The 54322-nt window shown below is 71.9% G+C and carries 56 protein-coding genes and 2 pseudogenes; 33 read left to right on the top strand and 25 right to left on the bottom strand.

All coding sequences use genetic code 11. The annotated features are described in order from the left end of the window. Positions 1-10 precede the first annotated feature (10 nt). Entirely contained in the window at positions 11-763 is a 753-nt protein-coding gene (locus GQQ93_RS00285; protein ID WP_246191951.1) for an EI24 domain-containing protein, read from the top strand. Between the two features lie 63 nt (positions 764-826). Here GQQ93_RS00285 and GQQ93_RS00280 read toward each other — a convergent pair whose 3' ends face one another. Both GQQ93_RS00280 and GQQ93_RS00275 read right to left on the bottom strand, forming a co-directional pair. After that, entirely contained in the window at positions 827-1414 is a 588-nt protein-coding gene (locus GQQ93_RS00280) for a class I SAM-dependent methyltransferase (RefSeq protein ID WP_170296079.1), read from the bottom strand. A 79-nt stretch (positions 1415-1493) separates the two neighbouring features. Continuing rightward, the gene (locus tag GQQ93_RS00275) at positions 1494-2075 is read right to left on the bottom strand and encodes a TetR/AcrR family transcriptional regulator (RefSeq protein ID WP_157422233.1); all 582 of its coding nucleotides are present in this window, start codon (positions 2073-2075) and stop codon (positions 1494-1496) included. A 151-nt stretch (positions 2076-2226) separates the two neighbouring features. Here GQQ93_RS00275 and GQQ93_RS00270 point away from each other — a divergent pair, with 151 nt between their 5' ends. The 3 genes and pseudogenes from GQQ93_RS00270 (at position 2227) to GQQ93_RS17975 (ending at position 3664) form a co-directional block, all read left to right on the top strand. Next, positions 2227-3069: an alpha/beta hydrolase gene (locus GQQ93_RS00270; protein WP_157422232.1), complete on the top strand. Its 843-nt coding sequence runs from the start codon at positions 2227-2229 to the stop codon at positions 3067-3069. Between the two features lie 101 nt (positions 3070-3170). Further along, positions 3171-3239, top strand: a pseudogene (locus GQQ93_RS17980) (hypothetical protein); the annotation flags it as partial. Between the two features lie 20 nt (positions 3240-3259). After that, positions 3260-3664: a hypothetical protein gene (locus tag GQQ93_RS17975; protein ID WP_246192063.1), complete on the top strand. Its 405-nt coding sequence runs from the start codon at positions 3260-3262 to the stop codon at positions 3662-3664. Between the two features lie 73 nt (positions 3665-3737). Here the strand turns inward: GQQ93_RS17975 and GQQ93_RS00255 are convergent, their stop codons facing one another. Continuing rightward, positions 3738-4910: an epoxide hydrolase family protein gene (locus GQQ93_RS00255; protein ID WP_157422229.1), complete on the bottom strand. Its 1173-nt coding sequence runs from the start codon at positions 4908-4910 to the stop codon at positions 3738-3740. A gap of 62 nt (positions 4911-4972) precedes the next feature. Between GQQ93_RS00255 and GQQ93_RS00250 the strand changes: the two genes are divergently transcribed. Then, positions 4973-5926 (top strand): helix-turn-helix transcriptional regulator, encoded by a 954-nt coding sequence (locus GQQ93_RS00250; protein ID WP_157422228.1) that lies wholly within the window; start codon positions 4973-4975, stop codon positions 5924-5926. Between the two features lie 72 nt (positions 5927-5998). Here GQQ93_RS00250 and GQQ93_RS00245 read toward each other — a convergent pair whose 3' ends face one another. Both GQQ93_RS00245 and GQQ93_RS00240 read right to left on the bottom strand, forming a co-directional pair. Continuing rightward, entirely contained in the window at positions 5999-6526 is a 528-nt protein-coding gene (locus GQQ93_RS00245) for a hypothetical protein (protein WP_157422227.1), read from the bottom strand. Between the two features lie 32 nt (positions 6527-6558). Next, positions 6559-6732, bottom strand: coding sequence for an SIP domain-containing protein (locus tag GQQ93_RS00240; RefSeq protein WP_157422755.1), 174 nt, complete (start codon positions 6730-6732; stop codon positions 6559-6561). A 127-nt stretch (positions 6733-6859) separates the two neighbouring features. Between GQQ93_RS00240 and GQQ93_RS00235 the strand changes: the two genes are divergently transcribed. After that, positions 6860-8749: a choice-of-anchor A family protein gene (locus GQQ93_RS00235; protein ID WP_157422226.1), complete on the top strand. Its 1890-nt coding sequence runs from the start codon at positions 6860-6862 to the stop codon at positions 8747-8749. 84 nt (positions 8750-8833) lie between these two features. On the opposite strand, the gene GQQ93_RS00230 is transcribed toward GQQ93_RS00235, so the two are convergent. Together GQQ93_RS00230 and GQQ93_RS00225 are read right to left on the bottom strand one after the other, a co-directional pair. After that, complete coding sequence (locus GQQ93_RS00230; RefSeq protein ID WP_157422225.1) at positions 8834-9778, bottom strand: intradiol ring-cleavage dioxygenase; 945 nt, start codon at positions 9776-9778, stop codon at positions 8834-8836. Between the two features lie 62 nt (positions 9779-9840). Next, positions 9841-10416: a TetR/AcrR family transcriptional regulator gene (locus tag GQQ93_RS00225; protein WP_246191949.1), complete on the bottom strand. Its 576-nt coding sequence runs from the start codon at positions 10414-10416 to the stop codon at positions 9841-9843. A 61-nt stretch (positions 10417-10477) separates the two neighbouring features. Here GQQ93_RS00225 and GQQ93_RS00220 point away from each other — a divergent pair, with 61 nt between their 5' ends. After that, the gene (locus tag GQQ93_RS00220; protein ID WP_170296078.1) at positions 10478-10945 is read left to right on the top strand and encodes an SRPBCC family protein; all 468 of its coding nucleotides are present in this window, start codon (positions 10478-10480) and stop codon (positions 10943-10945) included. An 83-nt stretch (positions 10946-11028) separates the two neighbouring features. On the opposite strand, the gene GQQ93_RS00215 is transcribed toward GQQ93_RS00220, so the two are convergent. Then, positions 11029-11454: a VOC family protein gene (locus GQQ93_RS00215; protein ID WP_157422223.1), complete on the bottom strand. Its 426-nt coding sequence runs from the start codon at positions 11452-11454 to the stop codon at positions 11029-11031. Positions 11455-11525: 71 nt separating this feature from the next. On the opposite strand from GQQ93_RS00215, the gene GQQ93_RS18165 reads away from it, so the two are divergent. The 3 genes from GQQ93_RS18165 to GQQ93_RS00205 are packed head-to-tail and all read left to right on the top strand — an operon-like array spanning position 11526 to position 12659. Beyond that, complete coding sequence (locus GQQ93_RS18165; protein WP_281349858.1) at positions 11526-11648, top strand: hypothetical protein; 123 nt, start codon at positions 11526-11528, stop codon at positions 11646-11648. A 45-nt stretch (positions 11649-11693) separates the two neighbouring features. Next, positions 11694-12296, top strand: a complete 603-nt coding sequence (locus tag GQQ93_RS00210) for a dihydrofolate reductase family protein (protein ID WP_157422222.1) — start codon at positions 11694-11696, stop codon at positions 12294-12296. 39 nt (positions 12297-12335) lie between these two features. Continuing rightward, a complete protein-coding gene (locus tag GQQ93_RS00205; RefSeq protein WP_157422221.1) occupies positions 12336-12659 on the top strand; it encodes a hypothetical protein in 324 nt (107 codons plus the stop codon). 52 nt (positions 12660-12711) lie between these two features. On the opposite strand, the gene GQQ93_RS00200 is transcribed toward GQQ93_RS00205, so the two are convergent. Continuing rightward, positions 12712-14241, bottom strand: a complete 1530-nt coding sequence (locus tag GQQ93_RS00200) for an ATP-dependent DNA ligase (protein WP_157422220.1) — start codon at positions 14239-14241, stop codon at positions 12712-12714. 42 nt (positions 14242-14283) lie between these two features. Here GQQ93_RS00200 and GQQ93_RS00195 point away from each other — a divergent pair, with 42 nt between their 5' ends. Continuing rightward, positions 14284-15153: a 3-methyladenine DNA glycosylase gene (locus GQQ93_RS00195; protein WP_157422219.1), complete on the top strand. Its 870-nt coding sequence runs from the start codon at positions 14284-14286 to the stop codon at positions 15151-15153. A gap of 95 nt (positions 15154-15248) precedes the next feature. On the opposite strand, the gene GQQ93_RS00190 is transcribed toward GQQ93_RS00195, so the two are convergent. Both GQQ93_RS00190 and GQQ93_RS00185 read right to left on the bottom strand, forming a co-directional pair. Continuing rightward, entirely contained in the window at positions 15249-16175 is a 927-nt protein-coding gene (locus GQQ93_RS00190) for an aldo/keto reductase (RefSeq protein WP_246191947.1), read from the bottom strand. Positions 16176-16244: 69 nt separating this feature from the next. After that, complete coding sequence (locus tag GQQ93_RS00185; protein ID WP_157422218.1) at positions 16245-16991, bottom strand: SDR family oxidoreductase; 747 nt, start codon at positions 16989-16991, stop codon at positions 16245-16247. 131 nt (positions 16992-17122) lie between these two features. Here GQQ93_RS00185 and sigJ point away from each other — a divergent pair, with 131 nt between their 5' ends. Both sigJ and GQQ93_RS00175 read left to right on the top strand, forming a co-directional pair. Continuing rightward, positions 17123-18049, top strand: a complete 927-nt coding sequence (sigJ, locus tag GQQ93_RS00180) for an RNA polymerase sigma factor SigJ (protein WP_157422217.1) — start codon at positions 17123-17125, stop codon at positions 18047-18049. Positions 18050-18078: 29 nt separating this feature from the next. After that, positions 18079-18369: a DUF1905 domain-containing protein gene (locus tag GQQ93_RS00175; protein ID WP_157422216.1), complete on the top strand. Its 291-nt coding sequence runs from the start codon at positions 18079-18081 to the stop codon at positions 18367-18369. A gap of 44 nt (positions 18370-18413) precedes the next feature. On the opposite strand, the gene GQQ93_RS00170 is transcribed toward GQQ93_RS00175, so the two are convergent. Further along, on the bottom strand, positions 18414-18785 hold the full coding sequence (locus GQQ93_RS00170; protein ID WP_157422215.1) for a PLDc N-terminal domain-containing protein: 372 nt from the start codon (positions 18783-18785) through the stop codon (positions 18414-18416). A 54-nt stretch (positions 18786-18839) separates the two neighbouring features. Beyond that, positions 18840-19430 carry a helix-turn-helix domain-containing protein gene (locus GQQ93_RS00165; protein WP_157422214.1) on the bottom strand — a complete coding sequence of 197 codons (591 nt, stop codon included), beginning with the start codon at positions 19428-19430 and terminating at the stop codon, positions 18840-18842. Between the two features lie 66 nt (positions 19431-19496). Here GQQ93_RS00165 and GQQ93_RS00160 point away from each other — a divergent pair, with 66 nt between their 5' ends. Together GQQ93_RS00160 and GQQ93_RS00155 are read left to right on the top strand one after the other, a co-directional pair. Beyond that, the gene (locus GQQ93_RS00160) at positions 19497-20441 is read left to right on the top strand and encodes an NAD(P)/FAD-dependent oxidoreductase (protein ID WP_157422213.1); all 945 of its coding nucleotides are present in this window, start codon (positions 19497-19499) and stop codon (positions 20439-20441) included. Between the two features lie 52 nt (positions 20442-20493). Next, entirely contained in the window at positions 20494-21198 is a 705-nt protein-coding gene (locus GQQ93_RS00155) for an endonuclease/exonuclease/phosphatase family protein (RefSeq protein ID WP_157422212.1), read from the top strand. A 10-nt stretch (positions 21199-21208) separates the two neighbouring features. Here the strand turns inward: GQQ93_RS00155 and GQQ93_RS00150 are convergent, their stop codons facing one another. After that, entirely contained in the window at positions 21209-22573 is a 1365-nt protein-coding gene (locus tag GQQ93_RS00150) for a hypothetical protein (RefSeq protein ID WP_157422211.1), read from the bottom strand. A 166-nt stretch (positions 22574-22739) separates the two neighbouring features. On the opposite strand from GQQ93_RS00150, the gene GQQ93_RS00145 reads away from it, so the two are divergent. After that, complete coding sequence (locus GQQ93_RS00145) at positions 22740-23555, top strand: DUF2306 domain-containing protein (protein WP_157422210.1); 816 nt, start codon at positions 22740-22742, stop codon at positions 23553-23555. Between the two features lie 2 nt (positions 23556-23557). Here the strand turns inward: GQQ93_RS00145 and GQQ93_RS00140 are convergent, their stop codons facing one another. Further along, on the bottom strand, positions 23558-24154 hold the full coding sequence (locus tag GQQ93_RS00140; RefSeq protein WP_157422209.1) for a hypothetical protein: 597 nt from the start codon (positions 24152-24154) through the stop codon (positions 23558-23560). A gap of 213 nt (positions 24155-24367) precedes the next feature. Then, positions 24368-26965 carry a lamin tail domain-containing protein gene (locus tag GQQ93_RS00135; protein WP_157422208.1) on the bottom strand — a complete coding sequence of 866 codons (2598 nt, stop codon included), beginning with the start codon at positions 26963-26965 and terminating at the stop codon, positions 24368-24370. 174 nt (positions 26966-27139) lie between these two features. Between GQQ93_RS00135 and GQQ93_RS00130 the strand changes: the two genes are divergently transcribed. Continuing rightward, positions 27140-28360 carry an FAD-dependent oxidoreductase gene (locus tag GQQ93_RS00130; protein WP_157422207.1) on the top strand — a complete coding sequence of 407 codons (1221 nt, stop codon included), beginning with the start codon at positions 27140-27142 and terminating at the stop codon, positions 28358-28360. 190 nt (positions 28361-28550) lie between these two features. On the opposite strand, the gene GQQ93_RS00125 is transcribed toward GQQ93_RS00130, so the two are convergent. From GQQ93_RS00125 to GQQ93_RS00115, 3 genes are all read right to left on the bottom strand, one after another. Next, positions 28551-29075 (bottom strand): GNAT family N-acetyltransferase, encoded by a 525-nt coding sequence (locus tag GQQ93_RS00125; protein WP_157422206.1) that lies wholly within the window; start codon positions 29073-29075, stop codon positions 28551-28553. Positions 29076-29084: 9 nt separating this feature from the next. Further along, on the bottom strand, positions 29085-30593 hold the full coding sequence (locus GQQ93_RS00120; RefSeq protein WP_157422205.1) for an APC family permease: 1509 nt from the start codon (positions 30591-30593) through the stop codon (positions 29085-29087). 123 nt (positions 30594-30716) lie between these two features. Beyond that, positions 30717-32111 carry an amidase gene (locus tag GQQ93_RS00115; protein WP_157422204.1) on the bottom strand — a complete coding sequence of 465 codons (1395 nt, stop codon included), beginning with the start codon at positions 32109-32111 and terminating at the stop codon, positions 30717-30719. 70 nt (positions 32112-32181) lie between these two features. Here GQQ93_RS00115 and GQQ93_RS00110 point away from each other — a divergent pair, with 70 nt between their 5' ends. From GQQ93_RS00110 to GQQ93_RS00100, 3 genes are all read left to right on the top strand, one after another. Beyond that, the gene (locus tag GQQ93_RS00110) at positions 32182-32850 is read left to right on the top strand and encodes a TetR/AcrR family transcriptional regulator (RefSeq protein ID WP_170296077.1); all 669 of its coding nucleotides are present in this window, start codon (positions 32182-32184) and stop codon (positions 32848-32850) included. Positions 32851-32962: 112 nt separating this feature from the next. Continuing rightward, positions 32963-33805: a class I SAM-dependent methyltransferase gene (locus GQQ93_RS00105; protein ID WP_157422202.1), complete on the top strand. Its 843-nt coding sequence runs from the start codon at positions 32963-32965 to the stop codon at positions 33803-33805. A gap of 392 nt (positions 33806-34197) precedes the next feature. Continuing rightward, positions 34198-36351, top strand: a complete 2154-nt coding sequence (locus GQQ93_RS00100) for a LuxR C-terminal-related transcriptional regulator (RefSeq protein WP_170296076.1) — start codon at positions 34198-34200, stop codon at positions 36349-36351. A 19-nt stretch (positions 36352-36370) separates the two neighbouring features. Here the strand turns inward: GQQ93_RS00100 and GQQ93_RS00095 are convergent, their stop codons facing one another. Further along, a complete protein-coding gene (locus tag GQQ93_RS00095; RefSeq protein WP_157422200.1) occupies positions 36371-37138 on the bottom strand; it encodes a DeoR/GlpR family DNA-binding transcription regulator in 768 nt (255 codons plus the stop codon). Between the two features lie 47 nt (positions 37139-37185). Between GQQ93_RS00095 and GQQ93_RS00090 the strand changes: the two genes are divergently transcribed. Next, a complete protein-coding gene (locus GQQ93_RS00090) occupies positions 37186-37554 on the top strand; it encodes a DUF4406 domain-containing protein (RefSeq protein WP_246191945.1) in 369 nt (122 codons plus the stop codon). Positions 37555-37612: 58 nt separating this feature from the next. On the opposite strand, the gene GQQ93_RS00085 is transcribed toward GQQ93_RS00090, so the two are convergent. The 3 genes from GQQ93_RS00085 to GQQ93_RS00075 all read right to left on the bottom strand — a co-directional run bounded on the left by GQQ93_RS00085 (position 37613) and on the right by GQQ93_RS00075 (position 40159). Then, complete coding sequence (locus tag GQQ93_RS00085; RefSeq protein ID WP_157422199.1) at positions 37613-39076, bottom strand: hypothetical protein; 1464 nt, start codon at positions 39074-39076, stop codon at positions 37613-37615. A gap of 3 nt (positions 39077-39079) precedes the next feature. Beyond that, complete coding sequence (locus GQQ93_RS17910; RefSeq protein WP_212277216.1) at positions 39080-39334, bottom strand: hypothetical protein; 255 nt, start codon at positions 39332-39334, stop codon at positions 39080-39082. A 372-nt stretch (positions 39335-39706) separates the two neighbouring features. Then, positions 39707-40159 (bottom strand): MarR family winged helix-turn-helix transcriptional regulator, encoded by a 453-nt coding sequence (locus tag GQQ93_RS00075; RefSeq protein WP_157422198.1) that lies wholly within the window; start codon positions 40157-40159, stop codon positions 39707-39709. 94 nt (positions 40160-40253) lie between these two features. On the opposite strand from GQQ93_RS00075, the gene GQQ93_RS00070 reads away from it, so the two are divergent. Both GQQ93_RS00070 and GQQ93_RS00065 read left to right on the top strand, forming a co-directional pair. Next, positions 40254-40907: an FMN-dependent NADH-azoreductase gene (locus tag GQQ93_RS00070; RefSeq protein WP_157422197.1), complete on the top strand. Its 654-nt coding sequence runs from the start codon at positions 40254-40256 to the stop codon at positions 40905-40907. A 70-nt stretch (positions 40908-40977) separates the two neighbouring features. After that, positions 40978-41550, top strand: coding sequence for a hypothetical protein (locus tag GQQ93_RS00065; RefSeq protein WP_212277215.1), 573 nt, complete (start codon positions 40978-40980; stop codon positions 41548-41550). 65 nt (positions 41551-41615) lie between these two features. Here GQQ93_RS00065 and fosX read toward each other — a convergent pair whose 3' ends face one another. Continuing rightward, the gene (gene fosX / locus GQQ93_RS00060) at positions 41616-42065 is read right to left on the bottom strand and encodes a FosX/FosE/FosI family fosfomycin resistance hydrolase (RefSeq protein ID WP_157422196.1); all 450 of its coding nucleotides are present in this window, start codon (positions 42063-42065) and stop codon (positions 41616-41618) included. Between the two features lie 68 nt (positions 42066-42133). On the opposite strand from fosX, the gene GQQ93_RS00055 reads away from it, so the two are divergent. The 8 genes from GQQ93_RS00055 (at position 42134) to GQQ93_RS00020 (ending at position 49939) form a co-directional block, all read left to right on the top strand. Then, on the top strand, positions 42134-42772 hold the full coding sequence (locus tag GQQ93_RS00055; protein ID WP_246191943.1) for a LysE family translocator: 639 nt from the start codon (positions 42134-42136) through the stop codon (positions 42770-42772). A gap of 94 nt (positions 42773-42866) precedes the next feature. Beyond that, on the top strand, positions 42867-44687 hold the full coding sequence (locus tag GQQ93_RS00050; RefSeq protein ID WP_157422195.1) for an alpha/beta fold hydrolase: 1821 nt from the start codon (positions 42867-42869) through the stop codon (positions 44685-44687). 47 nt (positions 44688-44734) lie between these two features. Beyond that, positions 44735-45130 carry a YybH family protein gene (locus tag GQQ93_RS00045; protein ID WP_157422194.1) on the top strand — a complete coding sequence of 132 codons (396 nt, stop codon included), beginning with the start codon at positions 44735-44737 and terminating at the stop codon, positions 45128-45130. An 11-nt stretch (positions 45131-45141) separates the two neighbouring features. Then, positions 45142-46527, top strand: coding sequence for a pyridine nucleotide-disulfide oxidoreductase (locus GQQ93_RS00040; protein WP_157422193.1), 1386 nt, complete (start codon positions 45142-45144; stop codon positions 46525-46527). Positions 46528-46641: 114 nt separating this feature from the next. Beyond that, positions 46642-47265: a TetR/AcrR family transcriptional regulator gene (locus tag GQQ93_RS00035; protein ID WP_157422192.1), complete on the top strand. Its 624-nt coding sequence runs from the start codon at positions 46642-46644 to the stop codon at positions 47263-47265. After that, positions 47262-48482, top strand: coding sequence for a glycosyltransferase (locus GQQ93_RS00030; protein WP_157422191.1), 1221 nt, complete (start codon positions 47262-47264; stop codon positions 48480-48482). Before GQQ93_RS00035 ends, GQQ93_RS00030 begins: the two co-directional genes overlap by 4 nt. 117 nt (positions 48483-48599) lie before the next feature. Further along, positions 48600-49169, top strand: coding sequence for an alpha/beta fold hydrolase (locus tag GQQ93_RS00025; protein WP_343032737.1), 570 nt, complete (start codon positions 48600-48602; stop codon positions 49167-49169). 245 nt (positions 49170-49414) lie between these two features. Next, on the top strand, positions 49415-49939 hold the full coding sequence (locus tag GQQ93_RS00020; protein ID WP_157422189.1) for a hypothetical protein: 525 nt from the start codon (positions 49415-49417) through the stop codon (positions 49937-49939). Positions 49940-50032: 93 nt separating this feature from the next. Here the strand turns inward: GQQ93_RS00020 and GQQ93_RS00015 are convergent, their stop codons facing one another. Then, positions 50033-52639 carry an ATP-dependent Clp protease ATP-binding subunit gene (locus GQQ93_RS00015; RefSeq protein ID WP_157422188.1) on the bottom strand — a complete coding sequence of 869 codons (2607 nt, stop codon included), beginning with the start codon at positions 52637-52639 and terminating at the stop codon, positions 50033-50035. 286 nt (positions 52640-52925) lie between these two features. Here GQQ93_RS00015 and GQQ93_RS00010 point away from each other — a divergent pair, with 286 nt between their 5' ends. Next, the gene (locus GQQ93_RS00010) at positions 52926-53834 is read left to right on the top strand and encodes an RES domain-containing protein (protein WP_157422187.1); all 909 of its coding nucleotides are present in this window, start codon (positions 52926-52928) and stop codon (positions 53832-53834) included. A gap of 316 nt (positions 53835-54150) precedes the next feature. Beyond that, positions 54151-54322, top strand: a pseudogene (locus GQQ93_RS00005) (IS256 family transposase); the annotation flags it as partial.

Genomic DNA, 54322 nt, shown 5'->3' with positions numbered 1-54322 from the left:
GGCTGGGCTCGTGATCGAGGGCTTCCTGCAGGGCGTGCGCATGCTCGTGCGCGGCTTCGCGTTCTGGGCGAAGCGCCCGCGGGTGATGCTGCTCGGTCTCATCCCCGCCGCGATCGTGTTCCTCCTCGTCGTGGCGGCGCTCGTCGGACTCGGCTTCGGCCTGCCCTCGCTGACCGACTGGCTCACCCCGTTCGCCGACGACTGGACCGAGCCGTGGCGCGGTCTCGTGCGCGGCACCATCGGGGCGGTGCTGCTCGCCGCCGCGGTCGTACTCGCCGCGGTGACCTTCACGGCGGTGACGCTCGCCGTCGGCGACCCCTTCTACGAGCAGATCTGGCGCGCCGTCGAGACCGAGCTCGGCGGCGAGGTGCCCGAGCACGGCCCCGGGTTCTGGCGTGCGGTGGGCGACTCGCTCGGGCTCATCGGCATGGGCGCGGTGATCGCGATCGGGGTCGGAATCGTCGGGCTCATCCCGTTCGTCGGCGCGGTGGTCGGGCCGGTGCTCGGCGTCGTGCTCTCGGGGCGGCTGCTCGCCGCAGAGCTGAGCTCGCGCGCCTTCGCGGCGCGGGGGCTCCACGGCGAGGCACGCAGACGGATGCTCCGCGGCAGGCGCCCGATGCTGTTCGGCTTCGGCGTGGCGACCCAGCTCTGCTTCATGGTGCCGCTCGGTGCCGTGATCGCGATGCCGGCCGCGGTCGCCGGGTCGACGATGCTCGCCCGTTCGGCGCTCGATGCGGTCGCCGCTGCTTCTGCAGGAGAATAGGCCCCATCCCCGGCTGTGAGCGCCGCTCGGCGCAATTCTCCTGCAGAAGCAGGGGAAGTCGGGTCAGGGCGCCCGCCCGTCGAAGAGCAGGATCGGCACCGGGCCGAACGGCAGCGATCTCGCGCGCACGCGCCGCACCTCGCCGGCGGTGAACCCCGCCGCGAGGAGGGCCGCCTCGGTCTCGCGATCCCAGTGGCATCCGTGGCACCACCGTCTCGACACGGGGGTCGCGACACGCTGCACCGCGCGCTTCAGCGTGCCGCGGGGCGCGGCGACGTGGTCGACGAAGATGACCCGGCCGCCGGGCGCGAGCACCCGCCGCACCTCGGCCAGCGCGGCCGCCTGATCGGCGACCGAGCAGAGCACGAAGGTGCCGACGACGGCATCGACGGAGTGGTCGGGCAGCGGGATCTGCTCGGCGACCGCGTCGAGCGGTTCGGCCGGGTGCCCCCATTCCCGCCCGCGGGTGGCGAGTTCTGCGCGGCGCTTCGCGTCGGGCTCGAGTCCGATCCACTCGACGCCGAGTTCGAAGGCGCCGAAGTTCTCGCCGTCGCCGGCGCCGATCTCGAGCACCCGGCCGCGCACGCGCCCGAGCAGCTCGCGGCCGAGTTCGTCGACCGCGTCCTGGCTGATCAGTTCGCCGGGGGCCACCACGGCACGCTACCGCGCCCGGCCGCTGCTGTCACCCGGGTCGCCGGGTCGAGCCTCGAGCGGATGCCTCGCGTGACCGTCAGGCCTCGAGGCCGGCGGTGCGCGTCGCGGCGGCGACGAATGCCGGGCGCACCCGCTCCCAGCCGTCGAGGTAGCCCCCGACCATCGCCGCGTCGCGCAGCAGCACGAGCTGGCCGGCGGCCTGCTCGGGCGCCTCGACCTCGGCGGCGGTGAGCAGCGTCTCGAGCTCGGATCGGAACCACTCGCGGTGCTCGCCAACCGCCCGGCGCACGCCGCTGTCGGGGTCGGGGTACTCGGCGGCCGCGTTGATGAAGGGGCAGCCGCGGGTGTGGTTGCGGGCGACGTCGTCGGCGAGGCCCTCGATGACGAGCCCGACGAGCTGCCGCGGCTCGGCGCCCGAGGCCTCGGCCGCGTCGAACGCCCCGCGGATGTTCGCGTCTTCGACTCCGAGGTAGGCCTCGACGAGGTCCTCCTTGCTCGGGAAGTGCCGGTAGAAGGTCGCGCGGGTGACCCCTGCCTCGGCGATGATGCGGTCCACGCCGACGGCGTGGATGCCCTCTCGGTAGAAGAGCTCGGACGCGCTCTGGAGCAGTCGCTCGCGCGCCGCGGAGGCGCCCGTGGAAGTGGTTCGTGCAGCCATACCAAAGATGATAGAACGATCTTTCTCTTTTTGCTTGACATCCGTTCCGCCCTGGGCGTACAGTCTGGGAATAGAAAGAGATAGAACGATCGTTCTACTTCTCAGATCACGAAGCGCTCACCGGATCGCACCACCAGAAGGAGCAGGAACCATGAACACCACCGGAGCGAACAACAGCAAGGCCACCATCGTCCTCGTCCACGGACTCTGGATGACCCCGAAGAGCTGGGACACCTGGGCCGAGTACTTCCGGGCCCGCGGTCACGAGGTCATCGTCCCGGGGTGGCCCGGCATCGACGACCGCGAGGTCGCCGACATCCGCTCGAACCCCGAGGCCCTCAAGGGCATCGGCCTCGAGCAGATCGCCGACCACTACGAGCGCATCATCCGCGCCCTCCCCGAGAAGCCGATCATCATGGGCCACTCCTTCGGCGGCGTGATCACCCAGATGCTCGCCGACCGCGGCCTCGGCGCCGCGTACGTCGGCGTCGAGCCCGGGCAGACCGCCGGCATCACGACGCTGCCGCCCTCGACCCTCCGCACCGGCTTCCCGATCCTCGCCAACCCCTTCGACAAGAACGGTGCGAAGCCCCTCTCGAAGGCGCACTTCCACTTCACCTTCGGCAACGACCTCGGCCGTGAGGCATCCGACCGTCTCTGGGAGGAGTACGCGGTGAACTCGTACAACCGGGTGTTCTTCGAGGGCGTCGCCTCGACGATCAACGAGAAGGGCGGGGTCACCCACGTCGACTACGCCCGCGCCGACCGCGCGCCGCTGCTCGTCATCACCGGCGAGATCGACCACGTGGTGCCGCCGGCCATCGGGCGCGCCATCGTCAAGAAGTACACCTCGACCGGAAGCCCGGCGATCGTCGAGCTGCGCGAGTTCGCAGGCCGCACGCACCGCATCGTCAGCCAGGACGGCTGGGAAGAGGTCGCCGAGTACGCGCTCGCCTGGGCGACCGAGCGCGCGCAGGCGACGCAGGCCGCCTGACCGGGCCGCTCGCACCACGCGCGGAAGGCGCGGACCCTCGGGTCCGCGCCTTCGCCGCGTTCGGGTTCCGGCTAGAGTCGACCCGACGTGGAGGATCACAGATGACCGAGGTTCCGACGGCGCAGGCGCCGTGCGGCTGGTACGAGGACCCCGAGGCGCCCGACGTCCTGCGCTGGTGGGACGGACGGCAGTGGTCGGAGACGGAGTTCGCCCCCAAGCCGCTCGGCGCGTCGAACTGGATCGGCCAGGTTCACCCACCACGAACCGGTACGCGACCCGCGCCCGCACCGCATTCTTCTGGGCGCTGGGGGTCGGCCTGGTCTTCTGGATCGTTCCGATCCTGATCACACTGCTCCCGAATGCGCAGCTGCAGGCCATCGGCGCCATCGTCGCCTGGGTCGGGTTCCTCCCCGTGCTGGTGCTCGTCGTCCTCGCGATCGTCTTCGGATCGATCGGACTCAGCAGAGCCCGAGCACTGGGTGGAGTCGGGCGAGGGGCTGCGCTCACCGGAGTGGTCGGCGGGGTCTGCATGATCGCGCTCCCGATCGTGTCGGTGTTCCTCGTCATCGCGATCGCGATCACGACAGCGCGCTGAGGCGGTCGCCCACGCCGCTGACGCGCGCGGATGCCTCGAGCTCAGGCCCGCGGCATCCGACCCGCCGTCGCGCTCAGCCCTCGCTGCGCAGCCCCGCGAAGAACGCCCGGATGTCTCCGACGACGAGCTCGGGCACCTCGAGCGCCGCGTAGTGCCCGCCCCGCTCGAAGCGGCTCCAGTGCACGATGTTCGAGTTGTCGCGCTCGGCGAAGACCTTGATGGTCTGGAAGTCGTCGGCGAAGACCGCGACGCCGGTCGGCGCGGCATTGACCGGCGGCTGCTCCCCCGCGGCCTCCGCCGCCGCGGCGGCGCGTGCGTTGTCGAGGTACGCCCGGCTCATGCCTGCGGCGGCGTTCGCGAACCAGTTGACGCTCACCTCGGTGAGGATCGCGTCGAGCGGCACGAGGGAGGTGCCGTTGCCGAAGGAGTTGAACAGCTCGCTGTACGCGAGCAGCCCGACGGGCGAGTCGCTGAGGCCCACGGCGACGGTCTGCGGGCGGCTCGCGTTCATGGTGTTGTAGCCGCCGACCGATTGGAACCACTGCATGTGCTCGAGGCCGGCGTAGTCGGCCGGCTCGAGGCGCTCGAACTCGGCGGGGTCGCCCGACGGGAACGAGAACAGCTGCAGCACGTGCAGGCCGAGGAAGCCCTCGGGGTTCAGCAGCCCGAGCTCGCGCGCGACGAGGGCGCCGTTGTCGGAGCCGTGGATGCCGTACTCCGTGTAGCCGAGCCGGCGCATGAGCTCGTCGTAGGCGCGGGCGACCCGCGCGGTCGTCCACCCCGACTCGGCGACGGGGTTCGAGAAGCCGAAGCCCGGTGCATCCGGAATGACGACGTCGAAGGCGTCGTCGGCGCTGCCGCCGAACGCGACCGGGTCGGTGAGCGGTCCGATGACGTCGAGGTAGTCGACGGATGACCCGGGGTAGGTGTGCGCGAGCAGCAGCGGCGTCGCGCCGGGGTGCGGGGAGCGCACGTGGATGAAGTGCACGGGCTGGCCGTCGAGCTCGGTGACGAAGTGCGGCACGGCATTGATGCGCGCCTCGACGGCGCGCCAGTCGTAGCCGGTGCGCCAGCGGTCGATCGCCTCGCGGAGGTAGGCGTTCGGGGTACCGGCATCCCAGTCGTCGACCGGGGCGGGCTGCGGCAGGCGGGTGCGCGCCAGGCGCTCCTGCAGGTCGTCGAGCTGGGCCTGGGCGACCTCGACGCGGAAGGGGCGGATCTCGGTGGAAGCGGTGGTGGTGTCCATATCTCCGACGCTACGGTCGATAGCGGAATAGATCGTTCCTAATGAGCAGGGAGACTCGAAACATGTCCGAGACCGCCTCCCGCCTGCTCGCCCTGCTCTCTCTGCTGCAGTCGCGCCCCGACTGGACGGGCACCGAGCTCGCCGGACGACTCGCGGTCACCACGCGCACGATCCGCAACGACATCGAACGCCTGCGCGAGCTCGGCTACCCGGTCGACGCCGCCCGCGGCAGCACCGGAGGGTACCGACTCGGCGCCGGCGGCAAGCTGCCCCCGCTGCTGCTCGACGACGAGGAGGCCGTCGCGGTCGCCGTCGGGCTGCGGGCGGCCACCGGCATCGCAGGCATCGAGGAATCGAGCAGCCGCGCGCTCGCGAAGCTCGAGCAGGTGCTGCCCTCGCGCCTGCGGCCGACCGTCGCGGCGCTGCACGAAACGGTCGACCGGGCACCCGAGAACACGGGCACCGATGCCCCCGATCCCGAGGTCGACGCCGCCGTGCTGCAGGCGGTGGCCGCAGCGATCCGCGACGTCGAATGGCTGCGCTTCGACTTCCGGGGCGAGCCCGTGCTCGTCGAGCCCTACCGCCTGCTGAGCTGGCAGCGCCGCTGGCACCTCGTCGCGCGCGACCCTCGCAGCGGCGACTGGGGCACCTACCGCGTCGACTGGATCGAACCGCGGATGCCGACCCGTCGGCGGTTCGACCCCGAGCCCGTGCCGGGCGGCGATCACACGGCGTTCGCGATGCGCACGATCGCCGCGACCGGCTGGAACGTGCATGCGCGCCTCCGCATCGCCGCATCGGCCGACGAGGTGCTCGCGCGGATCAACCCCGCGGTCGGCGTCGTCGAACCGGTCGACGAGCATCGATCGGTGCTCGTGACGGGGGCCGACAGCCTCGAGACGATCGCCGCGTACATCGGCATGCTCGGCATGGACTTCACCGTCGAGTCGCCGCCCGAGCTGCGCGCGGTCCTGCGAACCCACTCGGAGCGGTACGCCCGGGCAGCGGACGGCTGAGCCCGCCAGTACGGCGACCGTGCGCCGAGCACGGTGCACCCGGGCCGGGGCGGGGTCAGGGGATTCCCGACCTCAGCCGAGCCCGACCCGGTCGGGCACGGCTGCGGCGACCGACGGCAGCCACGCGTCGACCTCGGGCCACGCCCGCGCGGCAGGCAACCGGCGCAGCAGTTGCGCGAGCGAGGCGTCGGCGGCGGGCCACGGGATGACCCGGCTCGGCGACGCGCTCGCGAGCACCCCGAGCCACCAGTGCTTCCAGGTCACTGGCAGCGTCTCGGGGTGGATCACGACGTAGTAGTCGGGCACGGTCAGGTCGTGCCGGCCCGCCGCCTCGAGCGCCCGGGCGATCTCGAGCTCGAGCACCCCGTACGTCGAGAGGTCGTCGAAGAACTCGACCCATGCGGCCGCGACGTGCGCGAGCGGATCATGGTCGTGCACGAGGTAGGGCGCCCCCGCCGCGGCAGACCACCGGGCGACGTCGGTGTCGCTCGCATCGGGAAGCGTCGCAGCGCGCACGTTCGCGAAGCCCTCGAGCGCATGGATGGCCTCCGTCGTCTCATCTCCGACGACGACCAGTGTGGTGCTGGCCGGAGCCTCCATTTCCGCAGTCTACGCCGCGACGGGAGGCGGGATCAGTGGGCGCGCCAGTACCCGCAGAACGTCACGTTGCGCTTCGGAACGCCGCGCTCGTCGACGAGGAGACGGCGGGCACCCGTCGCGAGCTTCGACTCGCCGACGGCGAAGGCGTAGACGGAGGCGTCGGGGAGCGCCAGCGCCCGAAGGCGATCGAGGGATTCGGAAGGAATCCTGAAAAACGCGCCGAAGTCGCATCATGATCGCGCGATTCCGGCGTCTCTCTGGTTGAGTGGAGGTGCCGCCTCCGACGACACCCCGCGTTCCCCTGCCCGCTCACCCGAAACGAAGACCGCGCTCATGCATTCTCACGCCGCCCGCCCCCCGCGCCTCCGCTCGTTCACGAGCCTGCTCGCCATCACCGGACTCGCCCTGCTGGGCGCCGTCGCGATCACGACGGCCGCCCCGGCCGCCCCCGCGAACGCCGCCGAGCCGCTGCCGATCTGCCCGCCCGACGGCGGCATGCCGCCGATCGACAATCTTCCGAGCTACACCGACGCGAACGTCGCCGTGTATGCCGGCGGCGACTACCTCGCCGCCGGATCCGCCGCCGAGAGCGAAGGGCTGCTGCTCGTGCGCGGCAACGCCACGTTCGACAAGATCGAGGGCGGCATCTTCAACGTCGGCGCCGTCGGCGTCGGCTCGGGCATCACGCCCGCGGGCGGCGACACGATGCTCGCGGTCGGCGGCGAGCTCGACGTCGTCGCCCCGACGCGCGTCGACGTCGGGCACAACGTCGACGGCGGTGGCGCCGTGCACGTGGGCGGCACGGGCAGCCCCGCCGGCGGCGGAGCCGGCCAGGTCGAGACCAACGGCGCCGAATACCTGACGGGGCTCGGCCAGCCCACCGCGATGGCTCCGTATGCCGACTTCCAGGACGTCATCGTCGAGGCCTCGTCGGCGCTCGCCGCGACGCCGTCGAACGGCACCACGCAGGTGTCGGGCATCCGCGCGACCTTCACGGGCGGCGGCAGCGGCATGCAGGTGTTCACGATCGATGCGGCCGCACTCGCCCCGATCACCGAGGTCTTCTTCGAGGGGATTCCCGAGAACGCCCCGATCCTCGTCAACGTGACCGGCGGCCCGCTCGCGTTCGCGCCGAGCTACTTCAGCCTGAACGGCGAGCGCGTCGATGCCTTCTCGTCGCCGAACTTCGGCAATGCCGCATCGCAGATCATGTGGAACATCGCCGACGCGACCACCGTCACGATCGGCGGGGCGAGCCAGGTCATGGGCTCCATCCTCGCGCCCGCCGCAGACGCCACCGTGACGGCTTCGACGAACGGCCGCCTGCACGTCGGCGGCGACCTCACCACGAGCGGCCAGGGCAACGAGCAGCACAACTACCCGTGGATCGGCGGCGGCCCCTTCGACTGCGGCTCCGCGAGCTTCGATGCCGTGAAGGTCATCACCGGCTCCGGCGCGAGCGCCGTACCCGATGACGCCGTCTTCACCCTCCAGTACACGTACGAGCTCGACGGCGAGACCGTGTCGGGCGAGCTGCTGCTGCCGGCAGACGGCACCGCGGTCGACGGCCCGTCCGACCTGCCGGTGGGCACGGTCGTCAGCTTCACCGAGATCGACCTGCCCGACGTCGACGGCATCGAGTGGGGCGAGCCCCAGATCGACGAGCCTGAGATCACGATCGGCGACGACGTGGTGACTCGCATCACCGTGACGAACACCGCCAACGCGATCATCAACTCGGTGGGCGGCTTCTCTGCGTCGAAGCAGGTCGAGGGCGACGCGGCCGGACAGGTGCCGACCGACACGGTGTTCACCCTCGCCTACTCGTACGAGCTCGACGGCGCGACCGTCGAGGGCGAGCTCTCGCTGCCCGCCGACGGCACGGTCGTCGACGGCCCGCAGGACCTGCCGGCCGGAACGGTCGTCAGCTTCGAAGAGGTCGAGCTGCCCGCGATCGACGGCGTCGAGTGGGGCGCGCCAGAGCTCAGCGCGTCGACCGTGACGATCGCCGACGGCACGACGGTCGAGGTGACGGTCACGAACACCGCTGTGCCGGTGACCCCGACGCCCACGCCCACGCCCACCCCGACGCCCGAACCGGATGACTCGGGCAACGATCTCGCCGAGACCGGCTTCTCCGGCCTCGTGCCGATGACCGCCGCAGCCCTCGCGCTGCTCGTCGGCGCCGCGCTGTTCTTCGTCGCTCGCCGCCGCAGGGCCTGAGCAGCGGGGTTCCGGCCCTGACCGAACGGGGATGCCTCGTGCCGCACGTCGGCGCGAGGCATCCTCGTTCTCGGGAATGAGCGGTCACACGCCGATCGTGAGGGCCGCGGTGTAGCCCGCCGCGACCGAACCCGACATGCTCGCGATCTGGTGGATGCCGCCGTCGTCGCCGAAGACGTTGTCGCCCGCCAGGCTCGTCTGCGACAGGTTGCGCACGCTCTGCTCGTAGCCCGAGGTCGCGTAGACCTGCGCGTTCGCCTCTTCGGGCAGCGCGATCTGCGAGGTCTTCACGATCGGCCCCGAGGCGACCGCGTTGTCGACGTCGGAGTACACCTCGAAGTGGATGTGCGGCCAGCGTCCCGAGTAGCAGGCGGGATAGATCGACGTGAACCGCACGGTGCCCGTTTCATCGGTCGCCTGTACGCCGCGCAGGTAGTTCTCGTTCGCGGCGCCCTGCGAGTAGAGCGAGTAATCGCCGGCGCGATCGCAGTGCCAGAGGTACACGCCGGCCCCGACGAGGGCGCTGCCGGTCGCGGCGTCGCGCACCGTGAGCGCGATCGTGAGCGGAACGCCCGCGGCGACGGTAGTCGACGAACCGAACGACGAGCGGATGTCGCTGCGGACGATGCCCGAGTCGTCGAGCACGTTCACGCCGTTCGAGCCGTCGGCCGGGTAGGGGCCGCCGGTCTCGTCGGGCACCTCGTCGAGCGGGCCGGATGCCTCGGCACCAGCGCTCGACGAGGGCGTCGGCGTCGGCGTCGGCGTCGGCGTCGCTGATGCCGACGACGTCGACGACGGGCCCGCGCTCGGCGTCACCGGGTCGGCCGAGCAGGCCGCGAGCAGCGAGGTGAGCCCGATGCCCCCGAAGATGCCGAGTGCACGCCGACGGTCGACGAGGGTGCGGATGTCGTAGACGAGGCCGCGATGGTCCTCGTCGATCGCGTTGCCGTGCGCGTCGAGCCAGCGGGGATCGACGTCGCGGGCGGCGCCGGGCTGTCGTCCGGTGCGGTCGGTGGTTCGGTCGGTCATGTCTCGCTCCTCACGTCTGCAGTGAGCATGGCCCGGATGCCTCGCCGGCGGCTGTGCGGCCGCTATGCCTCTGCCATGAGCGCGCGCACCGCCCGCTCGAGGAGGGGGCGCGGGTCGAGTACCGGGTCGATCGTGAGCCGGTGCAGCACCAGTCCGTCGCCGAGCGCCATCACGGTCTTCGTCGCGGTCGCCGGGTGGGGCATGCCGATGCCGACCAGGAGCGATTCCGTCCAGCGTTCGAACTCGAGCCGCTGCCGCCGCAGCGGCTCGCCGAGTTCGGGGTCGCTGCCCAGTTCGAGCCACAGCGAGTACCTGGCACGGGTTCTTGCGGCGAACGGGCCGGTCTGCAGTTCGAGGATCCGGCAGAGCCCCTCGATGAACTCGGCGGAGCTGCGCGGGGCGGCCGCGGAAGCCGTCGACGAGTCGAACTCGGCGCGCTCCTGCTCGGCGAGGTGGTCGACGCACCCGGCGAGGAGGGCCCGGCGGGTGCGGAACCAGTTCGAGGTGCTGCCGGCGGGCAGCGCGGCGGCAGTGTCGACCCGGGCGTGCGTGAGGGCGCGCACCCCCTCGGTGCCGAGCAGTTCGAGCGCCGCGTCGAGGGCACGAACTCTGGTCGTGGGCATGTACACCTCGCTCATTCGGGTCTACTATGAACATAGTTCTACTACGAACGTAGTACCTTGCGACGAAGGAGTCGTCATGGACACCCCCGCACCCATCGGGCTCACCGTTCAACGCGAGCTTCCCGGCACTCCCGAGGAGGTGTTCGATGCGGTCACGAACCCAGGCAAGCAGCTGGTCTGGTTGTCGGCGCTCGGTCCGGAACGGGGTGCCGTGCAGACCTCGGTCGACCTTCGGGTCGGAGGCCGATGGGAGGCGCGCTTCCACGCGAACCCGCAGACCCTCGTGCACGACGTGCAGACCTACCGCGAGATCGACCGTCCGAACCGGGTGGTCACCGACCTCGTCGGCGAGTCGAGCATCGGCGGTGAGACCATGCCGACCCTCGAGACGCGCATCGCGATGACCTTTTCGCAGACCGAGACGGGCACGCTCGTGACGGTGGAGCAGACCGGGTTCCCGGCGACCGAACTGCGCGACTTCTTCGAGTCGACCGTGTGGCCGGCCGGCCTCGACCGCATCGCGGAGTTCCTCACGAGCGGGTGACGCCTTCCGCACCCTGCGCAGGCCGAGGAGGAGCGCCGAGGGAGCCGCACTCCCCCACCGGCCCGCTCGGGGCTGCGGGAGCGTCACATCGCGCGGGTGCCGTCGCTCATGACCGGCGAGATGAGCCCGAAGAGGTTGCCGTCGGGGTCGGTCAGCGCACCGGTGCGGCCCACGCCCTCGGTGTCCTCGAGAGGCACCGCCTCGGTCGCCCCGAGATCGAGCGCCCGCGCGAACGTCGCATCGACGTCGTCGACGCCGACCACGATGTTGCAGCCGTTGACCGGCGCCCCCGGCGCCGGAGCCGGCCCTTCCCGCTGGGTGAGCCCGCCGTTGATGCCGAGCCCGGGCGACGCCTCGGTGTTGCCGATCGACCCCTCACCGGTCTGGATCATCCAGTAGGGATAGTCTCCGAATTGCGTGAACTGCCACCCGAGGAGTTCGGTGTAGAAGTCGACGAGCCGCTGCGGCTCGCTCGCGTGGATCTCGAAGTGCACGACCAGGTTCGCCATCATGGCTCCGTTCGCTCATCGCCGGCTCGCCGCGTCGCAGCCGGTCACGCGGCACAGGCTACGCCGGGCCGGTGACATCCTCCACCGGCGTCGACGCCGGGTACGGCGAGGCATCCGAGATGGGGGTTCCGTTCACCGCCCCGGAGGCGAACAATGGGCACGGTGCGGGCGCGTTCGCGACCCGCCGCCGATGACGTGCCGAGGCGGCCGTGCTGCCCGGCATGCGAAGGAGCGGAACCATGGGCATCATCGCCGCCGACCTGTTCGTCACGATCGACGGGGTCTATCAGGCCCCGGGAGGACCCGAGGAGGACGAGGAGCACGGCTTCCCCTACGGCGGCTGGCAGGCGCCGTATCTCGACGACGAGAACGGCGCCGACATCATGGCGGGCATCGACCGGCTCGACGCGCTGCTGCTCGGGCGCAAGACCTATGACATCTTCGCCGCGTACTGGCCGCTGCAGTCGGGCCCCATCGCAGACAAGTTCAACGCCGTGCCCAAGTTCGTCGTCTCGCGCACGCTCGGCGACGCCGACTGGGCCGGCACCACGGTGCTGCGCGACGCCGCCGCCGAGCTGCCCCGAGTGAAGCAGCGATTCGACGAGATCCACATGATCGGCAGCGGCGACCTCCTGCAGACGCTGCTCGACGACGACCTGGTCGACCGGCTGAACCTGTTCGTCTACCCGATCGCCTTCGGCACCGGCAAGCGGATGTTCCGCGACGGGGTGAAGCCGGCCTCGTTCACGCTGGCGGAGCCCGCCCGCAGTTATTCGAGCGGCGCGATCGGGCTGGTCTACGACCGGGCCGGAGTGCCGGTGACCGGAATCTCGATGGAGTGACGCGATGCTGAACAGCCTGCAACGGGGCGGCCGGCCCGCATGAGCGCGCGCGAAGCGGGATCCGCACTCCTCGGGGAGTTCGCGCCCGAACTCCTCGCAGAACCCGGTGTGGCGTTCGGCCGGATGTTCGAGTCGGAGGGGTTGTCGGTGCGCGGCAAGCTCTTCGCGTTCGTCTCGTCGCACGGCGACCTGGTGGTGAAGCTCGACGCCGACCGCATCGAGGAGTCGGGGCTCGACAACATGGTGATGCGCGGACGCCCGATGCGGGAGTGGGCGGTCGTGCCCATCGAAGGCGGGGTCGGCCGTTGGCGCGAGGTCGCCCGCGAGGCCTACGCCTTCGTCGATTCGATCACGCCGCGCTGAGCCGGACTCCCGAAGTCCGACGCGGAGGTTCGCGTCTCTGCGCCCCCGGGCCTCACCCGCGCAGCAGCCCCCGCAGCGTCTGGATCGTGTCGGCCTCGGCCGGCCCCTTGTCGTCGCGGTAGCGCTTGACGCGCGCGAAGCGCAGGGCGATGCCGCCCGGGTACCGGCTCGACCGCTGCACCCCGTCGATCGCGATCTCGACGACCGTGACGGGCGCGACGAAGACGGTGTTCGCCGTACGCCGCACCTCGATCTCGGGGAAGTGCTCGGTCTGCCAACGCAGCAGCTCGTCGGTGAGCCCCTTGAACGTCTTGCCGACCATCACGTAGCCGCCCGGCTCTCCGAACTCGCCGGTCGGGTCGAGCGCGCCGAGATGCAGGTTCGAGAGCAGCCCGGTGCGGCGCCCCGAACCCCACTCGCAGGCGAGCACGACGAGGTCGTAGCTGAGCACCGGCTTCACCTTGATCCAGCTCGCGCCGCGACGGCCGGCCGCGTAGGGCGAGTCGATCGACTTCACGACCACGCCCTCGTGGCCTGCGGCGAGCGCCTCGCGCGAGACCCGTTCTGCGATGTCGGCATCGGCGGTCACCTCGCCGGGGATGCAATGGCCGGGGGCGATGCGCTCGAGCTCGGCGAGGCGGGCGGCGAGCGGTTCGTCGATGAGGTCGCGCCCGTCGACGTGGAGCACGTCGAAGAACCAGGGGTGCAGCACCGCCTCGCGGGCGTTCTCGGCGCCGAACCGCGACATCGTCTCTTGAAACGGTCGGGGCGCCCCGTCTTCGCCGAGCGAGAGCGTCTCACCGTCGAGGATCACCCGGTCGACCGGCAGCCCGCGCACCACCTCGACGACCTCGGGCACCCGGTGCGTGATGTCGGCGAGGTTGCGGGTGAAGACCCGCACCTCGTCGCCCGCGCGGTGCACCTGGATGCGCGCGCCGTCGAGCTTGAATTCGACGGATGCCTCGCCCGTCTGCTCGATCGCCGCGCTCGGCGTGCCCGCGGTCGCCGCGAGCATCGGCTGCACGGCTCGCCCGACGACGAGCCCGATCGCCTCGAGCTCGCCTGCGGCGCCGGTGAGCGCCACCCGGGCGGTCTCGCCGAGGTCGCCCGAGAGCATGGCAGCCCGGCGCACGACCTCGGCGGGGCGGTCGGCCGCGCGGGCGACGGCGTCGGCGAGCACGCCCGCGAGCGCGCCGGTGCGCACCTCGCCGAGCAGCACTCCGGCGATGAGGTGCTGCTCGCCCTCGGTCGCCCGCGCGAGGAGTTCGCGCAGTTCACGCGCCCGCTCGCCCGAGGAGCCGGTTCCGGCGGCGCCGGCGATGCGGTCGAGCGCGGCGTCGAGCTCGGCGACGGTGATCGACGGCGACGCGGCCGCCTCGGTCGTCTCGACCGCGGCCGAGAGACCGCGCCACCCGACGCCCACCCGGCCCTGCCGCGGCCTGCCCACGAGGAACCCCACGGCCGGTGCGATCTCGTCGGGTTCGAGCCGGCGCAGCAGTTCGGCCAGCGCGTCGATCTTCGCGAGGCGCGAGCGGGTGGCGGCCACGGCCGCCGAGGTGGTGACGAGCTCGTCGATCAGCACTCGCCCAGTCTCGCACCAGCCGCCGACACGTACCCTTGGACGATGACCACGCTCCTCTCCGCCGACGCCTGGCGCGCCCGCGCCGAGGCGCACGCAGAGCGGGCCGATGCGCTGACCGCAGGTCATCGCGAGCGGACGGCGCGCGGCGAGAAGCATCCCATCGAGGACTTCCTCTTCACCTACTACTCCTACTCGCCGAGCCTCTTGCGCCGCTGGCACCCGGGCCCCGGCGTCGAGCTCGCCGACGCAGCAGGCACCCCGCGCGCCGAGTGGCGCTGGTACGCGCCGGGCGGAGAGCCCGACTCGCTCGTCGTCGACCGTGCGACGATGACCGCCGAGAAGGGGGCGATGCTCGGCGTCGTCGAGCGCATGCTCCGGCTCACGGCGTCACGGCCGGGTTCGTTCGGATGCTTCGGGCTGCACGAGTGGGCCATGGTGTACCGGCAGCGCGAGCACCGGCACCCGGTGCCGCTGCGGCTCGGGCAGGCGGCGACCGATGAGGTCGTCGAGGCGCACGAGCTGCGCTGCACCCACATCGACGCGTTCCGCTTCTTCACCCCCGAGGCGACCCCGCGCAATCGCTTCGAGCCGACCCGCGAATCGCAGCCCGAGCTCGAGCAGCCCGGCTGCCTGCACGCCGGCATGGACGTCTACAAGTGGACGGTGAAGCTCGGCCCGCTCGCCCCGGGCGAGCTGCTGCTCGACGCCTTCGAGCTCGCCCGCGACATCCGCGTTCTCGACATGCGGGCCTCGCCCTACGACATGGAGCCGTGGGGCGGCGAACCGGTGCGCATCGAGACGCCGGAGGGCAAGGCCGAGTACGTGCGGCAGCAGCGCGGCTTCGCCGAACGTGCGAACGCGCTGCGCGGCAGCATCCTGGATGCCGCGTTCGCGCCGGTGCCCACTCGCTGACGCGTGACGGCTTCTGCAGGAGAATGGTCTACATCATGGGCTGAGCGCGGACATCGCGACGAATCTCCTGCAGAAGCCGTGACGTGAGGCCGTGCTCAGGGCACCTGGTACCCGGCGGCGCGGAACAGCTCGTACCACTCCGGCCGGGTGAGCGGCACGTCCGAGCCCGCCGCGGCGCCGGCGACGCGCTCGGGGTTCGTCGTGCCGAGCACGACCTGCATGTTCGCGGGGTGGCGGGTGATCCACGCGGTGGCGATCGCGATCGGCGTCACCCCGTACTTCTCTGCGAGCCGGTCGATCGCCGCGTTGAGCTCGGGGTAGTCGGCCGAGCCGAGGAAGACCCCGCTGAAGAACCCCGCCTGCAGAGGCGACCACGCCTGGATCGTGATGCCGTTCATGCGGCAGTAGTCGACGACGCCCCCGTCGAGCATCGTCGACTGCCAGAGCCCCTGCATGTTCGCCGCGACTCCCTGAGCGATGATCGGCGCATGCGTGATCGACAGCTGCAGCTGGTTCGCGACGATCGGCTGGCGCACCGAGCGGCGCAGCAGCTCGATCTGGCTCGGCGTGTGGTTCGAGACCCCGAAGGCGCGCACCTTTCCGGAGGCCTCGAGCTCGTCGAACGCCCGCGCGACCTCGTCGGGCTCAACGAGGGCGTCGGGGCGATGCAGCAGCAGGATGTCGAGGTAGTCGGTCTGCAGCGCCGCGAGCGACCCATCGACCGACGTGATGATGTGCTCGTACGAGAAGTCGAAGTACGGGCCGTCCTTCACGATGCCGCACTTCGTCTGCAGGGTGACCTGCTCGCGCTCCGACGAGGAGAGCGCCATCGCCTCGGCGAAGCGGCGCTCGCACGCGTGCAACGTCTCGCCGTAGATGTCGGCGTGATCGAAGAAGTCGATGCCCGCATCGCGCGCGGTTCCGATGAGGGTGCGCACCTCGTCGTCGTTCAGCTGCTCGATGCGCATGAGGCCGAGCACGACGTTGGGCGCCGCGATGCCGGCGAGGTCGATGGTCTTCACGTGAGCTCCTTCGAGGCGCCCGACGCCTTCGGGGCGCGCCCACCCACCCTAGCGAGGCGGGGCGACGCGTCAGCGCGGGACGGAGGCGAGCCACTCGTCGAAGCTCTGGCGTCCGAGCATCGCCTCGGGGCCCGGCAGCACCGCGCCGTGACGCATCTCGCTCATCCCCTTGAACGGCAGCGCGATCGGCAGCACGGGCCCGCGGCGCCCCTCCGCCCTGACCAGGCGGCGCACCATCTCGGCGAGCTGCTCCTCGCGCGGGCCCGCGAGCTCGCGCGCACGACCGGTTGCGGGGTGCTCGGCGAGTTCGACGAGGCGTTCGCCGACCTCCCGCGCGGCGACCGGCTGCGTGCGCATCCGGGGCGCGAGCTGCACCCCCGCGACGCGCAGCCGCCCGGCCATCTGGCCCGCGAACTCGTGGAACTGGGTCGCCCGCAGGATGGTCCACGGCACCGCGCCCTGCTCGACGACGCGCTCCTGGGCGAGCTTCGCCTCGTAGTAGCCGTACGGCGCCGCGTCGATGCCGACGATCGAGAGCAGCACGTGATGCCGCACCCCGGCGCGCGCCTCCGCGGCGAGCAGATTGCGCGAGCTCGTCGTGAAGAACCGCTCGGCGGCCTCGCGGTCGATCGACGCGATGTTGGCGGTGTCGACGACCGCGTCGACGCCCGCGAGGGCCTCGGCGAGCCCGTCTCCCGAGATCAGGTCGACGCCGGCCGAGCGGGCCAGGATGACGACCACGTGGCCGTGTTCGCGGGCGACGTCCACGACGTGACGTCCGACGGTTCCGGTGCCTCCGGCGACGGCGATCCTCACAGTGCTGCTCCTCTCGTCGGGTGCGGCAGGATGCCGCAGGCGAGGCATCCGCTCGCCCCCTCATCATGACGACGACGCAGCCCGCCGGAATGTGACGCGGGACGGGCGGCACGGGATGAGAGGCTTGGCGCATGACCCGCGACGACGCTGCGGAAGCAGCCGCACTCGAGGCCGAGCGCCCGAGGCTCCTCGGGCTCGGCTACCGCCTGCTCGGCACGGTCGCCGATGCGGAGGACGCCGTTCAAGAGGGGTACGCGCGCTGGTACCGGATGACTCCGGTCGAGCGCGAGGCGATCGAGAACCCGGGGGCGTGGCTGATGCGGGTCACGAGCCGGGTCTGCCTCGACCTGCTCGGCTCGGCCCGCGCCCGGCGCGAGTCGTACGTCGGCGAGTGGCTGCCCGAACCGCTGCCGACCGCCGATGTCGCCCGCTTCGCCGTGCGCGCCGCCGACGATCCGCTCGACCTCGCGATGCTCGACGAGTCGGTGTCGACCGCGCTCCTCGTCGTGCTCGAGACGCTGACCCCGGCCGAGCGCGTCGCCTTCGTGCTGCACGAGGTGTTCGCGGTGCCGTTCGCCGAGATCGCCGAGACCCTCGGACGCACGCCCGAGGCATGCCGCAGGCTGGCCTCCACGGCGCGACGCCGCGTGCGCGAGGGTCGCGCCGGCACGGTCAGCCGCGAGCGCCACGACGAGGTCGTGCGCGCCTTCGTCGCCGCCGCGGGAAGCGGCCGGCTCGAGGCGCTCGTGGCGCTGCTCGACCCCGAGGTGGTGCTCGTCGCCGACGGCGGCGGCCTCGTCTCGGCGGCGCGTCGGCCGGTGCTCGGTCCCGATCACGTCGCCCGCTACGTCGCCGGCATCCTCGAGCGGCGCGGACCGGCCCTCGAGTGGGCGGTGCACGAGACCGCCGACGGGCTCGTGCTCGCGTTCGGCGAGCGCGGCACCGTCGACTCGGTCGCGGCCGTCGAGGTGCGCGCCGGGCGCATCTCGCAGGTCTGGATCATGCGCAACCCCGAGAAGCTGCAGCGCTGGAACGAACCCTCGACCGGCGCGGAGTGAATGGGTGCGGCCCGTCGTATCCTGAGCCGATGGAACTCGCATTCAGCGGTGAACTGTGGTTCTGGCGCGGGCCGGCGCCCTGGCACTTCGTCTCCGTGCCCGACGCGCAGTGCGAGGCCATCGCGGAGGTCGCACCGCTCGTCAGCTACGGCTGGGGCATGGTGCCGGCGACGGTGCGGATCGGGCGCAGTGAATGGCCGACCGCGCTCTGGCCGAAGGATGGCGGATACATCGTGCCCGTGAAGGGCTGGGTGCGCACGGCCGAGTCGCTCGAGATCGGCGACACCGTCGAGCTGCGTCTCGGCATCGTCGGAGTCTGAGCCTTCGCGCGGATCGAACCGCTTCCGACCGATCCGCCGTCGGGCTACCCGGGCGCTTCTCCCCCGACTTCCCGCCTCCGCCGCTCGAGTTCGGCGCGCTTCTCGTAGTACTCGATCTCGCGATCGAGGTCGGCGAGCTGCTCCTCGGTCGAGCGTGCCTCGCCGGGCGCTCTCTGCGGCACGACCGCCTGCGGGGCGGCCGGAGCGGCCGGGGCGACCCCGCCGCGGCGGCCCGCCGAGGAGCGCTCGCGGCCCACCGCGAACCACAGGATGGTGCCGATGAGCGGCAGCAGCACGACGAGGAGGATCCAGCCGAGCTTCGGCAGGTGCTTCACCTCGGAGTCGTCGCGCATGATGATGTCGACCAGCGCGTACACCATGGCGGCGAGCGTGAGGATGGTGAACACGAAGGCCATGGGCGTCAGCCTAGAGCCGGACGGTCGCTGCGGTCGGCCGACCCCGGCGAGCGATCAGCGCGTCGCGCGCACGTGCACCCGCTCGCCCTGCGCACTCAACAGGTTCAGCACCTCGGCGGGCTCGAGCGACGCGCTTGCGGTGCCGTGCGGCACCCGCGTGTCGAACTCGGCCGCCTCGCCGGCGTCGAGCAGGATCTCGTCGTCGCCGAGCGCGAGGCGCACCCGTCCGCTCAGCACGTAGACCCAGTCGTAGCCCTCGTGCGCGCGCTGCGGCACCGGCGCATCGGGCGGATGCCCCGGCAGCACCATCTTGAACGCGTGCACGTCGGGGTTGCTGCGGGTGAGCGGGATGATCGCCGTGCCGTCGCGGTAGAACGGCTTCGGGTGCACCCTCGGGTCGGCGATCTGAGGGGCGCCGACGAGGTCGTCGAGGCTCGCCCGGTACACCGCGGCGAGCCGGATCAGCAGGTCGAGCGTCGGACGTCGACCGCCCGACTCGAGCCGCGAGAGCGTGCTCGCCGAGATGCCGGTCTCCTCCGAGAGTTCGGCGAGCGTGAGCCCGCGACGGGTGCGGAGCGCTCGCAGCCGCGGAGCGACGCCGTCGAGCATGCGGTCCAGCGGCTGGCCGGCAGGATCGTCGGGCATGGGGCATCCTTTGCGGTTTCGGCAAACTCATTTGCCGTTCCATCATGGCACCTCGAGGATCGGGACATGCAGCAGACCACCTGGGACGTCATCATCATCGGCGGCGGCAGCGCCGGACTCAGCGCCGCGCTCATGCTCGGCCGCTCCCGCCGGCGAGTCCTCGTGCTCGACGAAGGCCGCCCGCGCAACCGATTCGCCGGCCACATGCACGGCGTGCTCGGCCGCGATCACAGCTCGCCGCTCGCCCTCCTCGCCGACGGGCGCGCCGAGCTCGAGCGCTACGACGGCGTGGCGGTACGCAGTGGCGTCGTGGTCGCCGCGCACGGCTCGGCGCCCGCCTTCACGATCGAACTCGCCGACGGCGAGCGCCTGCACGCCAGGCGGCTCCTCGTCGCGAGCGGCCTCCGAGACGCGTTGCCGTCCATTCGCGGGCTCGCCGAGCAGTGGGGACGAGGGGCGTTCGCCTGCCCCTACTGCGACGGCTGGGAGGCGCGCGATCGGCGCGTCGCCGTGCTCGCCGCGAGCGCCGCGCAGGTGCACCAGGCCCAGCTCATGCGGCAGCTCACCGCACGCGTCACCGTCTTCGCGCACGGCGTCGAGCTTCCCGACGAGGCGCGCGCCGGCCTCCTCGCCCGCGGCATCGAGATCGAGGAGCGCGCCGTCGCGGAGATCCTCGCCGACGAGCGGGGCTCGCTCCGCGGCATCCGCCTCGACGACGGCACCGAGCTCGCGAGCGACGCGATCTTCGCAGGACCTGCGCCCGAACCGAACGACCCCGTGCTGCGGCAACTCGGCGCCGACCGGGCCGCGCACCCGATGGGCGGCGAGTTCGCCGCGGTCGACGCGATGGGGCGCACGAGCGTGCCCGGGGTGTGGGCAGCGGGCAACGTGACCGATCCGCGCTCCTCGGTGCCGTACGCGATGGCTGCCGGCAGCATGGCGGGCGCGGCGATCAACGCCGACCTCGTCGAGGAGGAGGTGCGGGCGGCGCTCGCCGCGAGCGCGGCATGACCCGTCACGTCATCCACGGCTCACGTTCACCCTGAACGCCTAGGCTGAGGTGATGCTGGTCATCAGCTACAACCTCCGCAAGCACCGCGCGATCACCGAGCTCGCGGCGCTCGATGAGCGCTACTCTCCCGACGTGCTCTGCCTGCAGGAGTGCGACACCACCGACCTCGCCGAAGAGGTCGCACGGCTGCGGCTCGCGCACTCGACGACCGGCAACCGGCTCGGGCTCGCGCTCTACTACCGGCCCGACCGGTTCACGCCGCGAGACATCCGCGCCTTCGCCCTCAAGAAGTCGCTGCACGACCGCCTGCTGCGCCCCGCGCACGAGCGGCTGCTCGGTGCACGACTCGTCGACCTGCAGCACGACCGCGAGGTGATCATCGCGTCGTTCCACGCTGCGCCGCTCACCGCCCTCAACTCCTTGCGGCGGCACCAGATCCACTCGGCGCTCGGCTCGCTGCAGCTGATGGGCCCGCACCTGCCGACCCTCATGGTGGGCGACTACAACTACCCCGTCTTCAAAGACAATCTGGCCGAGAAGGTGCGCGACGCCGGCTACGAGCTCACCCTCAGCGACAGCCGCACCTACACGCGCTACAAGTACTTCCGCGGCCACTTCGACTTCGCGACCTCGGCCGACTTCGAGATCCGCCGCGTCGAGACGCTGCCGCGCGGGTCGAGCGACCACCTGCCGATCCTCATCGACGCGCAGTACGTCGGCACGCACGCCGACGACGAGATCGACGTCGTCATCTGAGGCGGGCGGGTCAGTCGCCGCCGCGGTCGAACTCGACTCGCTCCTCGGATCGTCCGGCCCGGTGGATGATCTCGGGATCACCCGGTGAGCACGCCGCGCGCAGCCGGTTGCGGCTGCGCACCGCACGCGACGCATCGACGAGCGAGACGACGACCGCGGCGAGAAGCAGCCCGCCCGCGGTGAGGAGGCAGGCGCCGACGTCGATCCATGACACCGTGTAGTCGATGTCGAAGAGCGGGACACCTGTGAACGCGAGCATGAGGGGCAGCGCGGCGACCCCCGCGAGCAGCCGCGCGACCCCGACGGCGGCGGTGTCACCGAGCAGCAACCACTCGAGGCGATCCTCCGGGGCGCGGCGCGGCACTCCGTCGGCGACCCAGCGGGCGGCGGCCGACCGGCGCATGGCGGCGAGCACGAGCCATCCGAGCCCGCAGGCGGCGAGCGCGGCCGACGTGAGCAGCACCGCGATGCCGCCCGCGAGACTCACGGCGTCGATCGCCTGCTCGATGGGCTGGTCGTAGCTCACCGGATCGCAGCCCCGGCACTGCTGGCGGGCGTAGACCGACACGATCCAGGCCACACATGCGAGGGCGAACGGGATCGCCGCGATTCCCGTCACGCGCCGGAGCCGCCGGTCGGCCGCGGGGCCGAGGATCGGCGGGCCGTCGTCGGGCGAAGCGCGCTCGCGTCGTTCGCGTTCGGCATCGAGCGCGCGGGTCACGTCGCCGCGGCGTCCGCGCGCGGCGACGAGCCGCTCGTTCCACGAACGATCGAGCGCCCTCCACAGACGCCGGGCGAGCAGCCAGCCGGCGGCCCCGACGAGGCCGCCGAGCAGCACGATCCACGTCACCGCGTCGTCGGTGCTGCCCGAATCGGTCGCGAGGATGCCGAGCATCAGCAGCGAGACGGCGACGCCGACGAGGCCGATGCCGAGCGCGACGCGCCCGAACATCGCGCCGGGCGTCGTGCGCAGGCGTCGGCGAACGCGCGAGGGCGGCACCGCATCGGGTTCGTCACGGCGCTGGCGCGAGAGCGCCCGCGGCCACAGCAGTCGCTCGACGCCCCCGGCGACGCCGAGCAGCGCCATCGCGGCCGGCACGACGACGAACAGCGAGCCGAACGAACCGCGAAGTGTCGCGTCGGCCTCGAGCTCGCGGCTCAGCGGACCCAGCGCCTCCTCACCGACGATGCCGGTCATCAGCCCGAGGAGGAACACCGCGACGAGCCCGAAGAGCAACCCGACGCACGCGTCGCCGACCGCCCGCGGCAGCGCCGCAGCGCCGGGCCGCGGCTCGGCGAAGTGAAGGGCGGGGTTGCCCGCCTTCGGCCGCTCGACAGGCGGGCGGTCTCGGCGGTGCCAGACGGGTTCGGACAAGTCGCGGCCTCCGGGATCGTTCCGCGCGACGCAGCTCGGATGCCGCGCGGGTGCCCTGCCGACTCTAGCGGGCGCTGCGACCCGGGGGCGGGTGGCGCTCGACCCCCGCATCGATCCGGGGGTTCACCCGATGACCGCGCCACGCCGAGGCTCGTAGCGTGCGGCCATGCCCTCCTTCACCGATCCCGTCGCCGCCCCGGCCGATTCCGCCGCGAACGCCGCAAACAGCGCCGCCATCCCTGCATCGCCGCCCGCCCCCGCGCGCCGCCGCACCGCCGCGACCCGCATCGGGTGGACGTGGGTGCTCCTCTCCTCTCTCGGCATCGCCGCGTTCATCGTCGTGCCCTACCTCACGGCCCCGCTGCGCACCCTCGCCGAGACACCTTCAGGCGGGCTCGCCGGCAACTACGCCGAGCAGCCGTGGCCCGTGCAGCTCGCGTTCTACGCGCACATCGTCGCGGGCGGGTTCGCACTCGTCGTCGGCCCGCTGCAGTTCTGGCGCGGCCTCCGCACGAGGCATCCGCGAGTGCATCGCTGGACCGGCCGCGGCTACTTCGTCGCCGTCGGCATCGCCGGCGTCGCCGGCCTCGTGATCGCCCCGGTGAACGACGCGGGGCTCGTCGGCCTGTTCGGCTTCGGCTCGCTCGGCGTGCTCTGGCTCGTCACCGGCTGGCTCGGCTACCGTGCCATCCGGCGGCGGGATGTCGCGAGCCACCGCGCCTGGATGATGCGCAACTTCGCGCTGACCTACGCGGCCGTCGCGCTCCGCATCTGGCTGCCGCTGCTCATCGTCGCGCAGCTCCCCTTCGCGACCGGCGACTTCGACTTCGACGCCGTCTTCGCGAACGCGTACGCCGCGGTGCCGTTCCTCTGCTGGGTGCCGAACCTCGTCGTCGCCGAGTGGCTCATCGCACGCAGGGGGCTGCCGACGTTCTGGCACGCGACGCCGTCGGCGACGCCGCCGACGGTTCGCGTGAGTTGAGGTCACCCGGCGATCGCGATGCCGATGCAGACGAATCCGAGCGCCAGGTCGAGCCCCATGCACCAGAGGGCGAGCGATCGCCCGACGACCTCGTTGCGGCGGTAGTGCACGAAGTCCCAGGCGGCGTGCGCGGCGAGCGCGGCACCGGCGAGCGCGAGCCCGATGCGCGGTTCGAGCGCGAGGGCGACGACGGCGACGCCGAAGTAGGCGAGCATCGCGAGCGCCTGCGGCGTCGTGACCCGCGGCCGCCGGATGAGCCCGACGACGACGAGCACGACTCCCGCCCCCGTGAGCGCCGCCCAGCGCGGCACATCGAGCAGTTCGGCGCCGAAGACGAGCACGGTGCCGACGCCCACGACGAGCCAGGCGACCCAACGCAGCCCGGTGACGGCCGCCGCGAGGTAGCAGAGCGTGGCGATGCCGAGCGCGGTCATGGGCACGGTCGCGCTGAGCGCCTCGGGGTAGCCGCTGAACAGCAGCCCGATACCGCTGGCCACGCCGATGGCGAGCGCGACGACGATGAGCGGAATGGATGGCGGTGGGGTCGTGACGGCCGTACCGTCGGTCGCGGTCGGGGCCGCGTGGTCGGTTCGGTTCATCGCTGCGCCTCCTTGCACGAGCTTCGGGGATGCCGAGGATCGATACCCCCTCCGGGTATAACACATCGATCCCCCCGCCGCCACCCCTCTGACCGGCGGTGGGCGCTCCCCGCGACTCTGACACTGAGTCACTGAGCGACTCAATGTCGGAACAGCGCGGCCGGGCGCCCCTGGTGGAGTCGCCCGGCCGGTCTGTCGTGGGGTCCTTGCCCGCTACTCGGCCGCTGACGCCCCGGCGCGACGGCGCCGGCGGGCCGCGATGAGCAGGGCAGCGCCGAGTCCCGCGATGAGCACGGCGAGCGGTGCGAGCGCGAGCAGTCCCGCGTCGACGCCGGTCTCGGCGAGGCCGTCGGACGCAGCGGACTGCGAGCCGGTGCCGTCCGTCCCGTCGCCGCCGCCCGTGCCGCCGTCACCGTCACCGCCGTCACCGCCGTCGCCCGGCCCGGGCTCCCCGCCCGGCTCCCCCGCCGCGGCGGGCAGTGTGCCCGCACGGAGGGCGGCGGGCTGCTCGCCGTCGGCGAACCACCACACGGGCCGCTCGGCAGCGGCATCCGCCGCGACGACGGCCGAGGCCGAACGCACCGAGGCGCCGGCCTCGAGCGCCGCGGGCGTCGTCGCGAAGCCCTCGTTGTTGAGGTTGGGCATGCCCTCGGGCCGGGCGAACAGGCTGATCTCGGGAGCCTCGCCGGTGAACGCGATGCGGGCCGAGCGGCCCTCGCAGCCGTCGTCGCAGACCGCCCAGAGCTCGCCGAGCACCGTGTCGTAGTCGAGCGCCATGACGCCGCCCAGGCCCGGGCCGATCTCCGCGACCTGCGCGATGGAACCGTCGGTGCCGAGCGCGTAGGCGTAGACGAATCCGTTGTCCTCGACGGCCACGAAGAAGAGCCCGTCACCGTGGCCGGGGTAGTCGGCCGGCTCGTAGGGCGCGCCGGTGCTCCGGTCGACGAGCAGGCCCGCGAGCGAGGCATCCGACACCCATTCGACGGCCTCGACCCCGGTGTTCGCGGCGACCTGCGGCAGTGAGGCGGTGAGGTCCCACTCCTGGGCGGCGACGACGTCGGGGCCGGGCGCGTCGGGGTCGACGGCGAGCACGACGTTCTGGTTCACGCCCTTCTTCGAGTTGTCGCGCTCGGAGGCGAGGTAGACGCGCCCGTCGCCGTCGACCGTGATGCCCTCGGCGTCGGGTCCGGCCGCGGCCGGGTTCCCGGCGTCGCGCTGGAACCGGGCGCGCTTGCCCTCGGCCCAGCCGTCGGCGAACGCGGCGGTACCGGCGGCGTCGACGTCGAGCTTCCAGAAGGTGCCGGTGCCGTTGTCGACGGCCCAGAGCACGGTGCCGTCAGGCGTCGCCTGCGCGTCGAGGCCAGAGGAGTCCTCGAGGAACATCGCGGTCTCGTCGAGCACGGTCACCTCGGCCGAGCCGGGCCATGCCTTCGCGACGGGCTCCTCGGGTCCGCCGGGCTCACCGGTGCCGTCGCCGCAGTTCGTCGCGCCCTTCGTGGCGGCCTTCGCATCGGCGAAGTCGCCGGTGCCGTCGGGGCAGCGCGCCCAGGTGACGGCGGCGTGCTCGGTCCAGGTGTACTCGGCGACGGTGAGGCCGCTCGCGTTGCGCACGGTCGCGACATCCGCGCCGCCCAGCCCGAAGGCGAAGTGGCTGCCGCCGTCGAAGACGAAGAAGGCCCCAGGCGCGAGCATGGTGCCGGCCGCGACCGGCGTGACGTCGGCCGCGTGCCCGGCGGGGTCGCTGTCCATGACGGTCCAGCCCGAGAGATCGATCGGCGCCTCGCCGGTGTTCACGACCTCGACCCAGTCGGTGGCGTCGCCGTTCGACTCGACCTCGTTGATCGCAAGGGCCGGCAGCACGCAGTCGTTGGCCGCGCCGGGCGTGACCCGGGCGAGCGCGAATTCGCCCGTCGCGTCGGGGCAGCGCGCGAAGCTCGCGGCCGCCTCGTCGCCGTCGACGGCCGGATGCCCCGTCCACGAGGTCTCGTCGACGAGCGTGCCGTCGGCGCCGAACACGCGGATCGAGTCGGAGCCGCCGATGCCGATCGCGGCCTGGAACTGCTGCGGGGCTCCGTTCACGTCGACGCCCTCGGTCTCGGCGTCGACGACGAGCCGCTCACCCGCGGCGAGGGTCGCGCCGGCCGCGAAGAACCAGCGGTGGTCGTCGGAGTTGTCGCGGATCTCGACGCCCGCGAGGTCGACGGCCGCGTCGCCCGGGTTGATGAGCTCGATCCAGTCGGCGGGACCCGAATCGACCTCGTTGAGCACGATGGTTCCGGGAACGGCCGCGGTCTCGCAGGTGTTCGGCGCACCCAGGGTGAGCGCGGTGCCGTGCGCCCACTCGCCACCGTCGGCGCAGCGCGACCAGTCGCCGAGGGGCGCCGTCGCAGCGTAGGCGTACGAGTCGACCTCGGCGCCCGCCGCGTCGACGAGCGTGACCGCGTCGCCCTTGCCGAGCCCGAACGGGAATCCGAGGGGCGACCCGTCCTTCTCGAGCACGAGGAACCCGCCCGCCGCGAGGCTCGTCCCGGCGGGGATCACGCCGGCCTCCTCGCGCTTGTCGTCGAAGACCTTCCACCCCGAGACATCCACGCTCGTGGTGCCGGCGTTGTACAGCTCGATCGCGTCGACCTGGCCTGCGACGACATCGTCGTAGACGATCTCGTTGACGACGACGCCAGCCTCGGCGGCGGTGGCGAGGCTCGGACTCGCGGCGACCGCGAGGCCCGACGCCGCGACGGCGAGCACCGCGAGCATCGCGGGCACGCGCCGGCGCGGGGTGGTGGATGGGTTCGGGTGCTGCACGGGCATGCTGGCGCTCCTGACGCGGGCGGGTGCGGGGGTCGGGAGCCACTCGACCGGGCCGCGGTGACGCGAATCCCACGCGCGGGTGAACAGGCGGTGTCGGGCGGCTGTCCGAACCCGTGGCGGACGTGCTCCGTCACGCGGTTCGCCCCCGCCCGAGCATCGGGCGAGGATGGAACCATGCAGATCATCGTCATCGGCGCGGGCGCCTGGGGGCTGCCCGCGGCCGCCGAGCTCGCTGAGCGCGGCCACCGGGTCACCCTCGTCGACCGGTACGGGCCCGCCAACCCGCTGTCGTCGTCGCACGGACCGACCCGCATCTGGCGGCTCGCCGACCCCGACCCCGCGAAGATCCGGATGACCCGGCAGAGCCTCGCGGCGATGGAGCGGCTCTCGCAGATCGCGGGCGAACCGGTGTTCCTGCGACGCGGCCTCGTGTGGCGCGACTCGCCCGCGGCGCTCGACGCCTTCGAGTGGACCCTCGCGATGGAGGGCCTCCCCCACCTGCGCCTCGACGCCGACCGGGTCGGCGCCCGCTTCCCCGGGCTCGTGCCCGACGGGCGCGGCGCGATCTACACCTCCGAGGCGGGCCCGGTGCTCGCCGAGGTCTCGCTGCGGGCGCAGCTGCGACGCTTCGAACAGGCCGGCGGCACGCTGCGCATCGCGCACGTCGTCGACGTCGACGCGGATGCCTCGGGCGACGGCCCGCGCCGGGTGCATCTCGCCGGCGGTGAGACGCTCGAGGCCGATGCGCTCGTCGTCGCGGCCGGCCCAGGGGCGTCCGCGCTGCTCGAGCGTCTCGGGCTCGACGTGCCGCTGCATCCCCACCTCGAGCAGGTCGTGCACATCGCCGACCCGGCGCAGCCGTTCGACGAGCTGCCCGACCTCATCGACATCGCGGCCGGCGACCGGCCGACGCTGTACGCGATGACGACGCCGGGGGTGGGCTTCAAGCTCGGACTCGACGCGCCGCTGCGCGACGCGGAGTGGGGCGTCGACGACGACCGCACGCCCGACGCCGCGCGCACCGCGATGCTGCTCGACTACGCGCGCACCGAGCTCGGCATGCGCGGCGCCGAGGTCGTCGACGCGAAGGTCTGCACCTGGACGGACTCCCCCGACGGCCGCTTCGTCATCGGCACCCCGCTGCCCGGCGTCACCGTCGCGTGCGGCGACTCGGGCGAGGGCTTCAAGTTCTCGGCGCTCATGGGCCTGGTGGTCGCCGACCTCGCCGAGGGCGAGACGCCGCCGGTCGACCTCGAGCCGTTCCGCTTCGACCGCTTCTCGGGCGCCGAGGCCGTTGCCGGGGGTGGGGCGACCGCCGCCCGCGCATCGCTCGCCGCGCCGACGTCGCTCGGCGGATCGCACGTGGACGGCGGGTCGCCCGAGGCATCCGCCTGACGCCTGCCCGCGTCGCGCGCGACGCGGACGTGCCACGCAGCGTGACCGCCGGATCGTCTGCGGGGTGATGGCTCCGACTCGGGCTCGGCGTCGGCCGGCGGTGTTTCCAGTCCGACATCTCTCGGTACTTCGGTACCGATGCCGCGAGCCGAGAGGCCCGAGCAGCGTGTCCGACGGAGAGGATCGACCTTCAGCCGGTGTCCTCCTGGATTGCCACGCGCTCGGATTCTCTGTCGGCCGGCGTGCCCGCAGGCGTCACGGGCCGAATCAGGATGACCGACTCGTCCGTCGCGACACTCCCCTCGTCGCCGAATCCGATGGCTCGGTAGTAGCGGATCGCGTCTTCGTTCGATCGACGGATCACCGCGCGGAGGCACCGCAGTCCCGCCTCCTCGGCGATGGCCGCCGTGGCAGTGAACAGGCCCCGACCCGCGCCGGCGCCCCTACTGACCGCAGTGACGAACGTGGCGATGTCCGCGACCCCCGGGGGAAGCTCCTCGTGGAATCTCTCGAGCGCTTGGAACCCCAGGAACGCCCCGTCGTCGGCGACCGCCACCACGCAGCTGATGCAGTGACTTCCGGTGATGAACCATTCTGCGAACTCCGAACCGGTCAGGGGCGTGTCGATCGCAGTCTTGCCGCCCTCGGCGATGACCCCGTTCAGGACAGCGGCCAACGCGTCTGCGTCGTCGAACTCCGCGCGCCGAATGAGCATGGGCCCAGACTACTTTTTCGTCGACATGCCGAGCGCTCGGCGTCGCTCGCCGCCCGGCTCGGCGTCGGCGCGCTCCGCGTCGCCTGCGTCGCCCGCGCCGCCGCCGCCGAGCCGTCGTGCGCGGAACGCGCCGACGACCGCGGCGACGACGAGCGACAGCATGAGCGCCCAGTTCACCCAGTCGGTGCGTCCGGTGAGCAGTTCGAGATTCGTCACCATGAGCACGAGGCCCGCGACGAGGCCGATCACGCCGAGCAGCGGCGCAACGAGCACGCGGAACACGCCGTGCCCGCGCCGGTCGCGCGCGAAGAAGCGGATCACGGCGACCATGCACACCGCTTGCAGGGCGACCACGCCGACGATGCCGACGCCGTTGGTCCAGAGCAGCAGCACCAGGTACGGATCGGCGCTGAAGGTGACTGTGAGCGAGATGAGCATGAGCGAGACGATCGTGGTGACGAGGCTCGCCCGTGCCGGCGACCGGAAGCGCGGGTGGGTGACGCCGAGCCGCGCGGGCAGGAATCCGTCGCGCCCGAGCGAGAACAGGTAGCGCGAGGTCGCGTTGTGGAAGGCGATGGTCGCGGCGAGGATGCTCGTGACGATGAGCAGGCCCATCACGGTGCTCGCCCACGCCCCGAGGTACGACTCGGCGAGCATGAAGTAGAGCCCCTGGAACACATCGGACAGCGAGTACTCGACGAGCCCGTCGACGTCGAGCGCGGCGACCGCGATCCAGGCGATGAACGCGTAGAAGACGGCGAGGAAGCCGACGGCGAAGTACGTCGCGCGCGGCACCGTGCGCTCAGGACTGCGGGCCTCCTCGGCGTAGATCGCGGTGCTCTCGAAGCCGATGAACGCGCCGAGGGCGAGCACGAACATGCCGCCGCTCGCGAGATTGAACACGTTGCCGGGGGCGAACGGCTCGATCGAGAAGTTCGACGTGCCCTCGGTCGCGAGCACGGCCACGGCGATGACCGCGAGGATGAGCACCTCGAGGATCATGAGCACGGCGAGCACACGCGCCCCGATGTCGATCTGCCGATAGCCGAGCACGGCGACGACGGCGAGCCCGGCGAGTGCGTACACCGACCAGTGCAGCTCGATGCCGATCATGGGGTTGAATGTGCTCGCGGCGTAGAAGCCGAGGAACCCGTAGAAGCCGGCGCAGATGAGGGCGTACGAGAGCAGGGCGACGAACGCGGCGGCGCCACCCGCCGTGCGGCCGAGTCCGCGCCCGATGAAGGCGGAGAACGCGCCCGCGTTGCGCACGTGCCTCGCGAAGGCGGTGAAGCCGGCCGCGCACAGGATGTAGACGATGCCGCTGAACAGGTAGGCGCCCGGCGCGCCGATGCCGCCGAGCCGGAACGCGAGAGGGGCGGCCCCGGCCATCACGGCGAGCGGGGCGGCCGCGGCGACCACGAAGAAGAAGATGTCGAAGGTGCCGAGCCTGCCGCGGGCGAGACCGCCCGAGCGGTCGTCGACGGGCTGGTCGGGGGTGGGGGTGGGAGTCGAACTCATGGGTGCTCCTCGTCAGCGACGGTGATGACTGCAGGGGGTGAAGCGGGTGAAGCGGGTGAAGCGGGTGAAGCGGGTGAAGCGGGGGCGGCCGAGGCGGGCGGTGGCCCGCCCCGGCCGGGGGTGTCACATCGCGGGCCACCAGGCCGGGTCGGTCCAGAGCGCGAGCTCCTGCTCGAGCGCGGCGCCCACGCGGAACACGGTCGCGTCGTCGTAGCTGCGGCCGACGATCTGCACGCCGGTGGGCACGCCGTTCGGCGCACGCCCCGAGGGCACGGCGAGCACGGGCACGCGGCCGATCACGTTGAAGGGCAGCGTCATGAGCTGCGAGAAGATCGCGGCGCTGTCGGTGCAGGGTTCGTCGGCGGCGAGGCCCGTGGTCGCGACCGTGGGGCAGACGAGCACGTCGTAGTCGATCATGAGCTCGGCGAACGGGCGGTAGAAGGCCGACTCGGCGACGAGGCCCTCGACGTAGTCGCCGCCCGCCGCGGCCTGCGCTGCGAAGGCGCGCGTGTAGGGCATGAGCTGTTCGGCGCGGGCGGCGTCGCCCTCGGCGATGGACTCGATGAACGGGCCCATCACGGCGCCGAAGTGCGGCCAGGCCGTCTCGGCCGTGCGCTCCGGTCCCCACGGCAGTTCGACGAGGTCGACGGTCGCGCCCGCGGCGACCAGCGCGGCGCCGACGGCACGGGTGTTCGCCTCGACGACCGGGTCGACGTCGTAGCCGCCGAGGTCGAGGCAGAGAGCGACGCGCAGGCCGTCGAGCGGACCCGCGACGCCCGAGACGGTCGCGATCTCGCGGAGCGAGGCGGCGTCGCCGACCCACGGCCCCGAGATCACGTTCTGCAGCATGGCGACGTCGGCGACGCTGCGCCCCATCGGCCCGTCGGCGCAGTAGGTGTCGGAGTTGAAGGGCGCCATGCCGGGCACGCGCGCGAACGGCGGCTTGAAGCCGACGACGCCGCAGAACGACGCCGGGATGCGGATGGATCCGCCGATGTCGGATCCGGTCGCGAGCAGCGTCGACCCTGCCGCGAGCACGGCGCCCGAGCCGCCCGAGGAGCCGCCGGGGGTGAAGTCGGGGTTCCACGGGTTGCGCGTGACGCCCCAGAGCTTCGTGTGCGTCACGGGGGCGCAGCAGTACTCGGGAGTGGTGGTGCGGCCGTGCACGACGGCGCCGGCCGCCTGGATGCGCTCGACGATCGGGTGGGTCTCGTCGGCGGTGTTGCCGCGTTCGAGGAGGCATCCGTCTTCGAGGAGGCGCCCCGCGATCGGATGCTCGTCCTTGAGCATGAGCGGAATGCCCTCGAGGGGGCGCAGCGCTTCGCCGCCGGCGAAGCGCGCCTCCGACGCGGCGGCGGCCGATCGAGCCTCATCGATCCACTGCTCGGTGACCGCGTTGATCGCGGGCTCGGTCGCCTCGGTGCGGGCGATCACCGATTCGAGCAGGTCGACGGGCGAGAGTTCGCGACGTCGCATCAGCTCGGATGCCTCGGTGGCGGTGAGCCGGAACAGTTCCATGTGGTGGTGCCTTTCGACCTTCCGTACACCGTACGGATCCGTACGCTGTACGGAAGATACTCTTGCACCCATGGCGTCACGTCAAGAGGCAAACCCCGGGGCATCCGGCAGGAAGGCTGCACTGCGCCGCACGGTGAGCCGCGACGACCTCACCGAGGCCGCGATCGCGCTCGTCGAACGCGATGGGCTCGACGCCCTGACCATGCGCCGCTTGGCCGCCGAACTCGACCGGGCGCCCATGAGCCTCTACACGCACGTGCGCAGCCGCGACGACCTCGTCGACGCGATCGTGGCCCGGCTCATCGAGCGCCTCGGGCTCCGCGAGGTCCCCGGCGAGTCGTGGCAGGAGGTCGTGCGACGCATCATGCGCTCCTACCGCGACCTCGCGGTGCAGCTGCCGCACAGCTTCGAGCTGCTCGCCCTCGCCCCGTACGACACCTCGCCCGTCGCCCCGCACCTGGCCGGCACCGTCGCGTGCCTCGAGAGCGGCGGACTCGGCACGGCCGAGGCCCGCCAGATCCTCGGCATCGTCGACGCCTACGCCACCGGCTTCCTCGTGGTGTGGGCGCGCAGCCAGGCGGCGGAGCGCCGGCCCGGGGCAGACGCCGCCCCGCCCGAGGTGACCGGCATGCGCGAGCTCGAGACCTTCGAGCAGGGCCTCGAAGCGCTCATCGCGGGGCTCGACGCGACGCTCGTGCGCGCCGAGCCGGTTTCAGGGCCGCCCGCCTCGAGCCCCTGACGCACGCGGCGCATCAGGACTCCGTACGGATCTCCGTGCGCTGCACGGATGCGGCACCCGCCCGCCGCGGCGACACTCGCTCCAACGTCATCACCGACACGAGGAGCACGACATGAGCAGCACCAGCGCGATCACGGCGAGCGACGCCGACCGCGAACTCAAGGCCAAGCACCGCAGCATGTGGGCCTCGGGCGACTACCCGACCCTCGCCGCCGACCTCATCTGGAGCCTCGGGCCGCGACTCGTCGCCGCCGCCGGGGTGCACGACGGCGACCGGGTGCTCGACATCGCCGCCGGCAGCGGCAACGCCGCGATCCCGGCCGCCGAGCGCGGCGCCGCGGTGGTCGCGAGCGATCTCGCGCCCGAGCTCTTCGCCGTCGGGCGCCGCAACGCGACCGAAGCGGGCGTCTCGCTCGAGTGGCGCGAGGCCGACGCCGAGGACCTCCCGTTCGAGGACGCCGCGTTCGACGCGGCGATCTCGTGCGTCGGCATCATGTTCGCCCCGCACCACGAGACCGCGGCGAGCGAGCTGCTGCGGGTCGTGCGCCCGGGCGGCCGGATCGGCCTGCTGAGCTGGACGCCAGAGGGGTTCATCGGCCGCATGTTCGGCGTGATGAAGCCGTTCGCGCCGCCGCTGCCCGAGGGCGCCACGCCGGCGCCGCGGTGGGGCGACGAGGCGCACGTGCGCGCACTGCTCGGCGACGAGGTCGACGACGTGGTCGCGGTGCGCGAGACCGTCGCGATCACCCGGTTCGCGAGCGGCGCCGAGTTCCGCGACTACTTCAAGTCGCACTACGGCCCGACGATCGCGGTCTACCGCCGCATCGCCGACGACGCCGACGCCGTCCGCGCGCTCGACGACGCCCTCGCGGCGCTCGGCGACGAGCAGCTGGCGGGCGACGCGAGCCGCACCCTCGAGTGGGAGTACCTGCTCGTCACCGCGACCCGGCGCTGAGCTCCGGGCCGCCGCACACCGATCCGCATGAAGGAACCACCGTGAATCTCAGCGAGCATCACCAGATGCACGACCTCAACCTCGCCCGGGAGGCGACGCTCGCCGGCCGCCTCGAGCAGCGCCGCGGCTCGAGCGCATCGCCGAAACGCGCGCCGCCGCGGCGCACGCGCGACGCGCGGCGGATGCCTCCGCGCCCACGCACTCCGGCGCACCCGCCGGATCGGCGGGCCTCCGGGGCCTCCGTGCCCTGCTCGACCGGCTCGGCCACGGCTGGCCGCCGGCGAACGGACCGCGGCCGGCGCACTGACCGGCGACCGCGCGCCACGGGCTGGCGGCATCAGTACAGGGTGAGCACTGATGCCGCCCGCCGCCAGTGCGTCGAAGATGTTCCCGTGTCGAACCCCCGTCTGACACCCCGTGAACGCGCCGTGCTCGCCGCCATCGAGCGACGAATGAGCAATCCCGAGATCGCAAGCGAGCTGTTCATCTCGGTGCGCACGGTCGAAAGCCATGTCGCGAGCCTGCGCCGCAAGCTCGCCGCCGAGACGCGCGCCGAACTCGTCGCCGCGTCGATCGGCCTGCGCGAGACCTCCGTGCGGGTGCCCGACGACGCCTTCGTCGGGCGCGACGCCGAACTCGACGGTCTCGGCGACGCGGTCGGCACCCGGCACTGGGTGACCGTGACCGGCCCGGGCGGCGTCGGCAAGACCCGGCTCGCCCTCGAGTTCGCGCGCACCTTCGCGGGCGTGCCGGTCGTCGTCGAACTCGAGCACGCCGAACCGGTCGACGTCGTCGCGCGCATCTCGCGGTCGCTCGACCTCGAATCGACCACGGGCGTCGACGCGCTCGGCGCCGTCGCGACCTCGCTCGGCACCCGCCCGTACCTGCTCGTGCTCGACAACGTCGACCGCGTCGGCGCCGCGGTCGGCGAGGTCGTCGCACGCGCGACGGCCGGCGCTCCCGATCTGCGGGTGCTGACGACCTCGCGCACCCCGATCGGCGAGGCGGGCGAGCACGTCGTCGCACTCGCCCCGCTGCCGACCGACGGCGCAGGCTCCCCCGCCGTCGCCATGTTCCTCGAACGCCTCGGCCCCGGCGCGGTCACCGAGCCGCCGAGCGAGGCCGAGCACGAGCAGGCCGCCCGCATCTGCGCCCGGCTCGACGGCCTTCCGCTCGCGATCGAGCTCGCGGCATCCGTTGCCCGCCATCTCTCGCTCGCCGAGCTCGCCGAGCGCCTCGAACGCGACTTCGCGACGCTCGATCGCGCCGCTCCGGGCGGGCGGCACCGCACCCTCGAGACCGCGTTCGAGTGGAGCTGGGACCTGCTCGACGCCGACGAGCAGGAGGTGCTGCGCCGGCTCGCCGCCCTGCCACGCACCTTCGACATGGACCTCGCCCTCGCCGTCACCCACCCGGGCGCCGACGGCACCGTCGTGCGGCTGCTCGACCAGTCGCTCATCGTCGCGATCGGGGGTTCGCCGCGGCGGTTCAGGCTGCTCGAGGTGCTTCGCGACTTCGTACGCGCCCGCACCGACGACGAGCTGGCCCGCGAGGTGCTCGAACGGCACGCGACGTTCATCGAGGCGATCGTGGTGCCGTTCGCGAACCGCGCGCGGCTCGACGACAGTCTCGAGGCGATGCACGCCTCCGAGATCCTCTGCCCCGAGGTGAACGCGGCGGTGCGATGGGCTCGGGCCACGAGGCATCCGAGCGCCCTCAACCTGGCGTCGTCGCTCGGCATCGGCATCGAGCAGTACGGCTCTGACATCGACAGCGTGCGCACGCTCGCGGCGGTCGCGCACGACCCCGAGCTGATCGCGGATGCCACGCCGCAGCAGTTGCTCGCACTCGGGACCGCCCTGACGTTCCTCGACCTCGATGCCGTCGCCGAGCTCGCCGAGCGCGCCCTCGAGATCGCGGGCGACGACCGCGAACGACTCGCCGCGCTGCACCTCGCCGGCATGGCGGCGGCGTACCTCGACCACGAGGCGATCGCGCTCGCACGCCTCGGCGACGCCGAGGAGCTCGCCGAGGCGCTTCACGACCGCTGGGAGCTCGCGGCGACCCGGCAGATGCGCGGCGTCGCGCTGCGCCGCAGTTCGCCCGAACTGGCGATGGTCGACTTCGCGGCCGCGATGCACGACTACGGTCGCGCGGGCGACGCGATGCACGTCAACAACGCGAGATACATGATCGCGCTGACCTCGGCCGAGTCGGGCATCGACCTCGCTCGGGCGGCCGAGCTCGCCGCGGAGTGCGTCGACTACGCGCGGGCCTCGCACAACGACCACGAGCTCGCGCACGCCGCGATGGTGCAGCACCTCATCGGTCGAATAGACGCCGCGCTCGAACTCGACGAGCTCGCGCACGAGTTCCGGCGCTTCGGCGACGCCCGCTGCTGGATCCGCACGCTGCTGATGCAGGCCGAGAGCGCGTCGGAGGCCGAGCGGCGCGCCATTCTCCGCGAAGCGCTCGACCTCGCCCGCGCGGTGCACGACGAGCGCCGCGAGGCGGCGATCCTCGAACGGCTCGCGGTGACGGGCTGACGTCGGTCGGCAGCCCGAATCACGACACGGGCGACCCGGCCGCGATGAGCGGGATGCCGGCTGCGGCGAGGTCGCCCAGCGTCCCACCGCCGCGTTCGCCGTCGGTGATGATGCCGGCGACGGCATCGAGCGGCACGACGGGGTAGCGGGAGGCGGCGCCGATCTTCTCGGCGCTGGCGAGCACGTAGGTCTCGGCGGCGCGCGAGGCGAGGGTGCGCTTCATCGCGGCCTCGTCGGCGTCTCCGGTCGTCAGCCCCGCCTCGGGGTGCACCCCGGTGACCCCGAGGAAGAACAGGTCGGCGCTGATCAGGCCGGCGGCCTCGACGGCGGCCGCCCCGCAGGCCACTGCGGAGTGCTTGAACAGCCTGCCGCCGATGAGGAACACCTCGGCCGCGTGCTCGAGGAGCCTTGAGGCGATGGTCGGGCTGTGCGTGATGATCGTGCACTCGAGGGTCGTCGGCAGCGCGTCGACCATGGCGAGCGCGGTGGTGCCGCCGTCGAGGATCACGGTGGCGCCGGGCTCGATGAGTGCGACGGCGGTCGCCGCGACGAGGCGCTTGCTCTCGGGGGCCACCGCGGTGCGGCTCGCGTAGTCGGCCACGGCCGGGGAGGCCGGCAGGGCGCCGCCGTACACGCGGACGGCCAGGCCCGCCGCGTCGAGTTCGCGCAGGTCACGGCGGATGCTGTCCTCCGACAGCCCGAGCTCGAGGGCGATCTCCTTCGCGACGATGCGTCCGTCGCGGCGGAGGCGCTCGAGGAGCAGGTCTTTGCGCGCAGCGGCGAGCATTCGACATCCTTCCTGTTCTTTCACGTTTCTGCACTATTGTGCCAGATATGAGCAAGCCCATGTTGATCCTGATCGCCGGCCCCTACGCCTCGGGCACCGGCGGCGACCCCGAACTGATGGCGAAGAACCTGAAGCGACTCGAGGAGGCGGCCTGGCCCATCTTCCAGGCCGGTCACGTGCCGATGATCGGCGAGTGGGTCGCGCTCCCCGTGCTCTCGAGCGCCGGGGCCGACGGCCCGTCCGATCCGCTCGCGGCCGAGGTCATGTATCCCGCGGCCGAGCGGCTCCTCCAGCACTGCGATGCGGTCCTGCGCCTGCCGGGCGAGTCGCGCGGCGCGGACCAGGACGTCGCGATCGCCCGCGGCCGCGGCATCCCGGTCTATCACTCGCTCGACGAGATTCCTGCTGCTGCCTAGGCAGCAGTTCGGGGCCACGGTCGGCGCGGCGGCTCGACGCCTGGGCGGGCGCCGGCCCTCACCCCTTCGGTGCAGCGCGACCCCGCCGCTGCGCGCGTCGATCGCGCTTCGCGCGTCGGCGCTGCTGGGCGAGACGCCGAGCCGTGAGCGACGCCGCGTCGGGGTCGCCGGGCGAGAGAGCTGCGCGCAGCAGGTTGCGTTCGTGTGCCGCCCGGCGCACATCGGCCATGCCGAGCACGGTCGCGAGCACCGGCGCCGCGATGGCCACGGCGAGCGCGACGACGAGCACGGGGCCGGGGATCGAACCGGGGCCGGGGTCGGCGCCTCCCGGAGCCCATCCGGCGATTCCCGCGATGGCGAACAGCGCGATCGGCATCGCCGCGGCGACGATCGCCCCCGACGCCCAGAGCCCGGCCCGCGGGTCGAGCAGCAGGGCGTCGGTCACTTCTTCGGGCGCACGCCGCGGGCGGCCGTCGGCGACCCACCGCACCGCGGCCAGTTCGATGCGCCGCATCATCGCGAGCCGCGCGATGAACAGCCCGCCCGCGATCGCGAGCGCGCAGACGATCCCGATGCCGCCCCAGAGGCTCAGCCCGTCGATGAATCGTTCGACCGGGTCGTCGAAGTAGCGCTCGTCGCACCGCTTGCACGGCTGTCGCAGCCAGACCGACACGAACCAGACCGCGCCCACGAGGAAGAGCGCACCGGTTGCGACGGCGAGCGCACGGTCGATGCGGGCGAAGAACCCGGGGCGCAGCATCGCGGGCGGGTCGTCGGCCGGGGATGCCTTGCGCCGGCGCTCCTCAGCGAGGTCTGCGGCGGCGAGCGGACGCCTCCAGCCGACCTCGAGCTCGGCGCGGCGGGCTGCCTGCCCCTCCTCGACTCCGAGGAGGATCGATCGCGCGATGAGCCAGGCGACCACGAGCACCGTACACACGGCCACGATCGTCCACACGAGCGGGGTACGGCCCTCGTCGTCGGCGAGCGCGAAGAGCAGGCAGAAGCCGCCGACCGCCATGGCGATCACGGCGACGGCCAGCACTGCGCGGCGGAGATGGCGGGCGGGAAGCACGACGAGGCGTGCCCGCTGCCCGGCCGATGGCACCTCGTCGGGGTGCGCGGTCGCGTGGCGTTCGAGCAGTCGCAAGGAGGTCGCGGCGCCGAGGGCGCCGAGCAGTGGGATGGCGAGCGCGAGGCCCGCCGCCAGTCCGAACAGCGGCAGCACGGTCGTGCGGAACAGGTCCTCGAACCCGAGCTCGCTCGACAGCTCCCACAGCACCTCCTCGCCGACGATCGCGGCGATGAGCAGCGTCGCCCAGGTCGCGCCAGTGCCGACGGCGAGCGCGATCGACAGGCCGACCGCCGTTCGGGCGAAAGCCGACGGCCCGGTCTCGGGCACCTCGACGAAGCGGAGGTCGGCCAGCTCGCGCTCGACCCGGGCGCGCGCTGCACGCCGTCGCTCGGTGCGGGCCGCTCGCCCCGACCGGGCGCGCTCGTCGCGTCCGTCCACGTCGACCATCACCCCTCAGACCTCCCGCGCGGCGAACTCGTCGTCGACGAGGGCGCGATCCCACTGCGCGAGGATCGCGTCGACGGTCTCGTCTGGGGCCTGGTCGGTCGAGTCGACCCAGAGCCCGACCCGCGGCGTCTCGGCGAGCCATCCGTCGAAGGTGCGCACCGCGTCGACCAGCGAGCCATCGCCGAGCCAGCCGTCGTAGGCGCCCGTGCCTCGCTCGGTCTCGCGGCGCACGACCGCTTCGACGCCCGGTCGCAGCACCACGAGGGCGCGGCGACGCCCATCCGCTCGAGCTGCTCGGCGACGGCGTCGCCGTAGATGTTGTCGACGTGCACGACGCTGATGCCGGCATCGACGAACGAGCGAGCGAGCATGGCGCCGTGCCGGTATCGCAGCTCGAGCTGGGCGAGTGCCCCGGGCGACGGCGGCTCGGCCATGTCCTCACGGCCTGAGACGACCATCTGCCAGAGCGCGTCGCCCTCGATGAACGCGGCGGTGCCGAGCCGCTCGGCGAGCAGCCGGCCTACTGTCGACTTGCCCGCCGCGGGGATGCCGACGACGAGCACCGCGGTCGGCTGGACATCGGGAGCGACGGGTGCGGGTGCGGGTGCGGTCGAGTCGGACATCCGGGTCAGGCTATCGCCCGCGGATCGGGGCGTCGGGGTCGATCGCGACGAGCGCCGTCTCGAGCGCCTCGGCGAGCGCGCGCACGCCGTCGGCGCCGACCGGCGCGAACTCGCGATCGATCGCCGGCAGGTACGCTCGCGCCCCGGTGAGGAAGCGGCGACGACCGTCGGCGGTGAGCACGGCGTAGGCCGAACGGCCGTCGTCGGGGTTGACCTCGCGGGCGACGAGCCCCGCGGCGACGAGCTCGTCGACGAGCCGACTCACCCGGGTGCGGCTCAGCACGACGCGCTCGGCGAGCTGGCCCATCGTCAGCCGGCCTCCCCCGTCGTTGAGCTCGAGCAGCACGTCGTACCAGCTGAGCGGCAGGCCGCCCTCGCTCGCCACGGCGCGCTCGAGGCGCGGCAGTACGGCGGCATGCAGCCGCAAGAGGGACTCCCAGGCGCGTTCGGCATCACTCGGCATACCCCGACCCTACCAGTTGCGTGCGTGCGCACACATATGCAAGACTCGCCCCGTCAGTTTATGTGCGCCTGCACACACTTGAAGGGATCGAGCCATGACCACGCTCCTGCACCTCTCCGCTTCGCCGCGCGGCGAGGCCTCGCACTCGCTCGCGATCGCCCAGGGCTTCGTCGAGTCGTTCGAACAGGCCGCGCCCGAGGCATCCATCGACCACTGGAACCTCTGGGACGGCTCGCTGCCCGCCTTCGGCCCCGACGGCGCCGGCGCGAAGATGCGGGTGTTCGCCGGCGACGAGCCCGAAGGCGCCGAGGAGATCGCCTGGCACCGCGCCCGGCTCGCGTTCGAGCGATTCGCCGCCGCCGACCTCTACCTGTTCAGCCTGCCGATGTGGAACTCGGGCGTGCCCTACATCGCGAAGCAGTTCATCGACGTCGTGAGCCAGCCTGGCTGGGTGTTCGACTTCGACGGCGAGACCGGCTACTCGGGCCTGCTCGAGGGCAAGCGCGCCGCGGTCGTCTACACGAGCGCGGTGTACGGCGAGGGGCGGCCGCCCGCGTTCGGCGCCGACTTCCAGCAGCCGTTCTTCGAGGGCTGGCTGCGATGGGCGGGCATCGACGAGATCGACTCGATCGAGTTCCGGCCGAACCTCGCGATCGCCGACGCCGAGCCCGGGCGGCTCGCCGCCCACGCCGAGGCACGGCGCCTCGGCGCCGAGTTCGGGCGCGACGCGCGGTCGGCCGCGGCCTGACAGCGCCCGGCACACCCATTCGGGGGTTCTCCCGATACCGCCCGCCACCCGCATCGGCTTGGCTCGAGATATGTCTCTCGTCACGTTCCTGCGCGGGTGGGCGGCGGTCGCCGTCGGCTGCCTGCCGCTCGCCGGTCTCATGCTCACGCCCCAGCTCATGCGCAGTCGCGCGGGCAGCGAAACACTGCTGATGGTGGGGATGCTCCTGCTCCTCGCCCTGCTCGCGGCCGCGATCATGCTCGCGCCCGTGCTGAGCGCGCTGGCGACCCCGGTCGCCGGCCACTGGGAGGCGCGCACCGCGCTGCGATCGACCCGGAAGGTGTGGCGGCGCCGCACCGGGCAGGCGTGGCTGGCGTTCGGCGCCCTCGTGCTCGTCTACGGCGCGGGCCAGGCGATCGGCTACCTCGTCGGCGAGGCGGTGCCGTACGTGCACGACAATCCGGCGAGCGCGAGCGACCCGACGGCTCCGCTGTGGGTCATCGACTACCCCGCCTACGTGCTGCAGGCCGCCGTGCTCTACGCCTGCACCACCCTCGCGATCGCGGTGTACGCCGCCCGCGTGCGGTCGCTGGCACTGGGGCTCGCGCGGTCCGGGGCTGACGGAGTTTCGCTCCAGAGCTCTGCCAGTTCCGCCTCACGGTGAGGCGGAACTGGCAGAGCCCGCGCAGAGACCATCGCCGGGTCTCGACACGCGTCGACGCACGCCGGCTACTCGGCCATCGGTGACTCCTCGGCAGCGGGCGGCGGCGCATAGACCGCGAGCCGCTCGCGCAACGATCCCGCGTGCAGCTCGAAGAGATGGCCGTCGTCGTCGTAGAAGTAGATCGAGTCGCCCTCGCCCTCGACGCGCGAGCGCGGCGGACGGAGGTCGAGCCCGAGCGCGGCGATCTTCTCGCGCAGAGCGGGGAGGTCGCCGCGCTCGACCTGGAACGCGACGTGGTTGTAGCTGCGCGGCAGCCCGCCGTCACCCCGCATGGTCGCCACCCAGGTCGCGTCGTCGCCCTCGCCGACGAGGAAGAACCGCTCCTCCGAGAGCGAGAACGTGTCGCTGCCACTGTCGTACACGCGCACCGCGCCGAGCACGGTGGTCAGCATGCGCTCGATGCGGTCGAGGTCGCGCACGATGAACGTCACATGGCTGAGGCCGCTGCTGGTCACCGCGTCAGACTACCCGGGGCGCCTTCGGCGGGACCCGCCATACGATTGACCTCGACGTCAGGAGAGGCATGCTGGTGAGCTGGGCGGCGGTACTCGGTGTGGCGCTCGTCGAGCTGGGGATGGCCCTGACGCCCGGCCCGAACATGGTGCACCTGGCCGCGCGGTCGATCAGCCAGGGCACCCGCGCAGGGCTGGTCGCGCTCTCGGGCACCGCGGTCGGGTTCGTGGTGTACCTCGCTGCGGCCGCGTTCGGCCTCGCGGCGCTGTTCGCGGCCGTGCCGGCGGCGTTCCTCGTGGTGAAGACCGCCGGCGCGGTCTACCTCGGCTACCTGGCCTGGCAGATGCTGCGCCCGGGTGGCCGCTCGGCGTTCGACCCGGCCGAGGTCGCGCCGATCCGGCCCGCGCGGCTGTTCGGCATGGGCCTCGTCACGAACCTGCTCAACCCCAAGATCGCGCTGCTCTACGCCGCGATCCTGCCGCAGTTCATCGACGCCTCGAAGCCGGTGTGGTCGCAGTTCCTGGTGCTCGGCGCCGTGCAGATCGTCGTCGGCGTCACCGTGAACGGCCTGGTCGTCGTGAGCGCCGGCCGGCTCGCCGGGTTCCTGCGCACGAGGCCGCTGGCGATGCGGGTGCAGCGCTGGGTGTCGGGCACCGTGCTGGCCGGCTTCGCCGTCAAGCTCGCCGTCGAGCGGCAACCCGCGGCCTGACGAAACCGCCTGACGAGGTTCGGTGCTGGCCCGGGTGACCGAGCGCCCGAGCGGCACTATCCTGAGCGCGCCCGAACCGGCGTCAGGGGGCGCGATGACCGAATACACCGACATCAGCGAGGTGTCGAAGGGGCTCTTCGTCTTCATCCCGGGGCTGCCGCCGCGAGCCCTCAAGACGCAGGCCCCGTGGAAGACCCTCGTCGACCGCCTGCGCACCGAACTCGAACCGACCTGGCGGGTGGAGGTGTTCGAGCACGAGCTCACCGCGACCTCGCGCGAAGATCTCGACGACGTCGTGCGCCGCCTCGCCGCCCAGATGCGCGACTGGACAGGCGAGCTGTCGACCGATATCGAGCCGCCCGACGGCATCATCATCGCGGGCCACAGCTTCGGCGGCATCCTCGCGCGCGCGGCCTACCTGCTCGACGCGACGGCGCCCGACGCGACGAACACCGACCGCGACGAGCACCCGTGGACCGGGCTCCTGAAACGGATCGTGCTGCTCGGCAGCCCGAACTCGGGGTACCGCACCGACGCCCGCAAGACTCCCCTGCGCTGGCGCCTCGCCTACGCCCTCGCCACCCCGTTCTTCGACTTCACCTTCGAGAAGGTCATGGCGGGCGGCTACTGGATCACCGATCTCCGACTCCGCTGGCTCGAGGCCTTCCGGTCGGCGACCGACCGGCCACGGGTCATCCAGATTCTCGGTACCTCCGACCCGCTCGTGACGCACGCCGATGTGATCGATCAGAAGTTCATGCCGCACACGAAGGTGTACGAGATCCCGAACGCCGACCATCGCGGGCTCATCGAGGTCGACGCGGCGCCCGACCCGAATCGTCGCTACCGGCAGCTGAAGGACGCCATCCTCGGCCGGCCCGACGAGACGTTCGACGACGAGCTCACCCGCAAGTCGGGCCCGACGGCGTTCATCCTGCACGGCATCCGGGCCTCGGCGCTCGGCACCTGGGTGGAAGACCTGGGCGCCGACTTCGCTGCGGCATCGGGGCATGCCGACGATGAGGAGACCCTCGTCATCAATCCCGACACCGGGTACTTCAGTGCGCTCGAGTTCGCGCTGCCGGGCACGCGCCGCCGCAAGGTGCACGAGTTCCTGCGGCTCTACGGCGAGGCCTATGCGACGCGCGACCCCGAGCAGTTCGTCTTCGCCGGCCACTCGAACGGCACGTACATGATGGCGCAGTCGCTCGACCGCGTGCCCGCGATGCGGTTCAAGCGCATCTACCTCGCCGGCACGGTGCTGCCGCGACGATACGAATGGCAGCGCGTGTTCGAGAACGAGCAGATCGGCCATCGCGGCGATGCCGGGTGGCAGGCCGGCGAGGTGCGCATCGATCGCGCCACCCGCGACGTGCCCGTCGGCATCCTCTGCTCGTGGCTGCGCGGACTCGGCAGCGCCGACGTCGGCACCGCCGGGGTCGACGGATTCGAGAACATCTCGGGGCGCGCGATCGACCAGCACCGGCGGGTACCGGGAGGGCATGGCGCGGCGCTCAAGAGCCCGGAGCAGTTGCGCGAGATCGCGGGCTACCTGGCACGGGATTCGGTCGCGGTGGACCGCGCGTCGCGCCGGGCGTCGTCGGCGCCGACGACGGCGGCCTCGTCGTCGAGCGCACCGGCAACGGCGACGGCACCGCTGGGGATGCCTCCGGCAGCGGTGCCTGCCGCGGCGCCCGGCGCCGAGAAGTCGGGACCGGGCTGGGGCGAACGCCTCTTCAACGGGGTGAGCCGCTTCGTCGGGCTCCGACCCGTCGCGTGGGCCCTGCTGCTCGGCCTCGGAGCGCTCGCCGCGACCGGACTCGTGAAGCTCGGCCGGGCGAAGGGGGCGAAGGTCGCCGTCGGCACCGGTGCCGCCGCGGGCATCGGCTTCTGGGCGCTGCTGCGCTCGATCTGAGCGCGACGGTGATTGTGCGCGACCTCAGACGGGAGGATCCTGAGAACATGACCGATCGTGAGGATTTCTTGATTTGGTTGCAGCGCGACTTCGTGCGGGCGGAGCGCGCGATGTTCGACGGCGACGCGGGCCCGCGTCGTGCGATCTGGGCCGAGGACGAACCGGTGACCGTGCTCGGCGCCTGGCGCAACGTGTCGAACCACGCCGAGCTCGTCGAGGCGTTCGACGAGCTCTCGACGAGCTTCTCGAACTGCGCCGACTACGAGTTCGACCTGATCTCGTTCGAGGTGCTCGGCACGATGGCCTACACCGTGGGCTACGAGCGGATCGCCGCCTCGATCGACGGCGAGCCGCGCAGCTTCACGCTGCGCGCCACCCAGGTGTACCGTCGCGGCGACGACGGCTGGCGCGTCGTGCACCGGCACGCCGATCGGGTCGGGTAGCCGGGGTCGTCGTGACCACCCCGGTCGAGGCCGACTACCTCGTGGTCGGCGCCGGCGCCATGGGAATGGCCTTCGTCGACGCCCTCATCGACCATGCGCCCGAGGTGCGGGTGGCGCTCGTCGACCGGCGCCACGGCGTCGGCGGGCACTGGCTCGAGGCCTATCCCTTCGTGCGCCTGCACCAGGCCTCCGCGCTCTACGGTGTGGCCTCGACCCTGCTCGGCGGCGGCCGCGTGCAGCACCGCGGGCCCGAGGCGGGGCTGCAGGAGCGGGCGACGAAGGCCGAGATCGGCGCGTACTACGAGGGCATCCTCGACCGCATGCTCGAGTCCGATCGGGTCGAGTTCTTCGCAGCTTGCGAGTACCTCGGCGAGCGCAGCTTCGTCTCGCGGGTCTCGGGCGAGCGGTTCACCGTGCCCGAGCGCTGCCGGGTCGTCGACGCGCACTACCTCGCCCCGCGCGTGCCCGCCGAGATGCCGCCGCCGTTCGAGGTGGTCGACGGCGCCCGCGTGACGCCGGTCAACGAGCTCGCGCACCTCGCCGAGCCGCCGAGGCGGTACGTGATCGTGGGTTCGGGTAAGACGGCGACCGACGCGTGCGTCTGGCTGCTGGCGCGCGGCGTCGACCCCGGCGCGATCACTTGGATTCGGCCCCGCGATCCGTGGATGCTGAACCGCGCGGTCGTGCAGCCCGTGCCCGAGGTGTTCCTCGGCATGGTCGCCGACCTGATGGAGGCCGCCGAGTCGGCGACGTCGCTCGAGCAGCTGTTCCTGCAGTTGGAGGACGCGGGCATCATGCTGCGGATCGACCGCTCGGTGATGCCCACGATGGCGAGAACCCCCACCCTGGCCGTCTGGGAGCTCGAGCTGCTGCGCACGATCGGGCGCGTCGTGCGTCTCGGGCGCATCCGCCGGGTGGGGCGAGACCGAATCGACCTGACCGGTGGATCGATCGAGATCCCCGCGGGCACCCTCGTGGTGCACTGCGCCGGCGAGGGCCTGATCACCCGCCCGCTCGTACCCGTCTGGACTCCCGGCGAGATGACGCTCCAGCCGATCAGGGCGGGCTTTCCCTGCTTCGGCGCGGCGATCGCCGGTTACGTCGAGGCCACCCGCAGCGACGACGTCGAGAAGAACCGGCTCTGCCCGCCGTCGCCCTACCCCGACTCGATGGCCGCGTGGGCGCGCATGACCGCGGTGGGCGCCCGCAACGCGGGCTCGTTCGGTGCGGAACGCGACATCTCGTCGTGGGCGTCGACGGTCGCGATCAATCCGGCGCGCATCTCGCTGGATGCCCCGCGCTCGGCCCTGCTCGATGAGACCCTCGATCGCCTGCAGACCCACTCGGCGCCGGGGGCGGCGCGACTCGCGGCGTTGAGCGGCGCCGGGGCGGGTTGAACCGGCCGCTGCGTCCGTGAGCTTGTCGGGTTCATCTTCACCACCGACGCGGCGTGGCTGATTCGCCGACCGGCAGTCTTGCGCACCGCTGTACACAGCGACAGAATCCTGTACATGAGTACAGCCCCCGCGCCTGCCGGTGACCTCACCGCGCGGGCCCGCATCATCGCGAGCGCGCTCGACCGGTTCGCCGTGCACGGCTACGACGCGGCGACGATGCGCGACATCGCAGCCCACGCGGGCGTGAGCACCGCCCTCGTCACCCATCACTTCGGCACGAAGCAGGCGCTGCGCGAAGAGTGCGACGCCCGCGTCGTGAGATTCATCGCCGAGAAGCAGGATGCCTCCACCTCGCCCGCCGAGGTGCTGAACCAGGTGCTCGGCGTGTTCGGCCCGTACCTCGCCCGAATGCTCGGCGCTGGCGGTGGCAGTGGCGGCGAGGCATCCGCTGTGCTCTTCGATCGACTGCTCGCGGTCGCGCGAGCGATGATCGCCGACGGGGCGGCGAGCGGATGGCTCCGTCCCTCCCTCGACCCCGAGGCGCAGGCCGCGGCGCTGGTGCTGGTGAGCGTCGCCCCGTTCCTCATGCTCGACCGATTGACCGCGTGGGCCGGCGGCGACGCCGAGGAGGCGCTCCGGCGGATCTCCGTGCCGCTCGCCGAGCTCTACACGCACGGGCTCACCACCGACGATCGCCTGCTCGCCGCCGCCGGGCTCACCGCCGAGGTGTCACGGTGAGGGTGCTGATCATCACCGCCGGGTCGCGGGGCGACGTCGAACCGTTCGTGGCGTTGGCGCGCCGAGCGACGGCATCCGGCCACACGGTGCGCGTGGCGGCGCCCGATCGCTCGGGCGTCGATGCGACCGGGGTCGACCTGCAGAGCCTGGGCGTGGATTTCACGGCGGTCATCGAGTCGCAGGGCGTGTCGCCGCTGGCGGCGATGCGCAATCTGCGCGAGGTCGTGCGGCCGGTGATGCGCGGCGTGATCGTGAATGCGGCGCACATGGCCCGCGAGTTCCGGCCCGAGGTCATCGTGTGGCACCCGAAGGTGCTCTCGGCGCCGCTCATCGCCGACGCGCTCGGCGTTCCGCACGTGCTCGTCGAGACGGTGCCCGCGATGACCCCGACGCGCGCGTTCCCCGCCGCCGGTACGGTGACCCGCAGCCTGGGGCCGCTGAACCCGCTCACCTACCGCGCCGCGGCGGCGGCCGGTGCGATGTTCCGCGGCGAGGTCGACGAGGCGGCCGAGGTGATGGGCGTGCGGCGCCCGCGCCACTCGTCGGCGCCGGCGGCGACGCTCCTGCCGATCAGCCCGGCGATCCTGCCGCGCCCGAGCGACTGGGCCGAATCGGTGGTGCTCACCGGCCCGTGGCGCGGCCCGGTGAGCGAATCGGCGACGCCCGACCCCGCGGTCGACGCCTTCGTGCGCGGCGGCCCGTTCGCCTACGCCGGGTTCGGGTCGATGGCGGCGGGCGACCCCGCTGCACGGGGCCGAGCGCTCGTCGAGGCGGCTCGAGCGTGCGGACTGCGCCTGCTCGTCACCACCGGGCTCGGCGGCGTCGCGGTGCCCGACGAACTGCGAGGCGACGACGTGCTCGTGACGCGCTCCGTCGACCACGCCGCCGTGCTGCCGCGCGCCGCGACCACTGTGCACCACGGCGGCATCGGCACGGTGCAGGCCGCTGTCGCCGCCGGAACCGTCTCGGTCGTCGTGCCGTTCATCGCCGACCAGCCGTTCTGGGGCGCCATGCTGCACCGCCGAGGTCTCGGGCCGGCGCCCATTCCGCAGCACCGGCTGAGCGCCGAACGCCTCGCCGCCGCGATCACCGCGGCCACGGGTTACGGCGCCGCAGTGCGCGCGGCACGCGACCGGATGGCCCTCGAAGACGGAACGGGCACCGCGCTGCAGGCGATCGAGCAGCTCGGCGACCTCAGTGAGGCGCGACCTCGATGAGCACACGGAGCAGCCGGTTCTCCCTCACCACGCTGGCCGTCATCGGCGGTCTCCTCGCCGGCCTGGCGGCCGTCGCCGCGTGGCTGCGGTTCGGCGGCCCGCGCCTTCCGGCCGGCGGTGGCGATCCTGCAACCTCACCGTGTGGCCTCGCTCACGCTGATGTCAACCTCACCCGATCCGACCGACCCCACCCTGCCGGAGCCGAGGGTCGGGCGCTTGGCGCTGCTCGCCATCCGCAGCCTGCCGCTGCTGAAGTACCGGCTTCGCGGCGACCCGCGTTCGCTCGTCAAGGAGCGCGTCGCCAAGATCATCAGCGTGTCCGGACCGAACGGGGTCGACGTCGCGGAGAACGCCGCGCTGGTGTTGTACGACCTGCGCAACCGACCGGGGTTGAACCTCCGGGCATTCCGCCAGCACCAGGCCGCGGTCGCCGCGACGCGGCCTCGGGCAGCCGCGCTGGCGACGCTCTCGATGCCGACGCTCGTGGTGCACGGCACCGACGACGATTTCTTTCCGATCGAGCACGGGCGCCGGCTCGCCGCGTCGATTCCGGATGCCTCGGGCCTCTGGCTCGACGGCGTGGGCCACGTCTTCCCGTACCCGGCGTCGGCCGACGTCGAGGGCGCGATTCTGTCTCACCTCGACTCGGCGACCCGCGACCGCGGAACGGACGTCGGCTCGCTGTAGTGACTCACGCATCGGTTCGTTCGCCGGTCGAGTAGGCGCGCCAGCGCCGTATCGAGACCTGGTTGCGAGGTCGCGGTCACCGCGCGGCGGGGCCGGAAGCAGGCGCGCGTGACACCGAACGCCCGGACCTCTTCGCGAGGGCCGGGCGTTCGGCGTCGAGACGCCCGGCACTTCGGCACTTCGGCACTTCGCCACCACCGCGCGGGCGCGTCATCCCCGGCTGACCACGCTCGTAGGATCAGGGCATGGGGGCGCAGGAGTATCGGTACGACACCGAGGTCGTACGACTGATGTACGACTATGCCTCGTCGGTCGTCTGGTTTCCCGACCCGGTTCGATACGAGCAGAGCGGGCTCAGCCCCGAGCTGATCGCCGACCTGCAAGCGTGGGGGCGACTGCACGACGAGGGTCTCGATCACGACCTCGAGTGGCGTTCCCCCGAGCTGCCAGCTCGGGTCGATCGGGAACGACAAGAGCTCGCGCATCGCCTCGGCGACGAGCTCGGATCGGCCTTCGAGGTCGAGTTCGCCGTGCCGCACGGTGTCTGGTTCGGGCCGCGACACGCGAGCTACCGCTCACCGACGCCGCCGACGAATCCCGAGGCCGCTGCGATCTTCACGGCCCTGGCGGATGCGGCCAGGGCGGAGCGGGCCGAGCTGGCGCGGCAGGCTGCCGAACGGCAGGCAACCGGCGGGGACGGCGGTTGGTACGCCGTGATCCCGGGCACCGGGCAGAAATTCGTTCCGCCCGAACGCCCCGAGCGAGAATGACGAACGCCCGGCCCTCACGAGGAGGGCCGGGCGTTCATCTTCGACCGGCTACGGCCGCTGCTTCACACGGTTACGAGCGACGCCGCGAGGCGGTTACGCCGCCAGATGCACCGTCACGGTCGCGCGGGGCACGGATGTCACGACGAACTCGCCGCCCGAGGCATCCACCCGCACGCCCTCGCCGTCGCCGAGCGCACCGCTCACGAAGAGGTCGCTGATGCGGTCGTCGATCTCGCGCTGGATGACCCGGCGCAAGGGCCGCGCGCCGTACTCGGGCTCGTAGCCCCGTTCGGCGAGCAGCGCGACCGCGGCATCCGTCGCCTCGAAGGCAACCTCTCGCGACGCGAGGCGACGCTCGGTCGCACCGAGCATCAGGCGCACGATCTCGGCGAGCTGCGGCTGGTCGAGCTTCTGGAGCAGCACGATCTCGTCGATGCGGTTCAGGAACTCGGGGCGCATGGCCTCGCGCACCTTGCCCATGACGCGCTGGCGCACGTCGTCCTGCGAGCTGAAGCCCGAGGCATCCGCGCCGGCGACGAAGCCGAGCGCACCCGACCGCGACGCGAGAAACTCGCTGCCGAGGTTCGAGGTCATCACGACGACCGTGTTGCGGAAGTCGACCGTGCGGCCCTGGCCGTCGGTGAGGCGTCCGTCGTCGAGCACCTGCAGCAGCAGGTTGAACACGTCGGGGTGCGCCTTCTCGATCTCGTCGAACAGCACGATCGAGTACGGGTTGCGCCGCACGCGCTCGGTGAGCTGACCGGCCTCGTCGTAACCGACGTATCCGGGAGGGGCGCCGACGAGTCGCGACACGGTGTGCCGCTCGCCGAACTCGCTCATGTCGAAGCGGATCACGGCGGTCTCGTCGTCGAACAGGCGGTCGGCGAGGGCCTTCGCGAGCTCGGTCTTGCCGACACCCGTCGGCCCGAGGAACAGGAACGAGCCGACCGGCCGACGCGAGTCGCCCATGCCGGTGCGGTTGCGGCGCACGGCCTTGGCGACGGCGGTGACCGCGTCGTGCTGCCCGATGACGCGCTGGTGCAGCTCGCCCTCGAGGTCGGCGAGGCGCTCGCGCTCGGTCTCGGTGAGGCGGTTCACCGGGATGCCGGTGGCCCGCGAGATCACCGCGGCGATCTCGGCCTCGTCGATGACGGTGGCATCGGATGCCGCGGCGCGACCCTGCTCGGTGACCTCGTCGAGCTTCGCCTGCACCTTCGAGATCTCGTCGCGCAGGCGCGACGCCTCCTCGTAGTGCTCGGCGCTCACGGCGGCGTTCTTGTCGGCTTCGAGGTCGGCGAGGCGCGCGACGAGCGCGGAGACATCCACCTTCACGCCGAGGCGCAGCCGCAGACGCGCGCCCGCTTGGTCGATGAGGTCGATCGCCTTGTCGGGCAGCACGCGGTCGCTGAGGTAGCGGTCGCTGAGCTCGACGGCGGCGCGGATCGCGGCATCCGTGTACTCGACGCCGTGGTGCTCTTCGTACGCGGGCTTGAGCCCCTGCAGGATGAGCACGGCGTCTTCGATCGACGGCTCGCCGACGCGCACCGGCTGGAAGCGGCGTTCGAGCGCCGGGTCCTTCTCGATCTTGCGGTACTCGTTGAGCGTGGTCGCGCCCACGAGGTGCAGCTCGCCGCGCGCAAGGCGCGGCTTCAGGATGTTGCCGGCGTCCATGCCGCCCTCGCCCGCGCCACCGGCGCCGACGACCGTGTGCACCTCGTCGATGAAGACGATGAGCTCGCCCTTGTTTTCGGCGATCTCCTCCATCGTCTTCGTGAGGCGCTCTTCGAAGTCGCCGCGGTAGCGGGTGCCTGCGAGCATGCCGGGCAGGTCGAGCGCGATGACGCGCTTGCCGAGCAGGGCCTCGGGCACGTTCTCCTCGACGATCGCGCGGGCGAGGCCCTCGACGATCGCCGTCTTGCCGACGCCCGCCTCGCCGACGAGCACGGGGTTGTTCTTCGTGCGGCGCGACAGGATCTCGATGGTCTGCTCGATCTCGTCGGCACGGCCGATCACGGGGTCGAGCTCGCCGTTCGCGGCCCGCTCGGTGAGGTCCATGCCGAACTTGTCGAGCATGGGGGTCTCCGACTCGGTCGGTTGAGTAGCGCCCGACGAAGGAGGACGCGTATCGAAACCACCCTCGCCATCGGTCTGGCTTTCGAAATCCTCCCGCATCCCCTGCGTCAGCGCCTCAGCCGTCACCCCGGCCCGGGCCAGCACCTGCCCCGCAGGCGCATCCTGCCCCAGCACGAGCGCGAAGAACAGGTGCTCAGGATCGATGTACGTCGACCCGCTCGACCGCGCCACCTGGTAGCTGTGGAACAGCGCGCGGGAGGCCGACGGCGTGATCGTCGCCGCATTCTGCCGGTCGAGTAGGCCGGAGGCCGTATCGAGACCCTGCGCTGCAGGCAGACGTGCCTCGGTCGCCGTGATGATGCGCTCGGGGCTCGCCCCGACGCGGCGGATCGCCTGCTGCACGCTCTCGTCTTCGACGATCACGCGCAGGATGTGCAGGGCGTCGAGCTCGGTCTGGCCGCGCTCGAGCGCGAAGCGCCCGGCCTGCTGAAGGATCGATTGAGTGCGCGCGGTAAGGAACCGGCTGAGGTCGATCGACCGCGCCTGACGCGCCTGCTCACCCGCGAGGTATCGGGCAAGGAACTCGTCGAACGAGCTTGCGCCGGCCTCGTTGAAGTCGTTGGGCACCTGGCCTCCTGATTGAAGTTGAGTGTGATTCGCTCAAGTTCAACGCATCGTCGGTCGGAGTATTCCCCACCCCCGAACTGGGGTCAAGTCGAATCAATACCGGGCCGATCATCAATCGCTAGTGTCCAATCTTGAATGTGCCGGAGGAAGGACGCCCGTGTTCGATGACGCCGATGTCGTAGCTGCCTTTCCGGAGTATGCCGTGGACACGCCCAAGATCGGCGAAGGGAACCAGAAGGTGGCTAGCCTCAGCTCATAGACCGCAATCAGATGCCATGATGCTGAGGTGCCCGATTCGAGCGTTCAGGACTCCTATATCAACTACCTCAAGGAACTGGATACTGAGAGATTCGCGCAGCGGGCGCGAGCGTTCTGGGATGCGCCGCCCGAATCTAACGAATCGGTCCTCGAACGTTTCCTGGACGTAGTCTCAGTCCGCGATGCACAAGAGGTGGTCTCAGCGTCGTATTCGATTGGCACCTTGAACTATCCGGCCGCTCAGACAATGTGGCGAGCGCGCCGAATAGGGCGCACTGCCGGCACCACCGCTATTCCCGATATGAATCGGGAAGCCGATCTCTGGGAAGCACCGACGCCATATGTACGTAGTCCTGGCCGGCTAAACCAAGTCGGAGAGTCTGTGCTTTACTGCTCCGTCGGCGACCCTGTCGTAGCAATGATCGAGGCACGAGTACCGAGTGGCGAACGATTCGCGCTCATCCGCTATGAGACGATACGAGCCGCGACCCTTACGCAGATCGCCGCTGACACCCCTCCAGACTGGCTTCCGCCCGAACTCTTCGCAACACACGCGACGGTGGTGGCGTTCTACCGGGACGTCTTTACTCGAGAGTTCGACGGGAGGAACGACCTGACGTATGTGTTGTCAAACCGCGTAGCGAAGGACTGGTTCGACCTCCCGGATAGCGCTGTCGACGGGTGGAGCTTTCCCTCGATTGCACGTGGACGAGGTGTGAACGCAGCCTTCCGTCCGGTAAAAGCGCACGAGGTACTCCGAGTGGTGGGAGTGGCCTATTGCGAAGCGGTAAGCACCGGCCTGCTCGGCCCCGGGATCAAGGCATTCGGGTTCTCTCCAGGCCCCGCGGAGAGTGAACGAGATTTCCGATGGTTCCAAATGGGCAGTGCGTTTCAGACCTCTCGGTTCCCCGAGTTCCACAACTACGAAACGGCATAGGTCGCGCGACGTGATCTAACCATCGCAAAGGCCATGCGCGCCTTATCACCTCGCCTCGATGCACCATCACGTCCGGTTCAACGGCCCTGAATTTGCGTCCATGTCTCAAGATCTCGCCTGAGAATATCGTCCAGTTCGTCCACCGCCAACCGGGCTTCAGCGCTCTCAGGGCGGCGCAAGTACCAAGGAAGGGAGGCTGAGTCCCTCATAGTGGTGTAGCGCGCGGTGGCCGGCCTCGTCGCTCACGACGTAAACGCGGTCACTGTGTGATCCTTCGAGAAAGCTCTCTACTTCTCACTCGAATGGAGTCATCACGATGACCGCTCCTCATATTGTCGACCCTGCCGGCCTGCTCGGCGATGCCCTCGCGGACGCGTCCCCGGATCTGATGCGGCAGCTGCTGCAAACCATGATCAACGCGCTCCTCTCAGCTGACGCGGACGCAGTCGTCGGCGCCGAGTGGGGCAAACCCAGCCCGACCCGTACGA

Origin of the sequence: Agromyces lapidis (assembly GCF_009749405.1) — a bacterium.
Taxonomy (GTDB): Bacteria; Actinomycetota; Actinomycetes; order Actinomycetales; family Microbacteriaceae; genus Agromyces; species Agromyces lapidis.
Note: the sequence above shows the minus strand (reverse complement) of the source record. Positions and strands in the feature narration are given on the sequence as shown.

Excerpts from the sequence above, each read along its gene's own strand:
- GQQ93_RS00045 (WP_157422194.1), top strand. The coding sequence starts at position 44,735 with ATGACCGATCGTGAGGATTTCTTGATTTGGTTGCAGCGCGACTTCGTG.
- GQQ93_RS00120 (WP_157422205.1), bottom strand. The coding sequence starts at position 30,593 with ATGAGTTCGACTCCCACCCCCACCCCCGACCAGCCCGTCGACGACCGC.
- GQQ93_RS00245 (WP_157422227.1), bottom strand. The coding sequence starts at position 6,526 with ATGGAGGCTCCGGCCAGCACCACACTGGTCGTCGTCGGAGATGAGACG.
- GQQ93_RS00125 (WP_157422206.1), bottom strand. The coding sequence starts at position 29,075 with ATGCTCATTCGGCGCGCGGAGTTCGACGACGCAGACGCGTTGGCCGCT.
- GQQ93_RS00210 (WP_157422222.1), top strand. The coding sequence starts at position 11,694 with ATGGGCATCATCGCCGCCGACCTGTTCGTCACGATCGACGGGGTCTAT.
- GQQ93_RS00165 (WP_157422214.1), bottom strand. The coding sequence starts at position 19,430 with ATGCCCGACGATCCTGCCGGCCAGCCGCTGGACCGCATGCTCGACGGC.
- GQQ93_RS00020 (WP_157422189.1), top strand. The coding sequence starts at position 49,415 with ATGGGGGCGCAGGAGTATCGGTACGACACCGAGGTCGTACGACTGATG.
- GQQ93_RS00105 (WP_157422202.1), top strand. The coding sequence starts at position 32,963 with ATGAGCAGCACCAGCGCGATCACGGCGAGCGACGCCGACCGCGAACTC.
- GQQ93_RS00145 (WP_157422210.1), top strand. The coding sequence starts at position 22,740 with ATGCCCTCCTTCACCGATCCCGTCGCCGCCCCGGCCGATTCCGCCGCG.
- GQQ93_RS00225 (WP_246191949.1), bottom strand. The coding sequence starts at position 10,416 with ATGAGCGAGGTGTACATGCCCACGACCAGAGTTCGTGCCCTCGACGCG.
- GQQ93_RS00230 (WP_157422225.1), bottom strand. The coding sequence starts at position 9,778 with ATGACCGACCGAACCACCGACCGCACCGGACGACAGCCCGGCGCCGCC.
- GQQ93_RS00050 (WP_157422195.1), top strand. The coding sequence starts at position 42,867 with ATGACCGAATACACCGACATCAGCGAGGTGTCGAAGGGGCTCTTCGTC.
- GQQ93_RS00115 (WP_157422204.1), bottom strand. The coding sequence starts at position 32,111 with ATGGAACTGTTCCGGCTCACCGCCACCGAGGCATCCGAGCTGATGCGA.
- GQQ93_RS00065 (WP_212277215.1), top strand. The coding sequence starts at position 40,978 with ATGTCTCTCGTCACGTTCCTGCGCGGGTGGGCGGCGGTCGCCGTCGGC.
- GQQ93_RS00095 (WP_157422200.1), bottom strand. The coding sequence starts at position 37,138 with ATGCTCGCCGCTGCGCGCAAAGACCTGCTCCTCGAGCGCCTCCGCCGC.
- sigJ (WP_157422217.1), top strand. The coding sequence starts at position 17,123 with ATGACCCGCGACGACGCTGCGGAAGCAGCCGCACTCGAGGCCGAGCGC.
- GQQ93_RS00090 (WP_246191945.1), top strand. The coding sequence starts at position 37,186 with ATGAGCAAGCCCATGTTGATCCTGATCGCCGGCCCCTACGCCTCGGGC.
- GQQ93_RS00270 (WP_157422232.1), top strand. The coding sequence starts at position 2,227 with ATGAACACCACCGGAGCGAACAACAGCAAGGCCACCATCGTCCTCGTC.
- GQQ93_RS00170 (WP_157422215.1), bottom strand. The coding sequence starts at position 18,785 with ATGGCCTTCGTGTTCACCATCCTCACGCTCGCCGCCATGGTGTACGCG.
- GQQ93_RS00160 (WP_157422213.1), top strand. The coding sequence starts at position 19,497 with ATGCAGCAGACCACCTGGGACGTCATCATCATCGGCGGCGGCAGCGCC.
- GQQ93_RS00205 (WP_157422221.1), top strand. The coding sequence starts at position 12,336 with ATGAGCGCGCGCGAAGCGGGATCCGCACTCCTCGGGGAGTTCGCGCCC.
- GQQ93_RS00110 (WP_170296077.1), top strand. The coding sequence starts at position 32,182 with ATGGCGTCACGTCAAGAGGCAAACCCCGGGGCATCCGGCAGGAAGGCT.
- GQQ93_RS00195 (WP_157422219.1), top strand. The coding sequence starts at position 14,284 with ATGACCACGCTCCTCTCCGCCGACGCCTGGCGCGCCCGCGCCGAGGCG.
- GQQ93_RS00275 (WP_157422233.1), bottom strand. The coding sequence starts at position 2,075 with ATGGCTGCACGAACCACTTCCACGGGCGCCTCCGCGGCGCGCGAGCGA.
- GQQ93_RS00235 (WP_157422226.1), top strand. The coding sequence starts at position 6,860 with ATGCATTCTCACGCCGCCCGCCCCCCGCGCCTCCGCTCGTTCACGAGC.
- GQQ93_RS00155 (WP_157422212.1), top strand. The coding sequence starts at position 20,494 with ATGCTGGTCATCAGCTACAACCTCCGCAAGCACCGCGCGATCACCGAG.
- GQQ93_RS00130 (WP_157422207.1), top strand. The coding sequence starts at position 27,140 with ATGCAGATCATCGTCATCGGCGCGGGCGCCTGGGGGCTGCCCGCGGCC.
- GQQ93_RS00055 (WP_246191943.1), top strand. The coding sequence starts at position 42,134 with ATGCTGGTGAGCTGGGCGGCGGTACTCGGTGTGGCGCTCGTCGAGCTG.
- GQQ93_RS00250 (WP_157422228.1), top strand. The coding sequence starts at position 4,973 with ATGTCCGAGACCGCCTCCCGCCTGCTCGCCCTGCTCTCTCTGCTGCAG.
- GQQ93_RS00070 (WP_157422197.1), top strand. The coding sequence starts at position 40,254 with ATGACCACGCTCCTGCACCTCTCCGCTTCGCCGCGCGGCGAGGCCTCG.
- GQQ93_RS00140 (WP_157422209.1), bottom strand. The coding sequence starts at position 24,154 with ATGAACCGAACCGACCACGCGGCCCCGACCGCGACCGACGGTACGGCC.
- GQQ93_RS00135 (WP_157422208.1), bottom strand. The coding sequence starts at position 26,965 with ATGCCCGTGCAGCACCCGAACCCATCCACCACCCCGCGCCGGCGCGTG.
- GQQ93_RS00035 (WP_157422192.1), top strand. The coding sequence starts at position 46,642 with ATGAGTACAGCCCCCGCGCCTGCCGGTGACCTCACCGCGCGGGCCCGC.
- GQQ93_RS00255 (WP_157422229.1), bottom strand. The coding sequence starts at position 4,910 with ATGGACACCACCACCGCTTCCACCGAGATCCGCCCCTTCCGCGTCGAG.
- GQQ93_RS00175 (WP_157422216.1), top strand. The coding sequence starts at position 18,079 with ATGGAACTCGCATTCAGCGGTGAACTGTGGTTCTGGCGCGGGCCGGCG.
- GQQ93_RS00220 (WP_170296078.1), top strand. The coding sequence starts at position 10,478 with ATGGACACCCCCGCACCCATCGGGCTCACCGTTCAACGCGAGCTTCCC.
- GQQ93_RS00075 (WP_157422198.1), bottom strand. The coding sequence starts at position 40,159 with ATGCCGAGTGATGCCGAACGCGCCTGGGAGTCCCTCTTGCGGCTGCAT.
- GQQ93_RS00215 (WP_157422223.1), bottom strand. The coding sequence starts at position 11,454 with ATGGCGAACCTGGTCGTGCACTTCGAGATCCACGCGAGCGAGCCGCAG.